General features: G+C 29.3%; 51 protein-coding genes and 1 tRNA gene (2 of these 52 cut by a window edge). 19 read left to right on the top strand and 33 right to left on the bottom strand.

Translation table 11 applies throughout. The features are described from left to right. Together mrdA and rodA are read left to right on the top strand one after the other, a co-directional pair. On the top strand, nucleotides 1-821 hold the 3' portion of the coding sequence (mrdA, locus tag ACFO3U_RS02240; protein ID WP_379738013.1) for a penicillin-binding protein 2. Its footprint begins 1036 nt before the window's first position; 821 of the gene's 1857 nt are visible here — the last part of the coding sequence; its start codon lies beyond the left edge, outside the window; its stop codon occupies nucleotides 819-821. Nucleotides 822-824: 3 nt separating this feature from the next. Next, nucleotides 825-2081: a rod shape-determining protein RodA gene (rodA, locus tag ACFO3U_RS02235; protein WP_379738012.1), complete on the top strand. Its 1257-nt coding sequence runs from the start codon at nucleotides 825-827 to the stop codon at nucleotides 2079-2081. A gap of 2 nt (nucleotides 2082-2083) precedes the next feature. Here rodA and ACFO3U_RS02230 read toward each other — a convergent pair whose 3' ends face one another. After that, on the bottom strand, nucleotides 2084-2875 hold the full coding sequence (locus tag ACFO3U_RS02230) for a DNA/RNA non-specific endonuclease (RefSeq protein ID WP_379738011.1): 792 nt from the start codon (nucleotides 2873-2875) through the stop codon (nucleotides 2084-2086). 65 nt (nucleotides 2876-2940) lie between these two features. Between ACFO3U_RS02230 and ACFO3U_RS02225 the strand changes: the two genes are divergently transcribed. The 4 genes from ACFO3U_RS02225 (at nucleotide 2941) to ACFO3U_RS02210 (ending at nucleotide 5565) form a co-directional block, all read left to right on the top strand. Next, a complete protein-coding gene (locus ACFO3U_RS02225; RefSeq protein ID WP_379738010.1) occupies nucleotides 2941-3507 on the top strand; it encodes a hypothetical protein in 567 nt (188 codons plus the stop codon). A 144-nt stretch (nucleotides 3508-3651) separates the two neighbouring features. After that, nucleotides 3652-4491, top strand: a complete 840-nt coding sequence (locus ACFO3U_RS02220) for a L,D-transpeptidase (protein WP_379738009.1) — start codon at nucleotides 3652-3654, stop codon at nucleotides 4489-4491. A 93-nt stretch (nucleotides 4492-4584) separates the two neighbouring features. Further along, nucleotides 4585-4989: a hypothetical protein gene (locus ACFO3U_RS02215; RefSeq protein WP_379738008.1), complete on the top strand. Its 405-nt coding sequence runs from the start codon at nucleotides 4585-4587 to the stop codon at nucleotides 4987-4989. Nucleotides 4990-5040: 51 nt separating this feature from the next. Beyond that, nucleotides 5041-5565: a hypothetical protein gene (locus ACFO3U_RS02210; RefSeq protein WP_379738007.1), complete on the top strand. Its 525-nt coding sequence runs from the start codon at nucleotides 5041-5043 to the stop codon at nucleotides 5563-5565. 85 nt (nucleotides 5566-5650) lie between these two features. Here the strand turns inward: ACFO3U_RS02210 and ACFO3U_RS02205 are convergent, their stop codons facing one another. Next, nucleotides 5651-7804, bottom strand: a complete 2154-nt coding sequence (locus ACFO3U_RS02205; RefSeq protein WP_379738006.1) for a carboxy terminal-processing peptidase — start codon at nucleotides 7802-7804, stop codon at nucleotides 5651-5653. A 217-nt stretch (nucleotides 7805-8021) separates the two neighbouring features. Between ACFO3U_RS02205 and surE the strand changes: the two genes are divergently transcribed. Genes surE through ACFO3U_RS02175 form a run of 6 tightly spaced genes read left to right on the top strand, consistent with a single transcriptional unit; the run spans nucleotide 8022 to nucleotide 13461 of the window. Continuing rightward, on the top strand, nucleotides 8022-8789 hold the full coding sequence (surE, locus tag ACFO3U_RS02200; protein ID WP_379738005.1) for a 5'/3'-nucleotidase SurE: 768 nt from the start codon (nucleotides 8022-8024) through the stop codon (nucleotides 8787-8789). After that, nucleotides 8789-9061: a hypothetical protein gene (locus ACFO3U_RS02195; RefSeq protein ID WP_379738003.1), complete on the top strand. Its 273-nt coding sequence runs from the start codon at nucleotides 8789-8791 to the stop codon at nucleotides 9059-9061. The genes surE and ACFO3U_RS02195 overlap by 1 nt, the downstream gene beginning before the upstream one ends. After that, nucleotides 9061-10173: a lipid-A-disaccharide synthase gene (gene lpxB / locus ACFO3U_RS02190; protein ID WP_379738001.1), complete on the top strand. Its 1113-nt coding sequence runs from the start codon at nucleotides 9061-9063 to the stop codon at nucleotides 10171-10173. Before ACFO3U_RS02195 ends, lpxB begins: the two co-directional genes overlap by 1 nt. A 23-nt stretch (nucleotides 10174-10196) precedes the next feature. Continuing rightward, a complete protein-coding gene (locus ACFO3U_RS02185; RefSeq protein ID WP_379737999.1) occupies nucleotides 10197-10850 on the top strand; it encodes a C40 family peptidase in 654 nt (217 codons plus the stop codon). Nucleotides 10851-10857: 7 nt separating this feature from the next. Beyond that, nucleotides 10858-11430 carry a C40 family peptidase gene (locus tag ACFO3U_RS02180; protein ID WP_379737997.1) on the top strand — a complete coding sequence of 191 codons (573 nt, stop codon included), beginning with the start codon at nucleotides 10858-10860 and terminating at the stop codon, nucleotides 11428-11430. 18 nt (nucleotides 11431-11448) lie between these two features. Then, nucleotides 11449-13461, top strand: coding sequence for a ComEC/Rec2 family competence protein (locus ACFO3U_RS02175; protein ID WP_379737996.1), 2013 nt, complete (start codon nucleotides 11449-11451; stop codon nucleotides 13459-13461). Between the two features lie 9 nt (nucleotides 13462-13470). On the opposite strand, the gene ACFO3U_RS02170 is transcribed toward ACFO3U_RS02175, so the two are convergent. Genes ACFO3U_RS02170 through ACFO3U_RS02150 form a run of 5 tightly spaced genes read right to left on the bottom strand, consistent with a single transcriptional unit; the run spans nucleotide 13471 to nucleotide 20409 of the window. After that, on the bottom strand, nucleotides 13471-13923 hold the full coding sequence (locus tag ACFO3U_RS02170; RefSeq protein WP_379737994.1) for a thioredoxin family protein: 453 nt from the start codon (nucleotides 13921-13923) through the stop codon (nucleotides 13471-13473). A gap of 2 nt (nucleotides 13924-13925) precedes the next feature. Continuing rightward, complete coding sequence (locus tag ACFO3U_RS02165) at nucleotides 13926-14399, bottom strand: thioredoxin family protein (RefSeq protein WP_379737993.1); 474 nt, start codon at nucleotides 14397-14399, stop codon at nucleotides 13926-13928. Between the two features lie 51 nt (nucleotides 14400-14450). Continuing rightward, entirely contained in the window at nucleotides 14451-16664 is a 2214-nt protein-coding gene (locus ACFO3U_RS02160) for an oligopeptide:H+ symporter (protein ID WP_379737991.1), read from the bottom strand. 27 nt (nucleotides 16665-16691) lie between these two features. After that, complete coding sequence (locus ACFO3U_RS02155; RefSeq protein ID WP_379737989.1) at nucleotides 16692-18236, bottom strand: peptide MFS transporter; 1545 nt, start codon at nucleotides 18234-18236, stop codon at nucleotides 16692-16694. A gap of 1 nt (nucleotide 18237) precedes the next feature. Further along, a complete protein-coding gene (locus ACFO3U_RS02150) occupies nucleotides 18238-20409 on the bottom strand; it encodes a S9 family peptidase (protein ID WP_379737988.1) in 2172 nt (723 codons plus the stop codon). A 131-nt stretch (nucleotides 20410-20540) separates the two neighbouring features. Here ACFO3U_RS02150 and ACFO3U_RS02145 point away from each other — a divergent pair, with 131 nt between their 5' ends. Next, nucleotides 20541-21854: a hydroxymethylglutaryl-CoA reductase, degradative gene (locus ACFO3U_RS02145; RefSeq protein WP_379737986.1), complete on the top strand. Its 1314-nt coding sequence runs from the start codon at nucleotides 20541-20543 to the stop codon at nucleotides 21852-21854. Nucleotides 21855-21905: 51 nt separating this feature from the next. Then, nucleotides 21906-22820 carry a GYDIA family GHMP kinase gene (locus tag ACFO3U_RS02140; RefSeq protein WP_379737984.1) on the top strand — a complete coding sequence of 305 codons (915 nt, stop codon included), beginning with the start codon at nucleotides 21906-21908 and terminating at the stop codon, nucleotides 22818-22820. A gap of 1 nt (nucleotide 22821) precedes the next feature. On the opposite strand, the gene ACFO3U_RS02135 is transcribed toward ACFO3U_RS02140, so the two are convergent. The 8 genes from ACFO3U_RS02135 to ACFO3U_RS02100 all read right to left on the bottom strand — a co-directional run bounded on the left by ACFO3U_RS02135 (nucleotide 22822) and on the right by ACFO3U_RS02100 (nucleotide 31385). Then, nucleotides 22822-23673, bottom strand: coding sequence for a tetratricopeptide repeat protein (locus ACFO3U_RS02135; protein WP_379737983.1), 852 nt, complete (start codon nucleotides 23671-23673; stop codon nucleotides 22822-22824). Between the two features lie 100 nt (nucleotides 23674-23773). Then, nucleotides 23774-25873, bottom strand: coding sequence for a peptidylprolyl isomerase (locus tag ACFO3U_RS02130; protein ID WP_379737981.1), 2100 nt, complete (start codon nucleotides 25871-25873; stop codon nucleotides 23774-23776). 77 nt (nucleotides 25874-25950) lie between these two features. Then, entirely contained in the window at nucleotides 25951-27222 is a 1272-nt protein-coding gene (locus ACFO3U_RS02125) for a hemolysin family protein (RefSeq protein WP_379737979.1), read from the bottom strand. Between the two features lie 18 nt (nucleotides 27223-27240). Beyond that, nucleotides 27241-27417 carry a hypothetical protein gene (locus tag ACFO3U_RS02120; protein WP_379737977.1) on the bottom strand — a complete coding sequence of 59 codons (177 nt, stop codon included), beginning with the start codon at nucleotides 27415-27417 and terminating at the stop codon, nucleotides 27241-27243. 49 nt (nucleotides 27418-27466) lie between these two features. Then, nucleotides 27467-28024: an LPS export ABC transporter periplasmic protein LptC gene (lptC, locus tag ACFO3U_RS02115; protein ID WP_379737975.1), complete on the bottom strand. Its 558-nt coding sequence runs from the start codon at nucleotides 28022-28024 to the stop codon at nucleotides 27467-27469. Nucleotide 28025: 1 nt separating this feature from the next. Then, a complete protein-coding gene (locus tag ACFO3U_RS02110) occupies nucleotides 28026-29393 on the bottom strand; it encodes a tetratricopeptide repeat protein (RefSeq protein ID WP_379737973.1) in 1368 nt (455 codons plus the stop codon). Nucleotides 29394-29409: 16 nt separating this feature from the next. Continuing rightward, entirely contained in the window at nucleotides 29410-30660 is a 1251-nt protein-coding gene (locus ACFO3U_RS02105; protein WP_379737972.1) for a hypothetical protein, read from the bottom strand. Next, on the bottom strand, nucleotides 30657-31385 hold the full coding sequence (locus ACFO3U_RS02100; protein ID WP_379737970.1) for a type III pantothenate kinase: 729 nt from the start codon (nucleotides 31383-31385) through the stop codon (nucleotides 30657-30659). The genes ACFO3U_RS02105 and ACFO3U_RS02100 overlap by 4 nt, the downstream gene beginning before the upstream one ends. A 98-nt stretch (nucleotides 31386-31483) precedes the next feature. Between ACFO3U_RS02100 and ACFO3U_RS02095 the strand changes: the two genes are divergently transcribed. Together ACFO3U_RS02095 and ACFO3U_RS02090 are read left to right on the top strand one after the other, a co-directional pair. Next, nucleotides 31484-31556, top strand: a tRNA-Phe gene (locus ACFO3U_RS02095). A gap of 98 nt (nucleotides 31557-31654) precedes the next feature. Beyond that, a complete protein-coding gene (locus ACFO3U_RS02090) occupies nucleotides 31655-33217 on the top strand; it encodes an AsmA family protein (RefSeq protein ID WP_379737968.1) in 1563 nt (520 codons plus the stop codon). Nucleotide 33218: 1 nt separating this feature from the next. On the opposite strand, the gene ACFO3U_RS02085 is transcribed toward ACFO3U_RS02090, so the two are convergent. The 5 genes from ACFO3U_RS02085 to mvaD are packed head-to-tail and all read right to left on the bottom strand — an operon-like array spanning nucleotide 33219 to nucleotide 37528. Then, nucleotides 33219-33581, bottom strand: coding sequence for a nuclear transport factor 2 family protein (locus ACFO3U_RS02085; protein ID WP_379737966.1), 363 nt, complete (start codon nucleotides 33579-33581; stop codon nucleotides 33219-33221). Between the two features lie 40 nt (nucleotides 33582-33621). After that, the gene (locus ACFO3U_RS02080; RefSeq protein ID WP_379737964.1) at nucleotides 33622-34527 is read right to left on the bottom strand and encodes a pseudouridine synthase; all 906 of its coding nucleotides are present in this window, start codon (nucleotides 34525-34527) and stop codon (nucleotides 33622-33624) included. Nucleotides 34528-34555: 28 nt separating this feature from the next. Further along, nucleotides 34556-35476: a geranylgeranylglycerol-phosphate geranylgeranyltransferase gene (locus ACFO3U_RS02075; protein ID WP_379737963.1), complete on the bottom strand. Its 921-nt coding sequence runs from the start codon at nucleotides 35474-35476 to the stop codon at nucleotides 34556-34558. Nucleotide 35477: 1 nt separating this feature from the next. Continuing rightward, nucleotides 35478-36416, bottom strand: a complete 939-nt coding sequence (locus tag ACFO3U_RS02070; RefSeq protein ID WP_379737961.1) for a mevalonate kinase family protein — start codon at nucleotides 36414-36416, stop codon at nucleotides 35478-35480. A gap of 35 nt (nucleotides 36417-36451) precedes the next feature. After that, nucleotides 36452-37528 carry a diphosphomevalonate decarboxylase gene (gene mvaD / locus ACFO3U_RS02065; RefSeq protein ID WP_379737959.1) on the bottom strand — a complete coding sequence of 359 codons (1077 nt, stop codon included), beginning with the start codon at nucleotides 37526-37528 and terminating at the stop codon, nucleotides 36452-36454. A gap of 81 nt (nucleotides 37529-37609) precedes the next feature. Here mvaD and ACFO3U_RS02060 point away from each other — a divergent pair, with 81 nt between their 5' ends. Both ACFO3U_RS02060 and ACFO3U_RS02055 read left to right on the top strand, forming a co-directional pair. Then, nucleotides 37610-38086, top strand: coding sequence for a TspO/MBR family protein (locus ACFO3U_RS02060; RefSeq protein ID WP_379737958.1), 477 nt, complete (start codon nucleotides 37610-37612; stop codon nucleotides 38084-38086). A 106-nt stretch (nucleotides 38087-38192) separates the two neighbouring features. Next, a complete protein-coding gene (locus ACFO3U_RS02055) occupies nucleotides 38193-38753 on the top strand; it encodes a hypothetical protein (protein ID WP_379737956.1) in 561 nt (186 codons plus the stop codon). A 3-nt stretch (nucleotides 38754-38756) separates the two neighbouring features. Here ACFO3U_RS02055 and ACFO3U_RS02050 read toward each other — a convergent pair whose 3' ends face one another. The 13 genes from ACFO3U_RS02050 to ACFO3U_RS01990 all read right to left on the bottom strand — a co-directional run bounded on the left by ACFO3U_RS02050 (nucleotide 38757) and on the right by ACFO3U_RS01990 (nucleotide 55281). Further along, complete coding sequence (locus ACFO3U_RS02050; protein WP_379737954.1) at nucleotides 38757-39968, bottom strand: BaiN/RdsA family NAD(P)/FAD-dependent oxidoreductase; 1212 nt, start codon at nucleotides 39966-39968, stop codon at nucleotides 38757-38759. A 95-nt stretch (nucleotides 39969-40063) separates the two neighbouring features. Further along, complete coding sequence (locus tag ACFO3U_RS02045) at nucleotides 40064-40744, bottom strand: glycerophosphodiester phosphodiesterase (protein WP_379737952.1); 681 nt, start codon at nucleotides 40742-40744, stop codon at nucleotides 40064-40066. Between the two features lie 81 nt (nucleotides 40745-40825). Continuing rightward, complete coding sequence (locus ACFO3U_RS02040; protein WP_379737950.1) at nucleotides 40826-41575, bottom strand: phosphatase PAP2 family protein; 750 nt, start codon at nucleotides 41573-41575, stop codon at nucleotides 40826-40828. Continuing rightward, the gene (locus ACFO3U_RS02035; RefSeq protein WP_379737948.1) at nucleotides 41562-42278 is read right to left on the bottom strand and encodes a hypothetical protein; all 717 of its coding nucleotides are present in this window, start codon (nucleotides 42276-42278) and stop codon (nucleotides 41562-41564) included. The genes ACFO3U_RS02040 and ACFO3U_RS02035 overlap by 14 nt, the downstream gene beginning before the upstream one ends. Continuing rightward, nucleotides 42275-43018 carry a COG4705 family protein gene (locus ACFO3U_RS02030; RefSeq protein WP_379737946.1) on the bottom strand — a complete coding sequence of 248 codons (744 nt, stop codon included), beginning with the start codon at nucleotides 43016-43018 and terminating at the stop codon, nucleotides 42275-42277. Before ACFO3U_RS02030 ends, ACFO3U_RS02035 begins: the two co-directional genes overlap by 4 nt. A gap of 185 nt (nucleotides 43019-43203) precedes the next feature. After that, the gene (locus ACFO3U_RS02025; protein WP_379737944.1) at nucleotides 43204-44649 is read right to left on the bottom strand and encodes an alpha-amylase family glycosyl hydrolase; all 1446 of its coding nucleotides are present in this window, start codon (nucleotides 44647-44649) and stop codon (nucleotides 43204-43206) included. Between the two features lie 28 nt (nucleotides 44650-44677). Continuing rightward, nucleotides 44678-45616, bottom strand: coding sequence for an alpha/beta hydrolase (locus ACFO3U_RS02020; RefSeq protein WP_379737942.1), 939 nt, complete (start codon nucleotides 45614-45616; stop codon nucleotides 44678-44680). A gap of 2 nt (nucleotides 45617-45618) precedes the next feature. Next, complete coding sequence (locus tag ACFO3U_RS02015) at nucleotides 45619-47454, bottom strand: glycoside hydrolase family 13 protein (protein ID WP_379737941.1); 1836 nt, start codon at nucleotides 47452-47454, stop codon at nucleotides 45619-45621. 49 nt (nucleotides 47455-47503) lie between these two features. Continuing rightward, complete coding sequence (locus ACFO3U_RS02010; protein WP_379737939.1) at nucleotides 47504-49615, bottom strand: glycoside hydrolase family 97 protein; 2112 nt, start codon at nucleotides 49613-49615, stop codon at nucleotides 47504-47506. A 1-nt stretch (nucleotide 49616) separates the two neighbouring features. Next, complete coding sequence (locus ACFO3U_RS02005) at nucleotides 49617-51914, bottom strand: glycoside hydrolase family 65 protein (protein WP_379737937.1); 2298 nt, start codon at nucleotides 51912-51914, stop codon at nucleotides 49617-49619. A 61-nt stretch (nucleotides 51915-51975) separates the two neighbouring features. After that, entirely contained in the window at nucleotides 51976-52641 is a 666-nt protein-coding gene (pgmB, locus tag ACFO3U_RS02000) for a beta-phosphoglucomutase (RefSeq protein WP_379737935.1), read from the bottom strand. A 10-nt stretch (nucleotides 52642-52651) separates the two neighbouring features. Beyond that, nucleotides 52652-54058: an MFS transporter gene (locus ACFO3U_RS01995; protein ID WP_379737933.1), complete on the bottom strand. Its 1407-nt coding sequence runs from the start codon at nucleotides 54056-54058 to the stop codon at nucleotides 52652-52654. 203 nt (nucleotides 54059-54261) lie between these two features. Next, complete coding sequence (locus tag ACFO3U_RS01990; protein ID WP_379737932.1) at nucleotides 54262-55281, bottom strand: LacI family DNA-binding transcriptional regulator; 1020 nt, start codon at nucleotides 55279-55281, stop codon at nucleotides 54262-54264. A 226-nt stretch (nucleotides 55282-55507) separates the two neighbouring features. On the opposite strand from ACFO3U_RS01990, the gene ACFO3U_RS01985 reads away from it, so the two are divergent. Further along, nucleotides 55508-57671: the 5' portion of a SusC/RagA family TonB-linked outer membrane protein gene (locus ACFO3U_RS01985; protein WP_379737930.1), read on the top strand. Its footprint extends 911 nt past the window's final position; the window shows 2164 of its 3075 coding nt (coding positions 1-2164); its start codon is at nucleotides 55508-55510; its stop codon lies off the right edge, out of view.

The following is a 57671-nucleotide window of genomic DNA, read 5'->3' as shown; positions in this document are numbered from 1 at the left end:
ATGATTCTGGATTATCTAAATTACATAATGGAATTTATCGTTCATGCAATACTTATTTTGCCAATGTATTTAAGAAAACAATTGATAAATATAAAAATCCATCCTACAGTGTTGACAATTGGAACAGACATTTGCAAAGTTTTGGATTAGGTAATTATCTCGGTTATGATTTGCCCATCGGAAGAAAAGGTAGAATTCCTTCTTCTGCTTTATATGAAAAATTTTATCCAAATGGTGGTTGGAGAAGTAATACAATAATTTCAAACTCAATTGGTCAAGGTGAAATAGATGTTACACCAATGCAATTAGCCAATATGATGGCTGCTGTTGCCAATGAAGGATATTATTACACACCTCATATCGTAAAAAAAATCAAGGACTTTGAAATTGATAAAAAGTTTACAACAAAACATCAAACCACAGTAGAAAAACAATATTTTAAACCTGTAATTGAAGGCTTGTATGATGTTTATAATGTAGGAACAGCTTCAACATTAAAAGTTAAAGATTTAGCCATTTGTGGAAAAACAGGAACTGCAGAAAATTTCGTTAAAATTAATGGAAAAAGAACACAACTAACTGACCATTCTATTTTTGTGGCTTTTGCACCTAAAGATAATCCAAAAATTGCCATTGCTGTTTTAGTAGAAAATGGCTATTGGGGAAATCGTTGGGCTGGACCAATTGCTACTTTAATGATTGAAAAATATTTAAAAGGAGAAATTTCTAGAACGGACTTAGAAAAGAAGATGTTAAATGGAAGTTTACAATCTGAATATGCAAAAGTAACTAGTGGTCAACCTTTTACAATTAATCATTAGTTTATGAAAAACCAAAGTGTATCGAGCAATATTGATTGGATAACCGTTTTTATCTATATAACTTTAGTTATTATGGGTTGGATGAATATCTATTCTGCTTCTTTACCTTTGGAAGAAACTTATATTTTAGACACATCTCAAATCTACGGAAGACAACTGCTTTTCATTATTTTAACGCTTCCGATTATCTTAATACTCCTCAATATTAACGCTAAGATATTTGAGAAATTTTCCGTCATATTTTATATTATTGGAATACTCCTTTTATTAGGACTTTTTGTTTTTGGAAGCACCGTTAAAGGACAAACCAATTGGTACAAAATTGGAGGATTTGGTTTTCAACCTTCTGAAATAGTAAAAATGTCTTGTTCATTATTACTTGCTAAGTTTTTGAGTGATGCTCAAGTTAATTTAAAAATTAGAAAATTTCAATATATCGCGTTAGCGATAATTATGTTACCCGTAGGATTAATCATGTTGCAACCAGATGCTGGAAGTGCTATGATATTTTTAGCTCTTATTTTTGTATTAAACAGAGATGGCTTACCTTCTTGGTATTTATGGACTGGTGCCATTGCAATTGCAGTTTTCTTATTAGCTTTATTTGTAAAGCCTGTTTTTTTGATTTCTTGTATATTTTTAATTATGGTTATTCATTTTATATTGAATACTAAAATATCAAGAAACCCAATTGTCTATGTTTTACTTTTCATTTTGATTTCTGGCTTTACCTTTTCTGTTGATTATGTTTATGAAAATGTTTTAGAACCTCATCAAAAAGATCGTATCGATGTTTTATTTAACGATGATGTAGATATGAAAAATGAAGGTTACAATCTAAATCAATCCATGATTACAATTGGTTCTGGTGGATTATTAGGTAAAGGCTATTTAGAGGGAACACAAACAAAAGGAAACTTCGTTCCAGAACAACACACAGATTACATTTTTACAACGGTTGGAGAAGAATGGGGATTTGTAGGTTCGTTTGTAGTTATTGCCTTATTCGTAGCTTTAATTCTTCGAATAATAAAATTAGCAGAAAATCAAAAAAGTAAATTTAGTCGAGTTTATGGTTATTGTGTAGCTACAATTTTATTTACACACTTTTTTGTGAATTTAACTATGCTTATAAAACTATTCCCTACTATTGGAGTTCCGTTACCTTTCTTTTCATATGGTGGTTCTAGTTTATGGTCTTTTACGGTTTTATTGTTTATTTTTATAAAATTAGATGCCAATAAAGTTAATGAATGGTAAGCCTAAAACTTCCAATTTTTATAGCCTTTATTTGCTTCTAATTTATCTTCAATAGTATCTGGCAAAGCACTAAAGAAATCTATTCCAGTCATTTTTTCTATTTCATCAACAGGAACAACAAAACTATATAAAGGTTTCTTTGAATCATTGTGAGGGACTAAAAAACCAATCATGTTCGCTTTGTCTTTAGTTAAAATAACTTTATAAAAATAGTTAGGCACAGCAACATTTTCTGAACCAATAGTTTTTAAACCATCTTCCAAAACTCCACCTGTAACTACATAAACACCATCATATCTTTCTGCCCAAAATCTTACTTTTTGTTCCAATCTATTCCAAATTCCAGCGTTGAAATCATATAATTGAGGAGAAGCATTTGAAGTCAAAAAGGTTAATTCATACATTTCATACGAACTTTTTCTATCTGCAGCTGGACAAAGATGTCCTTTGTTGTATTTTGTGTTTTTAAAATTTCTCCAATCAGCTGATTTTGTTGTAACAGATTTATCTTGATTAAAATATGGTCGCTTGTAATCTGCTGTTGACATATCGGTTTTTGTTAACTCATAAGCTACCCATTCTGATTGTTCATATTCTTCTTTGTAAGAAAAGGAATAGGCATCATTGGAATAAACATCTTTTGATGTGGAAGTTGGCAAGAAATCAAAAGTAGAATCTTCCGAATAAGTTGAAGATTGCTGTATTTCTTGAGTTATTTCATCTGAATTTATCTGTTTACAGGACAAAAATTGCATTATAGCGATTAATAATAGAAATTTAATATTCTTCATCATTCAAAAATTATCTTGACTTGTTTTTTGTTAACTTTGTAAATATAATCATATTTAAAAGAACAATCATGAGAACAAAATTAATACTACTTATAACTATTTTTACCTTTCAATTTGCTTTAAGTCAAAATAAAACTCAAGTTGATACAACTAATGTTACAGCTGCAAAAATTGAACAAGATTTGAAAGTAGACCAAAAAGTTGAAGCTGCTAGAATAAAAGAAGAAAAAGCTAAAATTGAAGCTGAAAAGAAACAACAAGATAGACTAGAAAAAGAAAAAGAGAAACTTGAAAAAGAGCGTCAAAAAGAATTAGACAAAGCTAAAAAAGAGGCAAAAAAAGCAGAGAAAGAAAGAAAAGCTGCCGAAAAAGAAATTAAAAAAGCTGAAAAAGAACGTAAAAAAATAGATAAAGCCTCTAAAAATGTTTCTAAAACGGAAAGTAAAATTAAAAGTGAAAAAGCTAAATTAAGAAAAGAACAAACAAATTACGAAAAGAAAAAATTGCGTGGAAAACTTTCACCAGAAGATGACTTAAAATACAGAGAAAAGTTATTAAAACAAGAAAATAAAATCAATAAATTAGAACTAGATTTAGAAAAAGACAAAAGAGATTTAAACAAACTCTTAAAATAATTTAATTCTTTAAACTCACAAAATCCCATTTCTCATCAGAATGGGATTTTTTTATTTCAACATGTAAAAGCAATAAGAAATTCAATAAATTATGTAAGGAGTCTTTGAACTAATTAACCCAATTTTACATAAATAAAATTACATATGAAAAAATCGATTATTGCTTTAAGTATAGTTACCTTATTCTTGTTTTCATGTAAAAAAGAAAGTGATGAACCTACAAGAAAATTACCAGAAAGAAAAGAACCTAAAAACGTATCATTTACCTTAGAAAACTCCAAAGACTGGTTAGAGAAAAACAAAGACAACACAAAAAATTTAGACATTGCTTATGCAGTAAACAGAGTGGATAAATCCAATTTTACTAAATTAGATTCTGTTGTTATTCCAACAGATTTAAGTGGTGATAGAGAGTTTTATTTACCCTTTCCGTTTGAAGTTTCATCTTTGGACAAAGTAGATAAAATTATTTTATTTTCTTATCCAACTCAAGCTTTTGCTACTTACGAATATGGAATTTTAACTTACACTGGTCCTACAAGTATGGGAAGCAAAATTCACAAAACACCAACAGGTTTATTTTTTACCAATTGGAAAGCTGAAGAAACAACCAGTACGTTTAACGATGAATGGGAATTGAAATGGAATTTTAATATAGAAAACAAAGAAGGAGTCGGTTTTCATGAATATGAATTACCTGGAGTTCCTGCTTCGCACTCATGTTTGCGTTTGTTAGAAAAGGATGCTAAACACATGTATAATTGGGCTGATCAATGGGTTTTAGCCAACGCAGAAACTGTAAAAATAAAAGGAACACCAGTAATCGTTTTTGGAAGTTATGACTTTGATGCTCCAAAACCTTGGTTGCAATTAGTAGATAATCCAAAAGCTTTAGCTATTAGTGAAAGTGAATTGAACAGTATCATAAAACCACATTTAAATACTATATTAAAAGAACAAAAAAACAGAAAGTCAGCAAAATAAAAAATTTTCTTACACTATATAAAATCCCATTCTTAATTTGAATGGGATTTTTTTATATATTTGAAATTCTACAATTCAATAGAAACTTCAGAGGTGAAAAAACAAAACTTTATATTTATTAGCTTAATTCTATTATTTACCAGCTGTGATCCTCCTCATGATTTAATTTTTATAAATAACAGTCAATCCGTTGCTACAATAAGAATAGATATTGATACAACTAATGAGTTTAATAAATTCAGGTATTTTGATGAGTTAAAATCTGACTCTCTAATTTACAAAATTAAACCAAAAGATACTATTACTATGTTTTTTGGAATTGGAACTTGGTCAGATAAAGAAGTTAGAGAGGTAGCCAACTCCATCACTAAAATAGAAATGGAAAATAGTGATTTTAAAACTATTTACAAATCTAACAATGCAATTAAAAAATTATTAATGGATAATAGAGATGATAAAATTGGTTGGGAAACTGAAATAATAATTGAAATAAAGTAAAACTCAAACAAATAAACTAAAATGGGTTATGGTGTCTTTGTCGGAATAATTTTGATTGCAATATTTATAATATTATCTCCATTTCTATACTTTTTCTTTAAAAAATCAGGAAAGAAAAGAACTGGATTAATTTTATCTTTATTTTTTATTTCAATTGCTATTATTCCTGTTATATTTTTATACTTTGAATCTAAATTTTATTTTAAATCTGATGCAATTAATGATCTTAAAATTGTAGAGATTACCTTAAATGAAAATTTTGAAATTATTGAAAACAAAATTACTGGTCTAGCTGAATATTATCAAACCACAAAGCTTAAAATTTCAAAAAATGATAAGGAAAGAATCATTAATGAAATAAGTAATAGTGTAGATTTTTTTGTTTATGATAAATATAATTTCTTAAAAGACTCTAATAACAATAAGGAAAGTAGTAAAATAATTGCCCATTATTCTTTTGGAGAAAAATATATTAAAGAATCATATGAAAAGAAAAATGGTTTTGCTCCTGTTTTAGTAATGATAATATTGAACGAAAAGTCAAACATTTTGGAAGTTAGAAGAATTGAGGATTAAAAAACAAAAAGACTCACAAGCAATTTAAAACAAAAAAATCCCATTTTCTCAAATGGGATTTTTTTTTTAAAATTCTAAACTCAACTTATTTTCTTGATTTATTCATAGAAACATAATTTGATGATTTTACTAATTTAGCAATGTCTTCTAAAACATTTAAAGACTCATCCACATAAGGATCTTTGCTTAATTCTTCATGCCATCTATCTCTTTTATCTTTTAAAGTAGTATCTGTTTTGAATTCTTCTTGCTCATAAGGTAATGAACTAAACGTTAAGTTGTTTTTGTATGATTTTAAACCATCATACGTTTTATTTTTAGCTTCTAATTCTGCTAATTCTTTTTTGTAAATGGTATAATTTAAACTTACCTCTTTGTCGTCTTTTCGTTCAAAATTCCATTTCGCGTAAGCATCAATCAAATTAAACTCTGGATTTTTCTCCACTCTTTTTCTACTGTTTGCTAAAACTACATCATAGTTTGCTCCAGTTGTATTGTAATTTGCTGCATCGATTTTGTCCCATGGTAATGCTTCTGGTTCATCTCTTTCTCCTGTATCAAAATAAGCAAAACGGTCTGGTAAAACAATATCTGATAAAACACCTTCTCTTTGTGTTGAACCACCATTAATTCTATAGAATTTTTGAATAGTTGTTTTCAATGAACCTAAATCACCTAAAGAGTTTCCTCTTACCATATCATTTAAGTCAATTACGTTTTGAACAGTTCCTTTTCCGTAAGTATGCTTACTTCCAATAACTACTCCTCTTTTATAATCTTGAATTGCAGCTGCAAAAATTTCTGAAGCTGAAGCAGAATATCCATTTACCATAACAACTAATGGTCCATCCCATTGTACACTTGAATCTTTATCTTGCAAAATGTTTGGAACAGAATTCGCATATTTCACTTGAACCACTGGTCCTTTGTCAATAAACAATCCAACCATATCTACAACAGTTTGCAAAGAACCTCCACCGTTATCTCTCAAATCCATTATAATTCCTTGCACTTTTTGTTTTTTCAAACGTTCAATTTCTAAAGCAACATCTTTAAAAGCATCTCTTTTATCTTTATTATCAAAAGAAATATAGAATTTAGGTAAATAAATTACTCCAAATAATTTTCCGTCTTTTTCAACCGTACTAGATTTTGCAAAAGTTTCTTCGGTTTCAACTACATCTCTAATAATTGAAATTACTTTGATACTTCCATCAACACGTTTTACTGTTAAACGAACTTCAGTTCCTTTTGGTCCTTTTATTTTTTTAACGACATCGTCAATTCGCATTCCAGTGATATCGATTGGCTCTTCTTTTCCTTGAGCTACTTTGATGATAATGTCTCCTTGTTCAAGTTCTTTTCCTTTCCAAGCTGGTCCACCAGAAATTAATTCAGATACTTCTACTCCAACATTTTTCTTTTGTAAACGTGCTCCAATTCCTTCGAATGTTCCACTCATACTTACATCAAAACGTTCTTTGTTCTCTGGAGAAAAATAGAATGTATGTGGGTCAAAACGTTCAACAATCGAATTTAAATAAACTCCAAACCAATCATCTCTGTTAAAATCTTTGAAATTTAAATAATTATCATCTAAATTCTTTTCAATTGATTCTCTTGCTTCTTTTTCTAATTCTTCAAAAGTTTTGATTTCAACTTTATTCTTAGCATCAGCTTTCTCTTGAATCTTTTCTTTATCGTCTATTGATGATAAAACAGAAAATTTTAATTGTTTTTTCCATATATCATGTAACTCCTTTTTGTCTTTAGCAAAAGGAATATTTTCATAATCAACACTGATACTTTCGTTTAAATTAAAATCAAAAGGCTTATCTAAAACTTCTTTATAAATAGCTTCAGATTCATCCATTCTTTTTAATAACCTATTGTAGGTTAGATCAAAAAATTTCAAATCTTTGTTTTTAATAAAATCATCTATTGAATCTTCATATTTTTTAAATTCATCAATATCAGACTGTACAAAATAACGTCTAAATGGATCTAATGAATTTAAATATTTATCATACACTTTCTCAGAAAAGGTATCATCCATAGCTATTGGACTATAATGTCCTTTTTCAAGAACGTAAGCCAAAAGTTCTAAAAGTAATTTATCTTTTTCTGGATTTGCTTCGACTTTTTTAGGTCTAAAACTCCAGAACAAAACCGCAGAAATTGCAGTTACTAGCAGTATTATTTTATAATTCTTTTTCATAAATATAAGAAATCGGTTCATTCAAAAATTTTCAACTAAATTACATAAAATATTGTGCCAAAATCTTAAAAATAAGATAAAAGTTTGATAATATTTCCTTATTAGTAGCCATTATTAGCATAATGTTACCATCAAAATTAGTAATTTAGCATTTCGATTTAAATTTAGTAAAATAGCTGTAACATTCCAAAAGCTATTCCTATTATTTTTAGATTCTTTAAATAAGTAAAGCACTCAAATGAAAAAACCATTGATATTAGTAACCAATGACGATAGTATTGTTGCTCCAGGCATAAGAGCATTAATAGAAGTTATGAAAGAAATTGGAGAAGTTGTTGTCGTGGCTCCAGATAGTCCACAAAGTGCAATGGGTCATGCAATTACTATAAATGATACCATAACACTTTCAAAAGTAAATTTAGACAAGGAAATTGACAAAGAATATAGTTGCTCAGGAACACCAGTAGATTGTGTGAAAATTGCTGTTCATGAAATTTTGAAAAAGAAACCTGATTTATGTGTTTCTGGCATTAATCATGGATCCAATTCATCTATAAATGTAATTTATTCAGGAACCATGAGTGCTGCTGTTGAAGCTGGTATTGAAGGCATTCCTGCAATTGGTTTTTCTTTGTTAGATTATAGTTGGGATGCTGACTTTGAACCTTTTAAAAAATACGTTAAGAATATTGCACAAAAAGTTTTGAAAAAAGGACTACCTGATGGAGTTATCTTAAACGTCAATTTTCCAAAATTGAAAGAAAAAGATATTAAAGGCATAAAAATATGTCGTCAAGCGAAAGCTACTTGGGTTGAAGAATTTGACAAAAGAACAAACCCAATGGGAAAAGAATATTATTGGTTATCAGGAGAATTTGTCAATCAAGACAAAGGAGAAGACACTGACGAATGGGCTTTGCACAACGGTTACATTTCTGTAGTTCCAGTGCAATTTGATTTAACAGCTCATCATGCTATTTCGCAATTAAATAATTGGAATTTATAATGAAAAATAAAGATTTATTTATCGGAGTTTTTATTGGACTAATTGTCTGTTTTATTGGATGTGTTTTATTTATTACCTTATTTACTTCAATGGGTTTAGAGGAAGGTTTTAGTAATTTAAAGACTCAAGGTAATTTAGGAAAACTTATTACACTAGGAGCTTTGTTGAATATTGGAATTGTTTATTGGCTATTTAAGAAAAATAAAGACCTAATGGCAAAAGGAGTAATTTTATCAATATTTATTCTAACTATTTATACTGTGTTTGTTTAATGAAATATTACATTATTGCTGGTGAAGCTTCAGGAGATTTGCATGGATCAAATTTGATGAAAGCTATTTATAAAAAAGATTCTGCTGCCGAAATTCGTTTTTGGGGTGGAGATTTAATGCAAAATGTCGGAGGAACTTTGGTAAAACACTACAAAGAACGTTCTTTTATGGGATTTTTAGAAGTGATTCAAAATATCTCAAAGATTTTTAAAGACATTTCTTATTGTAAAAGCGATATTGCTTCTTTTAATCCAGATGCATTAATTTTTATTGATAATTCTGGTTTTAATTTGCGAATTGCAAAATGGGCAAAAAAGCAAAATCTCCAAACGAGTTATTATATTTCTCCACAAGTTTGGGCTTCAAGAGCCAATAGAGTTCATGCCATAAAAAGAGATATTGATCATATGTATGTGATTTTACCTTTTGTAGAAGATTTTTATAAAAAGTATGATTACAAGGTGAATTTTGTTGGACATCCTTTAATTGATGCTATTGAAAACAGAACAAATGTTGATGAAGCTAGTTTTAGAAAAGAACATAATTTATCAGAAAATCCAATTATTGCTCTTTTACCAGGAAGCAGAAAACAAGAAATCACAAAAATGCTTTCAATCATGTTGTCTGTTACTAATGATTTTCCAAAATATGAATTTGTAATTGCTGGTGCTCCAAGTCAGGATTTTGAATTTTACAAGCCCTTCTTAAAGAACAAAAACGTAAAATTTATTTCTAATAGAACCTATGATTTATTGAATGTTTCAACAGCAGCTCTTGTAACTTCTGGAACTGCAACTTTAGAAACTGCTTTGTTTAAAGTTCCACAGGTGGTTTGTTATAAAGCAAATGCTATTTCTTATCAAATTGCCAAACGAATTATTACACTAAAATTTATTTCATTAGTAAATTTAATCATGGATAAAGAAGTCGTAAAGGAATTAATTCAAGGTGATTTAAATACTTCGCAATTAAAAAAAGAGCTCAATAATATTCTGACATCACCAAAAAGAGAAGAAATGTTAAAAGACTATGAGTTACTTCAACAAAAATTAGGAGGAAAAGGTGCTAGTGAAAAAACTGCTCAATTAATCTACGAAAGATTGAAAAAATGATATATTTGCAGAAATCAAAAATTTTGAAGCACTCTTTTTTTACCATTTTATTCTTATTTTTATTTCATATTTCTGCTGAAGCTCAATCAAATACAAAAAAAATGATTATTGCTCCGATAGCTGAAGGTTCTGTATCTATCGAAAAATATGATACTAAAGAAAAAACTTTGGTAAAAAACTTCAAGAAGAATGATAAAGAAATTAAAAAGGTAAAATTATTTTCTGAAAAACTGCAAAACAGACTTGCTTTAGAAGATGCTACAGTGATTTCTAACATAAATTTGCCAAATTTTCAAAAAGCTGAAGTAATAGAAACAGCTAAAGAATATATTGGAACTCCTTATCATTATGGTGGAATGTCAAAACGAGGAATAGATTGTTCTGCATTGACTTTATTTGCTTTTACAAAAAACGATTTGTCATTACCAAGAACATCAAGAGCACAATCTAAAATTGGCAGAAAAGTACAAAAATCAAATGCTGAACCTGGTGATTTAATCTTTTTTAAAACCAACAGAAGAAGAAGTATAATTACACACGTTGGATTGGTCACAGAAAATAATGATGGTGAAATAAAATTTATTCATGCTTCATCAAGTCGAGGTGTAATTGAATCTTCTCTAGAGGAAAGTTATTACCAAAGAACATTTGCTAAAATCAAACGTATCATAGAATAATTACACTTTGAAAAAATCAACTTTACTACTATTTGTCTTGTTTTCAGTAATCTTTATTAGTTGTAAAACTTCTAAATCAAACATTATTACTTCCAAAGAAAAAGCAAAAGAAAAAGGGATTTATTCTTATAATGGCAAACCTGTAAAAGTAGAAAAAGGCAACTCTTCAAAACCTTATAAAAGAGGAACAATTAGCGTTACAAAATTTGCAATTGTTGAAACTGCAAAAGAGAATTTAGGTGTAAAATATAAGTATGCTGGCACAACAAAAGCTGGAATGGATTGTTCTGGCTTGGTTTATTCTTCATTTATGAAATATGATATTGAACTTTCAAGAGTTTCTTCTGACATGGCAAAAGAAGGCAAAGAGGTTTCTAAATCAAAAGCACAAGAAGGTGATTTAATTTTTTTTAAAACCAACAATAGTCGTTCCATTAATCACGTTGGAATTATCACAGAAAACAACGATGATGAATTACTTTTTATTCATTCATCAACAAGTAAAGGTGTAATTATATCTTCCTTGAACGAAGAGTATTATGCAAAAGCATTTGAAAAAATAAAGCGAATTTTGGAGTAACAATTACCCTAAACCTAAATGGATGTATTAAAATATCCAATTATTACTATTGCTCTTTGTTTTGGATTAGGAATACTAATCCAGAATTACCTATGCTTTTCTTTGATTACAATTTTATTTTCAACTTCAATTTTATTTGTTCTGTTTCTAATATTGCTTTTTTTCAATAGAAATAAAAACAAAAAAAACATCTTTTTTGGATTGGTTACTTACTTGCTGATTCTTTCTATTAGTGCTTTGTCATTGTATGTTCATCAAGATGTTCATAATAAAAATCATTATACAAATCTTAAAATAAAAGAAAATAATAGCATAAAAGGTTTTGCTGTTGAAACCTTAAAACCAAATGAATTCTACACTAAATTTCTCTTTGAAATCGATTCATTTAATCATCAAAAAAGTTCAGGTAAAATTTTAGTTTACTTTTCTAATAAAAATTCTGACTCGTTGCAAATTGGTGATTTAGTTAGCTTTCAATCTGAAATTAAACCTATTCAAAAAAATTATAATCCAGACACTTTTGATTATTCAAATTATATGGCTAATCAGAATGTTTTTCATCAAATAAAATGTTTTGAAAATGATTATTTTATTGGAAGTAAAGTCAAAAAATTCACGTTTTATATTAATAAATTACGTCAGAAATTAGTTCATAGTTTTGATGCACATCATTTTTCTGTCAGAACTAAATCAATTCTAAATGCTTTATTATTAGGTCAAAAACAACAAATTGATAGCGAAACGCTAAACGATTATAAAAATGCTGGAGTTGTGCATGTTTTAGCTATTTCTGGATTACATATTGGAATTATTTATGTCTTTTTTAATTTCATTTTTGGTTTTTTGAATAGATTTAAACATGGAAAAACCATAAAACTTGTTATTATACTTTTATTGTTATGGCTTTTTGCCTTGATTTCTGGAATGTCCGCTTCTATCACAAGATCAGTAACAATGTTTACTTTTATTGCAATTGGAACTTTCCTCAATCGAAAAAACTTCATGTTTAATGCTGTTGCTGGTTCATTTTTGTTTTTGCTAATTTACAATCCTCTTTATGTTTTTGATGTTGGATTTCAATTGAGTTATGCTGCCGTAATTTCTATTTTGTTGTTTCAACCTTTTTATGAAAAATTTTATTGGTCCAAAAACAAAATTGTTGTTTATATATCAGACTTATTTTTAGTTTCACTTGCAGCACAGTTAGGAGTCCTTCCTTTAATGATGTTGTATTTTAAACAGATTCCGACTTTATTCTTATTAGCTAATTTTATTGTTATTCCTATTGCAACAGTTGTTCTAATTCTTGGAATTGTAGTTCTATTTCTAAATTTTACAGCGATGCCAATTGCGTTATTTTTAGGAAAATTAATTTCATTGGCTGTAGAAATAATGAATAATTACATTCATTACCTTTCTAGTTTTCAAAATTATATCATTAAGAATATTACTTTCACACCATTGTTGACTGTTGGTTTATATCTTATAATTTTAAGTGTAGTTTATTGGATATATAAACCTAAAAACAAGAATATTTTATATGTTCTGAGTTTTACTTTAGCATTTCAAATTTTATATTTTTATACCAAAAATGAAACTTCACAAAAAACTGAATTAATAGTATTCAATAATAAAGAAAGTATTATAGCAACTTTTGAAGCGAATAAAATTATTGTCTTTTCTAATGATAGTTTAATTCACCAAAATCAAAATCTTCAAGAATATGCTACAGCCAAGTTTAATCCAGAGGTTGTATTTTATCCTTTAGAAAATGTTTTATTATTTAAAAACAAACAAATCTTGATTGTTGATGAATCAAGAATTTATAATACGACAATAAAACCTGATGTTGTTATAATTAGACAGAACTCTAGAATTAATATTGAGAGATTAATTCAAGCCACTTCACCAAAAATAATTATTGCTGACAAAAGTAATTCGTATACTTCTATAAAAAGATGGAAAGCTACTTGTTTAAAACACAAAATCCCTTTTCATGCCATTGTCGAAAAGGGATTCTATAGAATGTGATTTTTATTTCTATAATTCAGCTTTCAATTGTTCAGCTGTTCTATATCCTAAAACATTTGTTTTAATTTCTCCATCTTTATCAAATATATACATCGTTGGATAACCTTGCACTCCTAAAAAAGAGGTGAATTCATGCATACCATTTCTTCCTGTTTTACCAGCAACATATTTCGGATTTGTATATTTTGTTCCTTTAAAAGTAATTGTTTCATTTCCTTCAGCATTAAACTTTACAGCATAATAATTTTTAGAAATCAGCTCAACTATACTTGCATCATGAAATGTATTTTTATCTAACATTTTACAGGGTCCACACCAATCTGTGTAAACATCCATAAAAATAGGTTTTGGATCTTTTTTCTGAGCCTCTAGTGCTTCATTCATTGTCATCCACTTAATTTCTTGAGCAAATGAAACTACACTTAAAAAACTCAAACTTAAAACTAATACTAACTTTTTCATTTTTATTGTTGGTTATTTTTCATAATATTATTTGCACCTTCTAACCACTTTTCTGGTCCACCTGCAACATAACCTATGCTACCTAAAGCACTTAAATTAACTTTCCCTTCAGTTGTTTTTTCAGGATTTACCAACCAAACTGTTGGATATCCTCTTACTTGAAAAATTTGTTGCAGCTGGGCATTTTGCATTTTTATCGATTCATCTTGTGGTGTTCTCTTAGGAAAATCTAATTCCACTAAAATTACATTTTTTTTTGCCCATTTTGTAAACTCTTCCGTTTTAAAGACTTCTTTTTGCAAACGTATACACCAACCACACCAATCTGAACCTGTAAAAAACATCATTAAAGGTTTATTTTCTTTCATAGAAAGTTCAGTTGCTTTAGTCATATCAGTGTGCCAAGTCAAATCTTCTTGTGCTTGAACAAAAAATGAAGACAAGCTTACAAAAAGTAGTAAAAATATTTTTTTCATTTTAAAAGATTTTAAACAAAATTAGACAAAAAAGATGCCAAAGATTGTTTGTTATCTAACACCGTGCATTAGTTTCTTGAATAATGGTGCTGTTAAAAATGCCATTACACTCAGCACTATTGAAATAGCAGTTAAAATCCAAAAGAAAGTACTTAATCCTTTTTCTTGAGCCAAACTTTCAGAATATTCTCCAAACATACCTGCTAATTTCATTCCAATAGCAACAGCTAAATACCAAATACCAAACATCATGGCAATCATTCTCGCTGGTACTAATTTACTAATATAAGACAAGGCAACAGGTGAAACACACAATTCTGCCATTGTATGAAATAGATAGACTAAAACCAACCAAATAATACTAACTGAAGCTGTTTTTGCACCAGGAGCAATACCACTAGCACCAATAGCTACAGCAGCTGTTCCAACTCCAATTAATAACATACCTATAGCATATTTTCCACTAGCACTTGGATTGTATTTACTTTCCCACCATTTTGAAAATAAAGGAGCTAAAGCAATAATAAACAATGAATTTAAGATTGAAAACCATGTTGCTCCAATTTCAACTGCACTTTCTTTAGCTGTTACAGTGGCTTCATTTTTCTTGGATTCTTTATTGTCAAATCCAACACTATGAGTAATGAATAGTTGTAAATCAGAACCTACTTTATATTTTTCTAAATCGTCTTTTGATAATTTAATAATTTTACTTTTGGATTCTCCTTTTGTATTGGCAAATGCTACTTCTGCTTTGTTTATTTGAATACCAGCTCCAATTTTATCTTCTTTGAAGATTCGTGCAATTTTAGCATTAAATGTTTCTCCTAATTTATTGTTTTCTTTGTCAAAGAGAACATTCTCTTTTGCAGTTTTACCTATATTACCCTCAGCAGTTGCATCATAGATAGATACAGATTCATTATCAATTATAGAAAGCTTATCACCATTTGCATAGTCATTTGATGATACAACTTTAGCGGTTTCAATAGTTCCATTATTATTAAGATATTCTACAACATAAGAAGAAGAGTAATAGTCATTTTTTACTTTCCAAATTGCAATTCCCCAAATGATGATAAAACTTAGACTCAAAACAATAATTGAAGCAGCAAATTTTTTAAAGGTTTGTTTTGCTAGTAAAATTAAAACCCATGTTATAATTGCTAATGGAACAATTGTCATTAAAGCATCGACGATTTTAAAAATAGTTCCAGAAGTTCCTTCTAAAATTCTTTGGGTATAATCTCTTGCAAACAAGGTTAATGAACCTGGTGATTGCTCAAAAATAGCCCAGAAAAACATTGTTATGAAGGCAAAGAATACAATAGCAATCATTCTATCTCTTACCACAGGAATATATTTTGGAATTCTAATAAACAGCAATATTACAAACAATGCTAATGCAGTTAAAATAACAACATTATTTCCATCCATCCCTCCTAATTTAAAACTGTATAAATTAGTTGCACCTTCTGTAATTTTAGCAATTGGATCATTTAAAATCCAAGTTAAACCTAAAAAAGCTGAAACAGCAATAATCCCTAATTCTAATTTAGTAAATGGGTTTAATTTTCCTCCATTTTCTTCAGTAATAGATAAAGCTACATCTTCTACTGATTGAGCTTTAGGTTTTAAACCAATATCTCCAAAAATATCTTTTGCCCACCAAAATTGTAATAATCCGAAAAGCATAAAGATTCCTGCAATTCCGAATCCCCATGACCACCCAATTTTTTCACCTAAATATCCACAAAGCATAATTCCAAAGAAAGCACCTGCATTTACACCCATGTAAAAAATAGTGTAAGCTCCATCTTTCTTTTCAGGTCTATCTTTATATATTTCAGAAACAATTGATGTCATATTGGGTTTAAAAAATCCACTTCCAAAAACTAAAAATGTAAGTCCTAAGTAGATAAAAAAACTAGTTTCTAGAGCCATACAAGCATGACCTAAAGTCATCATTAAAGCTCCAACAACAACTGCCCATCTAAAACCGATTACTTTATCTGCAAAATATCCACCTAACATAGTAGATAAATAAACTAAAGAGGTGTAAGTTCCAAAAATAGCTAAAGCATGTTCTTTGGGCCAACCCCAACCTTCATCTAATAATGAAGCTGTAAAAAACAACACTAATAAAGCACGCATTCCGTAATAAGAAAAACGTTCCCACATTTCTGTGAAAAATAATACGAATAAACCACTTGGGTGACCTAAAACGGTACTCTTAAAGAATTGATCGGTTGAATTTTCTTGCATAATTTATATTTGTTAATTTTTCTTTATTTAATTGTTTAATTCTTTATCTACTCCGTGCATTAATTTTTTGATCACTGGTGACAAAGCTAATAAAACTACTCCAAATCCTATTCCTGTATAAAACAAATATTCAAATAGTTTTAAATAACTTTCCTTAGCAATATTTAAATCTGGTGCTAATCCATTTGAAGTATCCACAGAAGCAATATTAGCTAATAATGATGCAATAAATTCTGAACTAGCTGTTGCTAAAAACCAAACTCCCATCATAAAACCAACGATTTTAACTGGTGATAATTTTGTTACTGCTGAAAGTCCAACTGGTGATAAACTTAATTCTCCACAAGTGTGAAGAAAATAAGCTAATATTAACCAAATAGCCGCTACTTTACCTAAACCTGACACGTTAATTCCCATAACCAATGCTCCAAATCCTAACCCAACTAACATTAAGGCTAATGAAAATTTTACTGCAGTATTTGGATTGAATTTTCCTAATTTCACCCATAACCATGCAAAAACTGGTGCTAATAAAATAATAAACAGAGCATTAAAACTTAAAAACTGTCCAGCAGAAAGCTCAAATCCAAAAATATGTCTGTCTAGAATTCTATCTGCGAATAAATTCATTGAAGTATAAGCTTGCTCAAATAATGCCCAAAATACAATTGTAAATACAATTAATATTGTTAAAGCAATTAGCTGATCACGGGCTTTTCCATCTAATTGAGTGGCTGCATAATAAACAATATATAAGAATGAAACTCCACCAGCAACTTTTAATGCCCAAGAAACAGCCTCATGATTTTGAACCATTTGCCAAAAAATTAAAGTTGACAAAATACTTCCTATATAGATTAACCATTCATTTTTAAGTCCAAATGAAGTTTTTTCCAAGAAAGATTGATTGTTTGATTCTCCTTTACCCATTAATAATTTTTTACCTGAAATAAAAGTTATTAAACCAAAGAACATTCCAACTCCTGCAGCACCAAAACCATAACTCCAACCATAAGTTTCTCCTAACCAAACACAAATAATTGTAGCTAAGAAAGAACCTAAATTAATTCCCATATAAAACAAAGTAAATCCAGAATCTCTTCGTTTGTCTCCAACTGCATATAATTCACCAACTAAAGATGAAATATTTGCTTTTAAGAAACCAACACCAAGAATAATTAATGCAAGTGAAAAATAGAAAACTTGCAGTGCTAAATTATCTCGTGTAATTTCTCCAGTAATAGATTGTGTGGCAGCGTTTCCCTCATAAGCCATTCCTAAATGTCCTAAAACTAACATGATTCCACCAAAGACAATTGCTTTTCTAAAACCTAAATATTTGTCAGCAATAAAACCTCCAATAACTGGAACAGCATATACTAGAGCTGCATAACTTCCAATTAATAAATTTCCAGAATCGTCTGAAAACAAATGGTATTTTGTTAGATAAAAAATCAATAAAGCTTTCATTCCATAGAATGAGAATCGTTCCCACATTTCGGTGAAGAACAATATAAAAAGTGCTTTTGGATGTCCAAAGAACGTTTGTTCTTCAATTGGTGTATTTGTCATATTATAATTTTTCTAAAAGAAAGTTAGTCATCTTAGTAAACAATTGTAATCTTGTTGCTCCACCATAAATTCCATGGTTTTTATCTGGGTAAATGGCCCAATCAAATTGTTTGTTAGCTTGTACTAAAGCTTCTACCATTTTCATGGTGTTTTGAACATGTACATTATCATCTGCAGTTCCGTGAATTAAAAGATAGTTTCCTTTTAATTTTTTTACGTGATTTATTGGTGAGTTGTCATCATATCCACTTGCATTTTCTTGTGGTGTTTGCATATATCTTTCTGTGTAAATTGAATCGTAATATCTCCAACTTGTAACTGGTGCTACTGCAATTGCTGTTTTGAATACATCATTTCCTTTTAAAATACAGTTACTACTCATGAATCCACCGTAACTCCAACCCCAAATTCCAATTCTTGAAGCATCTACATAGTCATATTTTCCAATTACTTTTGCTGCGTCAATTTGGTCTTCTACTTCATATTTACCTAATTCTTTATAAGTCACTTTTTTGAAATCTGCTCCTTTGAAACCTGTTCCTCTTCCATCTACACAAACAATAATATATCCTTTTTGAGCCAACATATAGAACCAATAATCATTATAAGAATTCCAACTATTTGCAACGCTCTGTGAACCAGGTCCAGAATACTGTGTCATGAAAACTGGATATTTTTTTGAAGCATCAAAATCTGCTGGTTTGATAATGTAAGCATTTAATTCATATCCTTTTTCTGTTTTAAGTGTGAAAAACTCTTTTGGACTTACTCCATATTTCGCTAATTTTTGTTCAGCAGCTTCATTAGATAGAATCTTTTTAATTTCTTTTCCAGATTTAGATTCGTTTAATGTATAGGTTGGTGCTTGAGTAGCACTTGAAAATGAATTAATGAAGTAATCAAAATTTGGACTAAATGTAGCATCATTTGTTCCTGTTTTTGAGGATAATCTTGTTTTTCCTTTTCCGTCAATTTTTATGGAGTAAACATCTCTATTTATAGAACCATTTTCTACTGATTGATAATATATCATTCCAGATTTTTCATTGAAACCATAATAATTTGTTACTTCCCAATTTCCTGAAGTTATTTGCTTTTTCAATTTTCCATTTTTATCGTAGTGATAAATATGGTTAAATCCATCTTTTTCTGAAGTCCAAATGAAACTGTTGTCTTTTAAGAAAGTTAAATTATCAGTAACATCAACATAAGCTTTATCTTTTTCGTTTAAAACGACTGTGGTTTTTCCTGAAGAGGCATCGACAAAATGTAAATCCAAATTGTTTTGATGACGATTCAATACTTGAACACTCAAAACATTTGAATCATTGGTCCATTTAATTCTTGGAATGTAAAAATCTTTATAATCTCCTAAATTAATAGTTTGCGATTTTCCTGTTTTTAAATCATAAGTATGCAACGAAACAACAGCGTTTTTCTCACCTGCTTTTGGATATTTAAAAACTTCTTGTGTTGGATATAATCCTTGGTTGTACATATCCATTGAAAATTCTGGTACTTCAGATTCATCAAAACGAATGTAAGCGATTTTTGTTCCATTGGCATTCCAATCATAAGCTTTTACGAAAGCAAATTCTTCTTCATAAACCCAATCCGTAATACCATTGATGATTGCATTTTTCTTCCCATCATTTGTGATTTGCAAATGTGTTCCTGAAATGGCATCATAAACATACAAATCATTTTCAAAAGCATAAGCTATTTTTGTACCATCTGCAGAAAATGTAGGTTCTTGAATTTTCTTATCGGTAAATTTTGTTAGTTTTTTTGAAGAAATATCATACACAAAATAATCAGCTGTGAAGGAATGTCTAAAAATAGGAGTCGAATTAGAAGCAATTAAAATCTTTTTTTCGTCTTTATCGAATGTATAACTATCAATTGATTTCAATTCCGGGAAATCTTTTGAGTCGATTAAAGTCGAAACTTTCTCTAAAGTTGCAAAATCATATAAGTCGATTTGTGCACTTCTTGACGTTCTGTTAAAATCCAATACTGTGTATTGATTTGTATTCTTCATGGCCTGGAGTTCATCCATACTTTCTGTTCTAAAAGCTCCTGACCAAATTTCTTCTAGAGTGATTTTTTGTTGTGCAACAATTGATAATGAAGTAAATAAGAATAAAATTCCTACTATAAATTTTCTTGTCATAATAATATAAGGTAAAAAACTTCCAATTTTACTAAAAATTTACGAGAAAACCTTGCTTTTTATGATATATTCACAAAAAAAAGGTTGTTAAAATCTGTTTTATCTTACTTATCTTTGTAAAAAAATATACAATGCTTCAAAATAAAGGTTTTTCAAAACTTACCAAAGAAGAAAAAATAAATTGGATTACTTCGACTTACTTTTCAAATCCTGAAGAAGCCGAAAAATTAGTAAAACAATATTGGAATTCGAATAGTCAATTGCAAAAATTACATGATGAATTTATTGAAAACACATTAACCAATTTTTATTTGCCTTTAGGAGTTGCTCCCAATTTTGTCATAAACGATAAAATTTATACAGTTCCAATGGCAATTGAAGAAAGTTCTGTTGTGGCAGCTGCAAGTAAATCAGCAAAATTTTGGGCTGCACGTGGTGGATTTAAAGCAACAGTTTTAGGAACTGAAAAAATTGGACAAGTTCATTTTTCATATTCAGGTTCTTTTGAAAAATTAGAAGCTTTTTTTAAGAAAAAGAAATCATCATTTTATGAAGACACTTCTTCTATAACCAAAAATATGGAAAAACGTGGTGGTGGAATTTTAGATATTCAATTAGTAAATAAAACGGATAAATTAGAAGATTACTACCAATTACATGCTACTTTTAATACGAAAGATAGTATGGGTGCGAATTTCATCAACTCTTGTTTAGAGCAATTTGCTAAAACATTGGAAAGAGAAGTGAATTCTTATGAAGGGTTTTCTGAAAACGAAAAGAAAATTCAAATCATCATGTGTATTTTGAGCAATTTTGTTCCGAATTGTGTGGTTAGAGCCGAAGTTTCTTGCAAGGTTGAAGAGTTGAATGAAGACACAGAAATAAGTCCAACTGAATTTGCTGAAAAATTTGTAAAAGCAGTTCAAATTGCAGAAATAGAACCTTATAGAGCCGTAACACACAACAAAGGAATCATGAATGGAATTGATGCTGTAGTTTTAGCCACAGGAAATGATTTTAGAGCTGTTGAAGCTGGTGCTCATGCTTATGCTAGTAGAAATGGAAGTTACTCTAGTTTATCACATGCTTCTATTGAGAATGGTGTTTTTAAATTTTGGTTGGATATTCCTTTAGCTTTAGGAACTGTTGGTGGTTTGACATCATTACATCCTTTGGTGAAATTTTCTTTAGAAATGTTAGGAAAACCTTCAGCTGAAGAGTTGATGAAAATTGTTGCAGTTACAGGTTTGGCTCAAAATTTTGCAGCTTTGCGTTCGTTAACTACAACAGGAATTCAAAAAGGACATATGAAAATGCATATTCATAATATTTTGAATCAATTTCAAGCTACCAAAGAAGAAAAGGAAAAAGTAATCGCTTATTTTAATGACACAACTGTTTCGCATAGTTTAGTTGTGGATTATTTGGAGCAGATTAGAAAATAAAAACTTTAAACTAACCCTTTTTAGGGTTTTGAACCCCAAAAGGGTTAAGATATGAAGAAAGAAACTTATTATAGCAACGGAAAATTATTAGTAACTGGAGAATATTTGGTTTTAAATGGTGCAAAATCCTTGGCTGTTCCTACGAAATTTGGTCAAGATTTAGAAGTTACACCAGCTCTTGGTAAAAAAATTATTTGGAAAAGTTATGATGCTGATGAAAGTGTTTGGTTTGAAGATGAAATCTTTTTTGATGATATAATTGAGAAATCTTCATTTACTGAAAATAAAATTAAGAATACTTTAGTCGAAATTTTACATCATGCTTATTTATTAAATTCGGACTTTATTAAAAATGCTGAAGGTTATTCCATAAATACTAAATTAACTTTTCCAAGATTTTGGGGTTTAGGTACATCTTCTACATTAATCAACAACATAGGACAATGGTTAAATATAGATGCTTTTGAATTACTTAAAAATAGTTTTGGAGGAAGTGGTTATGATATTGCTTGTGCTCAAACCAATCAATCTATTATTTATCATTTAGAAAACGAAAAGCCTTTTTTTGAAACGGTTTCATTTAATCCAATTTTTAAAGAGCATATTTATTTTGTGTATTTGAATAAAAAACAAAGTAGTAGATCTGCTATTAATAATTATTTGAACAAGCAATTTTCTTTGGATAAAGTAAAAAATAAGATTAATAAAATCACAAAATTTATTATTGAAACTGATAATTTAAATGATTTTATGGCTGCTTTAGACAAACATGAAATTTTACTAAGCGATATTTTAGAACAACTGACAGTAAAAGAAGCTTTGTTTCCTGATTTTAATGGAACGGTCAAAAGTCTTGGTGCTTGGGGTGGTGATTTTGTAATGGTTGTTGCTAAAGAAAATCCTTTGTTTTATTTTGCTGATAAAGGTTATGAAACTATCTTAAAATATGAAGAAATGATTTTGTAAATTATTTTTCTAATTCTGTAGTCATTTGATCTAAATAATTATCATAAATGTTTTTAGTTTCTGACCACTTCTTAGCTTCATCTTTCCATTTATAAAAATTATTTTTATCTTTTTTGAAAAAATAATAATGCGCTAGATTAAAAGCTGTTTCTTGTATGAAATTTTTCTGTTTACAAACTTTAACCATTTTATTGTAAACTTCTATATTTTTATCAATTTTTTCAGAATTCTTATAAGTATAAGCAAGTTCTTTTAAGGTATAACAATCTTTAGGGTCTTTTTTAACGGCTCTCTGTAGTACAATTTCTGCTTTATCATATTGCTCTAGATGATTATATGAAAAAGCCATTTCCGCAAATAATCCTTCATAATCTGAGTTTGTTTTTTCTAATTTTTCTAAATAGATTAATGCTGTTTCACATTCATTCCAAGCATTAAAAATAAATCCTCTATTGAATAAGGAAGAATCAGTATTATCATCTCTTTTGTATATTTCTAACCAATCAGGATATTTATTAACGTTTAATTCTTTAAATTTATCTTCAGGAATTTCTGCAATAATATTTCTGCTTACATCTAAGCGCATTTTTAATGATGTAGATTCCTTAGCTAATTTATTTTCAATAGTTACAAAGTCACCATTTTTGTTAATTTTGAATTCGCCACCATAATTGAATGTCAATCCAGCAGCATTATCAATATAAATGAAACCATATGTATAAACACTATCTTTATTCATTGGAAAAACCATCCATTTATCTACACATTTAATATAGTTTTTATCAAATTTTAAAGGGCTTTGTGCAAATATATTTAGTGCAAAAAAAAGTAGAAATATGTAAGTGTTTTTCATAATTGTTTTAGTTAAAATTTTTTTTTCGGAAAGGCTAATATATAAAAAAATCCCAAACAAATTGCTCGGGATTTTTTTATATATACTATTGAATTCCTAATTATTGAACTCTTAAATCTTCTATGTCAGATTTTGCTTTTAAAGCTTCTATAACTTTGTTTGAAGCAGCACCTTGTGCTTGTGATTTAGCTTGATTAACATATGAAGTGTAATTTGGTATTGCATTAGCTTTTGTAATCGCTTTTGTTTTTACCATATAAACTCCATAAGTACCATCAATTAAACCTGAAGTTGTTCCTGCTTTTTGAGCAAAAACTTTTCCAACAACTTTTGGTTCTGGTCCAATGTTTGGAACTAAAGCAGTTTTAAATACTACTCCTGTAGCTGAAATAACCGAAGCATTAGTTGCTTTTGAAACTTCTTCTAAGGTTTTTCCAGTCATTTTCTTTCTTAATATAACTGCTTTCTTTTCGTTTTTTAAAATTGGCTCAACTTGAATTCTTGCGTTTTCAACGTTAGTTAAACCTGTATCATTAATTGATTTTAATCTTGCTACTACAAAACCAGTAGGTACATCAAAACGTTTTACATCACCAATTTCAGTATCTTTTCCAAATGCCCATAGAACAATTCCTCTTTGTGGACCAACAACTGGAATGTTTTCGTCAGAAGTCTTAATATTTGGAGCCTGTGTTACTTCTAATCCCATGTCTTTTGCCACTTGAGCAAAGTCTTTTGAATTTGCATCTGCTTCAAATTTAGAAGCTTTGGTATAGTTTTGGTCTGAAGTTGTTTCTGATGGTTCAATTTTTTGAGCAACAGTTGCTAATAAAACTGAATTGTATTTATCAGTTACTTTTATTACGTGGAAACCAAAATCAGTTTCTACAACACCAATGCTTCCAATTGGACTATCAAAAACAAAATCGTTGAACGGTTTTACCATTTGACCTGGTGCAATGTTATCATATTCACCACCTGTTTGTTTTGAACCTGGATCATCAGTATTTGCAGTTGCTAAAGCTGCAAAACCAGCTGGATTTGCTTTTGCTTGAGCTGCTAATTCATTTGCTTTTGCTTGTGCTTCTTCTTTTGTTCTTTTTATAGTTGGATCTGCTCTTTCTGCTCCTTCATATGCAATTAAGATATGACTAGCTTTTGCAGAAGCACCTGATTTGCTACCAATTTTTCTTGAAAGTTTTTGATATCCATTATCAGTATATGGACCAAAAACTTCACCTTCTGGTAAATTAAATAATTGCTCTTGATACTCTAATGGTAAATCTTTTTTAGCAACATAAGTAGAATCAAATTTGATATCTGAATTTTTGTTTACATATTCTGCAACGTTTGTAGCATTTTTGAAACTTGGTAAAGTATCGTTAGAATTTGTTTCTTTATTATATTCTACTTTTCCATTCAATAATCCTTGAATAGAGTTTTTCATTTGATCTTCGTCAGCTTTAGATGGTTTATTTTCAATAAAAACCAATTCTAAATCTGCCATTTTATCTGATTTGAATTTTTTTGGATGACTTTTGATGTATGCCATAATTTCATCATCTGAAACTTTAGCTTCATCATCATTTACTGTTGAATAACCTAATGTTACAAAGTCAAAATCTGCTTTATCGTTTTCTTCTTCATACAAAGCTTGACCTTCAGCTTGAGTAGTTTGTAAACCTGATTTTACTAATGTGTAATACATTTGCTCAGTGTACATTCTTTCAACATCAGCTTCAAAAGCTTCCCATTGAGCTTTTTGTTCTGGACCTTGCTTTAAAAAATTAGTACTAACGTATTCTTTGAATTTAGCTACATCAAATTTTCCTGCTTCGTTTTGAAATTGTGGATTTGATGCAAAATTTGGATTCTCTTTCATTACGTTGATTAATTGGTCTGGACCAACACGTAAACCTAATTCTTCAAATTGTTCTGCTAAGATAATTCTCTTAACTTCTTGATCCCAAACTCCATTTGAAGCTTGAACATTGCTCATACCTTGCTGTTCTGCTTGACCAACTTTTCTTTGGAACTCTTGTCCCATAATGTTTTCGCCATTTACAGTACCTGCATATTTTGAACTACTACCAAAAGATCCACTTTTAATTACATCGGCTAACACAAATGAGAATAAGGCTAGTGCGATGATAACTATTAAGAAAAATGAACGTTGTCTAATTTTTGATAAAATTGCCATTTTTTAATTTGTTTATTTTTTACAGGGAGCGAAAATACAATTATCTATGAAATAATAAAAATACTAAAGCTTTATTTTTATCTTTTTTCTTCAGATAATGAAAGTTTTACAAGTTCAATTTTTTTATTGCTCGCAGAATGTATAGTTATTTCGAAATTTTCTATGTGAATTTTCTCTCCATTTTGAGGAAAATCTTTAGTATAATCTACAATAAAACCTCCTAAAGTAGAGTACGAATCACTTTCAGGAATTTCTAAATTGTATTTTTGATTGATATATTCCACATCTAATCTAGCAGAAAATAAATAGACTCCTTCTTCGATTTCTTCATCAATTTTTTCTTCGTCTAAATCATGTTCATCTTCAATTTCACCAAAAAGCTCTTCAATAATATCTTCTACAGTAATTAAACCTGAAGTTCCACCATATTCATCCAAAATAACTGCCATACTTTTTCTTTTCTTTGTTAAAATATCTAACAAATCTTTAATATAAATAGTTTCTGGCACATATTCAATCGTCATCATGACTGACTTGATATTTTTTGGTTTTTTAAATAATTCAAATGAATGTACATATCCTAAAATATCATCTACTGAATTTTGATATACAACAATTTTAGAATAACCTGTTTTAACAAATAATTCTTTTAAATCAGCTACACTATCTGTAATATCTACACCGGCAACTTCTGTTCTTGGTGTCATAATATCTCTAGCTTTAAGTTCTGAAAATTCTAAAGCATTTTGAAATATTTGAATTTCAGAATCCACTTCTTCATTATCTGCAACAGAACTCATTTGTTCGTTTATGTAGTTTCCTAATTCCACTTTACTGAAATAATCTTGTACTTGATCACCATCTGTTTTGAAGAATTTTTTTAGTATAAAATCTGAAATCCAAATAATAAAATTGGAAACCCAATAAAACAATAAATAAAAGAAATAAGCAGGAACAGCAAAAAGTTTAATCAATTTATTAGAGTAAATTTGAAAAAAAACTTTTGGTAAAAATTCGGCTGTAAATAATATTAATATAGTTGATAAAACCGTTTGAGAAAGTAAACTCACAAACTCATCTCTAAAAAAAGGAGATAAAGTTTCTAGCCATTTTGTAATCAAATCACCTGTTACAAATCCATAAACAACTAACGCAACATTGTTACCCACAAGCATAGCTGTTATAAACTGAGAAGGCTTTTCGGTAAGTTTATTTAAAATATTAGCGTTGAAATTATTTTGTCTTTTTTCAATTGATAAAAAGACCTTGTTAGATGAAAAATAGGCAATTTCCATCCCTGAGAAAAAAGCAGAAAGCAATAAACAAATAACTATAATTGTTATTTCCATATCATTAGATATTTATATTTATTTGCCGTATTTGTTATTGAATCTTCTCCTAAAGAAAAACATAAACACCGCTGCTGCTGCAAGTAATAAACTCATAGTTACACTTTCATTATTTTGATATTTTACAAAAGCATCATAAATAAAAAAAGCTGCGAAGATTATATAAACGTATTGAAATATTTTTAAAAAACTCATGGTTGTATTTTTATCAAAAGTATAAATTTTATAAATAACTACACTATATTTAGTCTATATTATTTACTTCACCATTACTTTTCTGCATATTGAAAATTGTAAAATCTTTACTAAAATCTACTCCTGGTCCTTGAAGAAAACCACCTTGACCATCTGAATATTTGAATTGTTTTTCCGTAAAAAACCATTCGTTTTTTTGGTCATAATATAATTGAGAAGTTTCTAGAATCTTATTATCAAAGGATGTTATTTTTACATTTCCTTGTAAATCAATAAGATTTGTTTTTTTGTAAGATACTGCATAATCAGCATCTACATAGCTTTTGTTTTCCTTGTCATCATAAATAGTTACTTTGACACCTTTAGGAAATTCTGTGTAAGGATTTTCAAGCGTACCATAGTCAATCATTTTTGGACTCACTAAAATAGCTTTTACTCTTCCTGAATCTGTGTATACTAAATTAATAGTATCAGCTTGACCAGTAGGAATAAATTTTTTTTGATTTAATTTTTGAACTTCTTTAAAATTACTCTCACATGAAAAAAACATAGCCACAGCAAAAACTGTGACTATGTAAGTAATTATATTTTTGAAATTCTTAATCATATTATAAATTAGGAACTTTTACTGATTCTCCAATCCAACAGTTGAAAGAAATTGTTTTTCCAGCCATACCTTCATTGAAGATATCTGTTTTTGAAGGAGCACTTGCATTATAAGATGCTGCCTGTCTATTTGCTGTTGCTTTTAGAGCTGGATCAACTGAAGCTGCTTTGCTTGCATATTGAGCACTTAACCAGTAAACTGCTCTTTTTTCAAAAGGTGTTTTTCCACAATCATTAGCACTTGAAGCATATAACTGAGCCATTAACATATAAGCTTGACCGAATGATGGTTTTGCTGCTAATGCTTTCTTAGCATAAGTACGAGCTTGAGTTTTGTTTCCAGTTCCGTACATTGTAGCTATTTTGTAATATACTTTTGCTTTTTTAGTAGCATCAGTAAACAATTGTGCTGCTTGGTTAAAGTATTCTAAAGCTTTAGTTGTGTTTTTAGCTCTTTGAGCAGCAACTCCTAATAAATAAGCTGATTCAGCTGTTGGGTTTAATTTATGTAATTGCTCAGATATTTTTGTAAATAATGGATCTGAATCACAATCTTTAGCCTCTAAACGTTCAGCAGCTCTTTTTAACCAAAGTACATCTGTTTTCTTTTCTTCAAATGATTTTTGGTAGAAAGGAATAAGCTTATCACAAGTAGAAAGCAATACAATTTTAGCATCCATACTACCTTTTACAGTACTGAATTGTTCTAAGTTGTACTCGTTTCTTTCTTTAAGTCTAGTTTCTTTATCAGTAAGTGCTTCTCCTGTTTCAATTTTATTCAATAAAATATCTAACTCATCAGAAAGACCTTTTTCTTCTAATTCTAATTTTTCAGTTATTTCGTCATATTTATCGAAAACTTGCTGTAATTCAATTCCTTTATTACCTGCTTCGTAATCATCAACAAATAATTCAAAATAAGTATATAAAGCTTTAGCAGAAGTAAAATTTTCTGGTTCTGTTTTGAAAGCAGTGTCTAAATAACCATAAGCCTCTTGCTTAGTACCTATGTTATTATCTAAAAGCAACATTGCCTTTTTTACAGTATTTCCTGCTCCATTTCCAGGAAAATATTTATCATACTCACCATATAAAGCAACTAAATCTTTCACCAAAGCTTCTTTTTCTTCAGGAGTTTGAGCATTGTCAATTTTATCTTTTAAAATAAATTCTCCATATATATAAATGGCTTTATGATATGATGGACATGTTTTTCGCATACTCTGTAAATATGTATATGCATCATTAAATTCTTTAGACTTTGTAAATTGCTGCAAATATTGAATCTCTTCTGCACAGTTATTACTCGACTGAGCATTAGTTAAAAAACTAAATGCAATTAATAATACTAATGTTAACTTCGTTTTCATTTTATAAATATTTGTATTAATCATATTTCCTTTTTTCGAACCATAAATCATTTAAAGATAAACCTATGTTTATGCTAAAATAATTTTCTTCTATTAAATTATTGTAGATAGTTCCTTTTTTTCCGTATTCAAATCCTACGTTTATATTAGAGAATTTTCCACCTACTGGTAAACCTAGACCAAAATTTATGCCATAATCATTAATCTCTTTTGAATTTATCAATAAACCTGTGTTCTCATATCTAAATCCAGCTCTATAATTAACTCTACTCCAATAACTTGAAAAAGAATTATACTTAGGAATAAAATATCCTCCAATAATAATTTTTTGAGAATTTTTAAATGTTGCATTGTTTATATCATCAAATCTATTGCCTAAATTGCTATTTTCTTGATAAATGTAGTCTAATCCTACGAACCATTTTTTTGGCAATCCAATACCAGCACCTAATGTATATTTTGCAGGAATAACTAATTTAGTGTCACTCACTTCCAAATCATCATCATCATTCACAATCTCTACTCCACTAGAAGTGTAAGAAATCGTTGCAATATTTCTCGAATTGTCTGAGTTTAAACTTGCTTCAGGGGTATAGCCTAAACTACCATTAAAACTTAATTTATTAGCAAAATTCTTAGTATACAATAAAGCAAAATTGGTTGACAAACCTCTTATATTTGATTCGTTTTTCTCTCTAGATCCTAGAATCACATTTGGAAGAAACACTGCAGATTCAGTTTTAATTGTACCAAAGCTATAATTTATATCAAGACCAAAACTAAATTCATTTGTAACATTATAAGCAACTCCAGCAAACACTTTATTAATTCCACCATTACCAGTATATCTAGAACTTCTAGCATTAGCATCGTTTGTTTGATTTTGAATTTTATATCCTACTGAAGAAAAAGGCATAAGTCCAAAAGTAGCACCAAATTTTCCTAAAGGAAGACCCACAGCTAAATAATCAATTGTAGTTCTTTGTGCTGTCTCTCTTTTTTCTTCATTTGAAAAATTATTAAAAGTTGTTGTACCACCAACTACAAAATTTGTAATTTTCAATCTAGAGTAAGTTGCAGGGTTTAATAAATTTAAATGAATTGAATCATAAGCTATTCCTAATCCTCCCATGGATCTAGCATCATGAGTTCCTTTGAATTTAAGATCTCCTAAACCGTAAAAAGAATAAGGTGAAGAAGTGCCCTCTTGAGCTGAAATAGCTAATGTAGCTAGAAAAGTTAATGCAAGAAATAATTTCTTTATCATTGTATGTTATATTGATATAATAAGTTCAAACTTTCTAGTAAGAAATTTGAATTGGCAAATATGGGGTTTTTTAATCTTTTAGCCAAAAAAAGTGTATCGCCACCTGTTAAAATTATTGTTAAATATTTCTTTTCTCTTAAATAATCGTTAATAAAACCTTCAATTTCAAACAAAACTCCATTAACAACACCAGAATGAATAGATTGATTTGTTGAATCTCCAATTAAATCAGCAGGCTCTTCTAAGTCAAGTTTTGGTAATTTTGCTGTGTAATGATTTAATGCTTTGTATCTCATTTCTATTCCTGGGGAAATTGCACCTCCAAAATAGTTTTTATTTTCATCTACAAAATCGTAGGTTATACATGAACCAGCATCAATTATTAAACAATTTTGTTTAGGAAATTTCAATACTGCTCCAGAAACTAATACTTTTCTATCCATTCCTAAAGTTAAAGGAGTTGCATATTTATTTTCAAAAGGAAAATTACTTTCGTTTGTGAGAACATATAATTCTGTTTCACTTTTAAGCAACGAAATAACCTCATCTGATACATTTGAAACGCTTGAAATTATAGTTTTATTATTATTTGATTTTTTTTTGAAAATTTTTTTTAATCCTTCTATTATATTTTCATTTGTAAAATCTTTTTTTAAAACCAAGTTATCTTGCTCAAATACAGCTACTTTAATTTTTGTATTCCCAACATCTATTGCTATTACCATTTTTATATTTTAAAAGTTCAAAGATACAAATTGATTTTTTTTAATAATTGTTTTGTATAAATTAAAAATCCTTCTATATTTGCACTCGCTAATCGCAAGGTACCTTAGCTCAGATGGTAGAGCAACGGACTGAAAATCCGTGTGTCCCTGGTTCGATCCCTGGAGGTACCACTTACAACCCTTAATTTCACTAAGAAATTGAGGGTTTTTTGTTTTTAAAGCTTTTAGGTTTAAAATAATTCATACATTTATTGTTGATAATAAATACAATGGTTAAATTTAAAAAAATACTTTTTTTTGTTTTAGGAATAATTATTTTCCTTGGCCTGTTAAATGTAAGCATTAATATTTGGGTAGAATCTAAACTACCTCAACTCATTAATAACGAAAACAATACGGATTATACTATTACTTACAAAGACATCGACTTATCTATTTGGAGTTCTACAATTACTGCCTATGATGTTTCTATTGTTCCAAAAAAAAGTTTAAAGAATTCTGATAAAAAAATCGGGCTTTATGGAAATGTTGAGCTAATTGAAGTAAATAAATTTCATGTTTGGAGTGTTTTATTTGGTAAAAAAATTAAAGCAAACAATTTAGTTATATCAAAACCTATCATAACTTTATATAAAAACAACGAAAATGCAATTAACGATTATAACAACATAAATTCCAAGGTTTTTAAACCTTTTGAAAAAATAATTATAGTTTCTGATTTATACCTCAAAGAAGGTAAACTAAAAATTTTAGATATTAAAAACAATAAAACACTAGTTAATGCACATAACTTAAACTTTAAATTAGAAGGAATTGTTTTAAATGAAACCACTCTAAATGAAAAAATTCCAATTGTTTATTCAAAATATTCTTTTGCTTGTGATAGCTTATTTTATAAACTTGATGCATTTTATGAACTTAAAAGCAAGAAAATATCAGCAACTGAAAAAGGACTAAATATTGATAATTTTAAATTAATTCCTACTTGCACACGAAAAGAATTTGTCAATAAAATACCTAAAGAAAAGGACTTGTACACTATTCTAGCTAAAAAAATATCTATAAATAAAATGGATTGGGGCTTTAAAAACGATGCTTTTTTCTTTAAAACAAATTCTATAATTCTAGACAAAATCAACGCGAATATTTATAGAGGAAAAATGCCTGTGGGTGACTTATCTAAAAAGGAATTATACACTAATTTATTACGTAATTTAAAAGCTGATATAAAAGTTGACACTTTATTAATTAAAGATTCCTTCCTAACCTATGAAGAAGAGAAAACCTTTGAAAAAGGTCCTGGAAAATTGTTTTTTAGTGATTTTAATATGATAGTAAACAATATGGAAAGCGGTTACAAAAAAACCGAACTTCCAGATGTCAAAATAAAGATTAATTGCAGCTTTATGAAAAAATCACCTTTAGATGTAGATTGGTCTTTTAATGTTTTGGATAAAACAGAAGGCTTTAAAATTGCTGGTTCAATCCACAAATTTGATGCAGAAGAATTAGATGAATTTATTAAACCTTATATGAATGCTAAAGTTAAAGGTGTATTAGATGAAGTTTATTTTAATTTTGCAGGAAACGATGTTATCAACAAAGGTAAGTTTTCGCTAAAATATGATGATTTAAAAGTTGAAATTTATCAAAATGACAAACGATTGAAAAAAAATAAATTTTTGTCAGCTATTGGCAACTTGTTTGTGAAAAATGATTCTGACAAAGAACTAAAAACTACTGAAATTGAAGTAGAACGTAATCAAGAAAAGTCGTTTTACAATTTTCTTTGGATAAGTTTAGCTGATGGATTAAAGAAAATATTACTCTAACTTAGCCGTGATAAACTCTTGATTTTATTATTTTTCCGTCTTTAATTTCTAAAACTTCAGCAACTAACATATCTTCTTCTCCTTCCACTTTTCTTACATATTCCATGAAAACTCTATCAGAATTAGCTGTTAGAGAAGTTAATTCATATTTTAATGTTGGTAATCTGTCAAAAGCATCTTGCCACCAAATTCGCATTGCTTCTACTCCAATTACTAAACCATTAGTTTCTGGTTGACGTATTTTTAATTTTGGGCTAAAATGTTGAGCATCGATTTCGTATAATGATAATAATTTTTCTAATTGTTTGCTATTAAAGGCTTCAAACCAGCGAAAAGCTATAGATTGTAAAGATTCTGGTGTCATATTTGGATTAAAAAAATCCCGAAAATTTCGGGATTAAGTTTTAAATATTTTTGATATTTATGATTTCTTGTTCTGTTAAAAAACGATAATTTCCTCTTGGCAAATTCTTTTTAGTCAAACCTGCGAAAGTTACTCTATCTAACTTAATAACATCATATTTTAGGTGTTCGAAAATTTTTCTAATAACCTTGATATTTGAAGTTTTCATTTTGATACCAATTTCACTTTTTGGTTGATTTTCAATATAACTTACTTCTTCCACATAAACTCTGTGATTTTCAATAGTCAATCCAGATGTGATTTTTTCTAAATCTTCAAAACGCAAATTTTTATCTAAAGTAACTTGATATAATTTACTTGTTTTTTGATTAGGTTCTGTAAATTTTCTTATTACATCTGTGTCATTAGTAAATAATAACAAACCAGTTGTAGTTTTGTCCATTCTACCAACCGGTTGAATTTTAGCTTTTGTAGCTCCACGAACCAAATCTAAAACACTTGGAGCATTTTTATCATCATCTCCAGCTGTAGAGAAATTTTTAGGTTTGTTCAACAAGATATATTCTTTCTTTTCTGGATTTAATCTTACACCATCAAAAACTACCTCATCGTTTAATTTTACTTTGTAACCCATTTCTGTTACAACAATGCCATTTACTTTTACATTACCACTTTGAATATATATATCAGCATCTCTTCTACTACAAACACCTGAATTTGAAATGTATTTATTCAAACGCATTTCATCAGGGTTTTTTGGAGTTTTAGGAGCTTGATTTGGTTTTTTCTCTACCTTAACTTCAGGTTTTGAAATTGGTTTTACTTTAGAACTTGGCTTCTTACGAATTGGTGCATTTCCTCTTGAAGTACTTGGCTTTTTTGTTCCACCTTGTCTTGAAGAGGTTCCTTTTTTCTTATCATTGTTATTTCCTTGATGACGCGTCATTTTATTCTAATTTTTTGCAAAGATATAACTAATAAGTGGAAATCAATTTTTTTCCGTGTAACAAAACAGAAGGCTCAATTAAAACGATACAAAAAACTCCTGCAACGATGATGAATTTTAATAGAAAATGCAATTTTAAATATTCTGGTTTTGTCTTTGATTTCCCTAGTTTTATTAAAAAGAATAATAGAACAAGTAAACTTACATAGAAATAAATATCCATGTAACCCACATTGAAAACATCAACTAAATAATAAACTGGTATAACGGTTGAAATTGTCAATACAGAAATAATATTTTTTGCGATTTTTTCACCAAATAAAACAGGAATGGTTTTGTAATTAGCCGCTAAATCTCCTTGTATGTTTTCTAAATCTTTAATTAATTCCCTAATCAATATCAATAAATATAAAAAGACAGCATGAGCAAAAATGACATGATAAAAGTTTTTATAGTATAATAAAATTGCGAAAAAAGGTAAAATAGCCAAAACTGAAGCTGTTATATTCCCGATAATTGGGTATTTTTTTAGCTTATGCGAATAAAACCAAATTATAAAAATATAAACCGAAAAAAATAAAGAAGCTCTCCACGAAACTATTCCTGCAATTATAACTACTATAAAATTAATTGCAAAATATACTTTAAGTTTTGTTTGTTGACTAACCAACCTATCAATCATGACTTTTCTTGGTCGATTGATTAAGTCTTTTTGGGCATCATAAAAATTATTGATAATGTAACCTGAAGCAATTGTTAAAGACGATGCTAAAACCAGAATAAATAGTTGGTAATCTAAAATTACGTCTAAAGCTCTAATCTCTGGAGAAAGTATAAAAATTGCAGCAAGATATTGTGCTAAAGCAATTACAAAAATATTGTAACCTCTAACAACAGAAAAAAAGCTTAAAATTTTAGATAGAAATAATTTTGACTTTCTAGATAACATCTTAAAACTGATAAACTACTTCTAATTTATAGTCTTTCAGTGAAGCTTTTGCTTTCTCTAAATCTTGAGTAAACCCTAAGATATAGCCACCACCACCAGAACCACAAAGTTTCAAGTAATAATCATTAGTTTCAATTCCGTTTTGCCAAAGGGAATGAAATTGTTCAGGAATCATAGGTTTAAAATTATTCAAAACTACTTTAGACAATTTTTTAGTATTAGCAAATAATGATTTAATGTCACCGTGCAAGAAGTTTTCTACACAAGCATCAGTATGTTTAATGAATTGTGATTTAAGCATTTTGCGGAAGCCTTGATCTTTTAAGTTTTCCATAAAAATATTGACCATAGGTGCAGTTTCACCAATAATACCTGAATCTAATAAGAAAACAGCTCCTTTTCCATTTAAACTTTGTAATGGAATTCCGGTTGCTTCAATATTATCTTTTGAATTGATGAGAATTGGTAAACTTAAATAGCTATTTAAAGGATCTAAACCAGAACTTTTTCCGTGGAAAAATGATTCCATTTGAGAAAAAATAGCTTTTAATTGTAATAATTTATCTCTTGTAAGATTTTCTAAAACTGTGATTTTATCTGAAGCATATTTATCATAAATAGCAGCAACAAGTGCTCCACTACTTCCTACACCATAACCTTGTGGAATACTTGAATCAAAATACATTCCGTTTGAGATATCGCTTTTCAAAGTTTCTATATCAAACTGAACTAAAGTTGGTTGATCAACTTGTAATTGTGCTAAATAATCAGAAAAGCGTTCTAAACTTTTATTAGATTTAATAGCTTCTTCAGATGGATTTTCATCTCTCTTTAAAGCTCCATTATAAAAATTATAAGGAATTGAAAGTCCTTTTGAATCTTCAATAATTCCATATTCTCCGAAGAGTAATATTTTTGAGTAAAATAATGGTCCTTTCATAAATTTTTTAGATTGGGTTATGTAAAGTTACGAAATTATTTTGATTCCGCTCCATTTCCAATTTGATCGCAAATATACTGACCATTTTGACAAAAGTCAACTAATTCATCTTGAATAAATTGTAAAACTTTTACGCTAACGTTTTCGGGATACAAAACATGTACATTTGCTCCAGCATCTAACGTGAAACAAACTGGAATATTATTTTCGCTTCTAAATTTCCAAATTCTATTGATAATTTCTAATGTATTTGGTTTCATCAAAATAAAATAAGGCATTGAAGTCATCATCATGGCATGAAGTGTTAAGGCTTCACTTTCTACAATTTTGATAAATTCTTCTACATTTCCTTCAGTTAAATTTTTTGTGATTTTAGCTAGATTATCATGAGCTTGTTCAAAACGTTTTTCAGCATAAGGATGACCGAACATTAAATCATGTCCAACTGTACTTGAGACTTGTTTTTCACCTTTATCAACTAATAAAATAGTATCTTGATAATTTTTAAAGTTTTGATGAATATCATTAAATTCAACTCCAAATAAGTCTGAACTTTCTTTAATTGTTTTATTTTTTCCCCATGCAACGACTTCACCTTTTATACTTCTACAAGCACTTCCACTTCCTAATCTTGCCAAAAAAGAAGCTTTTTTATAAAATAAATCTTCTGATAAATTGGAATTAATTTCTTTTTCTAGACACATTACATTCATCGCCAAAGCAGCCATTCCTGAAGCTGATGAAGCTATTCCAGAACTGTGTGGAAATGTATTTTCTGTATCAATAACAATATGATATTCTTTTAAGTAGGGACAATAAACTTCAATTCTTTCAAAGAATTTTTGAATTTTCGGCTTAAAATCGTCTTTTGACTTTCCTTCAAACAATAAATCAAATGAAAAATTATCTTTTGATTCTTTTTTGGTAAAATTAACTTTAGTAATTGTTTTGCAATTGTTTAAGGTAAAACTTATGGATGGATTAGCAGGAATTTGATTTTCCTTTTTTCCCCAATATTTTACTAAAGCGATGTTGCTTGGTGCACTACACTCAAATGTAGCTGTTTCAATACTTGAATAATTTGATGCAATAAAATCCTGTTCGGAAATCATAATGTAAAATTTTAACAAAGATACTTTTTTTGTCTGTTTATTAAATTGATATTTCGTTAATTTGTATAAAACATTTGAAAAATGAATAAGTACTTAAAAATAATAATTTGTGTTGCAATTTGTTTAACTGTTGGATATTTATCATCAATCGTCACACAATCTAGTATTGAAACTTGGTATCCAACTATTGAGAAGCCTTCTTTCAATCCTCCTAATTGGGTTTTTGCACCAGTTTGGACCTTACTTTTCATTTTAATGGGAATTGCAGCTGGTTTAGTTTGGGACAAATTAGAGTCTGATAAAGAACTAGTTAAAAAAGGATTGTTTTTCTTTACAGTACAATTGGCACTAAATGCTTTATGGTCTTATTTGTTTTTTGGATTAAACAATATTTTATTAGCAAGTATTGAAATTGTACTATTGTTATTGTTGATTTACGAAACTTATCTGATTTTCAAGAAAGTAGATAAAAATGCTTCGTACATGTTGATTCCTTATATGTTATGGGTTGGTTTTGCTACAATTTTGACCGTTTCTATTTACTTTTTAAATCGATAAGCAGAATCCAAACATTTAATTTACAGATATTTAATATTGTTCTATTAGTATTTTTTCTTACTTTTATGGGAATAAATTTCTAATTTAATTAATTAAATATCTATTTATGGAAATGAATTCTTTATTAATCACTGCAATTGTTGGAATTATTTGTGGTATTATTGGCTATTTCATTGGTAAAGGCAATAACAATACTTTACAAAAAGATGATCATAACTACAAAAGTGACTTGGAGGCTTGCAAACAAAGAAACAGTCAACTTCAAAATGATATTGATTCTTTACGAATAAAATTAAGCAAAACACCTAAAAAGAAATCAACACCTGAACCAATCAAGCCTATTGTATCTACATCCGTTTCCAAAAGTTTTAATGCAGATGATGTTAAAGCAGTTTTTGGTAAAAAAATAAAAGAAAATGATTTAAAAATCATTGAAGGAGTTGGACCAAAAATTGAAGAATTATTCAAAACTTCTGGAATTTTAACATGGAAATCACTGTCAGAAACATCGGTAGATAGATGTAATGAAATTTTAGACAAAGCAGGAGACAGATTCAGAATTCATGATCCTGGTACTTGGCCAAGACAATCAAAATTAGCTTATGAAGGTAAATGGAAAGAATTAAAAAAATGGCAGGATAGCTTAGATAAAGGTAAAGAAAAATAATATTTAACTTATGGATTGAGCTACAATAAAACCACCAGTCCAAGCATTTTGAAAATTAAAGCCTCCTGTTATGGCATCAATATTTAAAATTTCACCAGCAAAATAAAGGTTAGGAATAACTTTACTTTCCATAGTTTTGAAATTGACTTCTTTTAAATCAATTCCACCAGCTGTAACGAATTCTTCTTTGAAAGTACTTTTGCCATTGACTTGAAATTCACCATTAGTCAATTGATTGGCTAAAGCATTTAATTGTGTTTTATTGCAATCAGCCCATTTGGTTTCTTCTGAAATTCCTGAGGCTAAAACCAAGCGTTCCCATAAACGATTTGGCATTTCAAATGGAGCTTTTTTAGCAACTACTTTCTTGGCGTTTTCTAATTTAATTTCTTTTAACAAGTCAATACATTCTTCAAAAGTGGTTTCGTTTAACCAATTGACCAAAATAGCAAAATGATAATTTTTATCGAATAATTCTCTTGCACCCCAAGCCGAAAGTCTTAATATTCCTGGTCCAGACATTCCCCAATGTGTAATTAATAATGGTCCAGAAGCTTCCAACTTGGATTTTTTCACTTTGACAGATGCAAAAGTTGACAATCCCATTAAATCTTTTATTCGAGCATCTTTTATATTAAATGTAAATAAAGAAGGAACTGCAGAAACGATTGAATGTCCTAAATTTTCAAGCATTTCCCACATTTTTGGATTGCTTCCTGTAGCTAAAACTATTTTTTCTGCTAAAAATGTATCTGAATTAGTCTGTACTTTAAAATGAGTTTCAGTTTGATAAATGGATTTTACGCTTTGGCTTGTGAGTATATCAATACCTAAATCTTTTGTTGCTTTGGTAAAACAATCAATTATTGTTTGAGATGAATCTGATTCAGGAAACATTCTTCCATCTTCTTCAATTTTTAAGGTAACTCCATGTTTTTCAAACCACTCGATAGTATCTCCTGAACAAAATTGATGAAAGGGACCACGTAATTCTTTTTCACCTCTTGGATAAAATTTCACTAAATCATTTGGCACAAAACAAGCGTGAGTGACATTACATCTTCCACCACCAGAAATTCTAACTTTTTCTAAAACAGACTTTCCTCTTTCTAGAATTGCAACTTTTAAATTTGGATTTTTTTCTACCACATTAATTGCCGTAAAAAAACCTGCTGCTCCACCACCAATAATGAGTATGTCGTACTTAGAATTCAATGTTTTATTTTTTGCAAATATCGTGATTTATTTTTTGGAACATAGATTAAAGAAAATTGAGAAATTAAAATAATCAATTTTTAGGAAATAGTAATTTATAAACAAGCATGAATTCTATCGGGGAAATTGCAAAACATCCCATCTACACCAAAATATATAGCTTCTTTTATGTCTGTAATTTCATTAACTGTATAAGTGTAAACTAATAAACCATTGTTTTGAATTTCTTCGACTTCATGTTTTGTTAACGTAAAAAACCATGGATTTATCGCAATTGCATTTAGTTTTTTGGCCACTGGAATTGCATTTAAATGATTTTGTTGAGACAAAAGGGCTATCGGAATTTGAGTATTTAGTTTTCGCATTAATGCCAATTCATTCCATTGAAAACTTGAAATTAAAAAATGATGGTCTTGGTAATTTTCAATGATTTTTTGAGTGGGTAAAGCAGTATTCTCTCCTTTTAATTCAATATTTATTGGAACTCTTTTATTGATAAATTCAATTGTCTCGATTAAGGTTGGAATTTGATGGTTACCAATTAGGTTGATGTTTTTTATTTCTTCCAAAGTTAAGTCTTCAATATTTTCTAAGGATGAAGCTAATCTTTTTAAGGTTTTATCATGAAAAACGACAACTTCACCCGTTTTAATTACATATACATCAATCTCTATCATATCAACGAACAAGTCTAATGCTTTTTGAAACGATAAAAGAGTGTTCTCAGTTTCGTAACCCATTGCTCCTCGATGTCCTATGATTAGTGGTTTTTTCATTTTAAAACATTACATTATATCCAAAAAATATAAGCTAAAAATACAAATTAAAATTTACCACAGAAAACCAATTTATCATTATTAAAATTGAATTGAATAAGCTAAACCAGCTTGTTTGCCATTATAAAAAGGTATAGCTAAAGCAGATTTGTTTTTGTTTTTTGATTTAAAAATTTTTTCATTAATAATTGGAAACAACCAATAAGCAGTTTTTGTACTCAAAATTCCAATTCCTGCACCCATAGCAACATCTGTTAACCAATGTTTGTTATTATACATTCTAAAAACACCAGTTCCTGTAGCTACAATATAACCAGAAATTCCATACCAAATGGATTCGTCTTTATATTCTTGCCACATAAACTCTGCTCCTACAAAAGCTGTTCCTGTATGCCCTGAAGGAAATGAATTAAAAGCACTTCCATCAGGTCGTTCTACTTTTGCAATATGCTTTAAACTAGTAACTGTAGTTGCCATTATCAAATAGGATGTTCCTAATATTAGGGTTCTGTCTTTAAAATTATTTTTCCCATGAATACCTGCTAAATTCAATCCGTAAACTGCTGCTGCTGGTGCATATTGAGAAAAGTCATCAATAGTTATCTTTTTATCAATATCTTCCATAACTTCTGCTCTAATGTTTGAGTTTACTAATTTTAATCCATCACTTTCTAATCCAATCACTCCATAAGTCATCAATGCAGTTGGAATTATCAGTTGCTTATAATTAAATTTATAATCTTTATTGATTTTTGTACTATCTAATGCTTGTTGTGCAAATCCAAATTGACAATATATCAAGAAAACCAAGCATAAACTAATTTTTTTCATTGTAATAATTTTTTGAAAAGTAAGTGATTAAAAATAATACTATTAGAAAAATACTTGTGTATACATTTCCTAAATCTAAACCTTCTGGTTTTGAAATATAATTTCCAAATGTTGCTCCAATGGGATGAATTAGAATAATTGTAATCCAATAAAAAACTTCTTTAGATATTTTTTTTAAACTTAAAAGTACGATAAAAATGATAAGCAGTATAACAAGTAGAATAGTTCCACCAGCAGCTCGTAACGGTGTGTCATTTGAGAGAAAATCTCCTGAAGAAGTACCAAATGTACTAGAAGTCAATATGGCTAACCAATATAAAAACTCTTTTTTATCAATTGAATTTTGAGATTCATTTTTTTCTAAATAGTATATTCCAGCTAATAAAATTATTAATGTTGCAATAACTACTAATGAGCCGTAAACTGTTCCTAAATCAAATTGAATACAAATTAGATCAGCAACATTTGTCCCAGCAATATTTCCTAAAATTATAAGAAACCAATAAAATAAAGGGCTAAATGTTTTTTGGTATTTTATATCACAAAAGATAAAAAAAACAAAAAGTGATACCAAAATAATAGACCCAACCTTATATCCTAAACTCAAATCTCTAGAAATATAATTCCCTACAATTTCTCCAGTTGTAGTTGCTATAATCATTAATAACCAATATACAGAATTGACTTTTGGTATGTTTTTCATTTTTTAATTAGTTTTTTGTGGGAAAAATAAATCATTATTAGCATAACAAATATTGAAACTAATGATGCTTGCAGGGTTCCTAAATCCAGTCCTCTCTTTGCTATTGGTTTAGTTAAAAAATCACCAAATGTTGCCCCAAATGGACGAGTAAAAACAAATGCCAACCAAAATAAAAACACTTCATTTAGTTTTGTGAAATTATGCAATAAAACTACTATGATTATTATTAGAGCCGTCAATAATGCTCCTTGTAAATAACTCAAACCGATTACATCTCCTAAATAATCTCCAAAAGCAGTTCCTAAACTGTTTGAAAATAAGACAGTAATCCAAAAGAAAATTTCTTTCTTGTTTTCAATAATTGGACTAACATTTAGATTACCATATTTCATATACCATAAAAATAAAGTGATTATTAATCCTAAAAGTAAAAGCAAACTTCCATACGTATAACCTAAATGAAGGCTTCTATCAATAAAATCTGAAATCTCGGTTCCTAATGTTGTAGTTGCAATTATTACTAACCAAAAAACTATAGGATTGTAGTTTTTCGTTTTTAATTGAATGAATAGTAATCCAAAAAAAAAGATTCCAGTAATTACAATTCCTGTTGAATATCCTAAATTTAGAGTCATTGAAATAAAGTCACCCAAGGTTTCACCAAGTGTTGTGGCAACTATCTTCATTAACCAAAATAAAAGATTTATTGTAGCTATTTTATTTATATTCTTCTTTTCCATAATTCAAGCATATTGTTTTCTTTTAAAAAAAGAATATCAAAATTAAGAACTCCAAAATTATATTTATATTGAAAAGAAGACCTTAAAATTGACTTAAGATTAAACTATGATTTGCTTAAAATAATGGTAATAAAAAAACACCAACCTTTCGATTGATGTTTTTTATATTTTAATGTTAAGAAAACTTATTCTGTCAAAATATAATATTGCCAAGGTTTTAATGGATAAATTTGTTTTTCATTTAATCCTATAGTTTCAGCTGAAATAGCATCTTTATAACTTCCGTTTAAAGGAACACTCACATCAACAGGTTTTGAGGATAAGTTAGCCATATAAATGACTTTTTTACCATCTTTTGTTCTTTCAAAAACTAATACATTTTTATCATCAGATGTTTTTATTCTTTTGTAAGAGGCTTTATTTTTTCCACCATTTAATGCAATATTTGTGCTTTTTAAAGTTCCTAATTTGGCTCTAAAATCCCATTCTTTTCCTTTCGTTTTTGGAATGGAATCTTTTTCAAAGAATTTTAAACTGTGATTTAAACCATATTCGTTTCCACTGTAAACCAAAGGCATTCCTGGTGCTAAATAAGTTAAAGCGGTCATTGCTTCTTCTGCTTTTCCTAATCTACTTTGAACTGTTCCGTTCCAAGAATTTTCATCATGATTATCTACAAAACTCATCAAAATGTCATTTGCTTCATACTTGTTGTTATCCTCTTCAATGAATTTATCCCAATCGCTGACATTTTTTTTGCCTTGAGCAATATCATTCATTAAGTGATGACTTGTCCAGTTATATCCCATGTCAAACAAGTTATCTTTCATTAACTCAGGTTGCCAAGCTTCAGCTAACATGAAAATATTTTTCTCTTTTCTCAATTTTGGAATCGTTTCTTTCCAAAAATCTGTTGGTACATTACTAGCTACATCACAACGGAAACCATCAATATTTTCATTCTTAATCCAGTGCAACATATCGTTTGTCATTGCTGCACGAAGTTCTTGGTTATCATAATTCAAATCGGCAACATCTGTCCAGCCCCAAGATTTACCTGTTTCTGGGTTTATTGGATCAATAATTTCACCCTTTTCATTTTGAGTATAATATTCTGGATGCTCTTTTATCCAAACGTGATCCCAACCGGTGTGATTTGGCACCCAATCCAAAATAACATAAATGCCGTTTTCATGGGCTGTTTGAACCATTTTTCTGAAATCTTCAATCGTTCCAAATTCTGGATTTACTTTTTTGAAATCAGAAACAGCATAATAACTTCCTAAATATTTATGTTGTTCTTCTTTTGGCATTTCTGAAGCAAATTTGCTGTCATCTCCACCTGTTGCTTTTCTTTTGGTTTCTGAAATTGGAAAAATAGGCATTACCCAAATAATTTTTACACCTAATTCTTTTAATTTTGGGATATCTTTTGTGAATTCATTAAAAGTTCCTTCTGGTGAATATTGACGAATGTTTACTTCATAAATTACAGCGTTTTCTTCCACTTCTGGAGAAAATTGTGCAATTTCTGAGGTGTTTGTTTCAATTGGTTTTTCTGTTTCTTTTGATTCTTTTTTACAACTGAAAAGAGCCATTGAAAATACTAAAGCAACTACAATATTTTTCATTTCTTTCTTATTTTTAAATTTTATAAGTTTATTTTCCAAACATAAATTCAAACGGAATATCAATACGTTTTTGCCATGAAACTTCCGAATGATTTTCTCCTTCAAATTTTAGATTTTTATAATTTTCTGATGTGTATTCTTTTGATTGCAATACCTCATCCACTCGATATTCGTATTTTAAATAACTAGCATCTAAGGTTTCTGTTCCGTAATCAAAATAGATTTTGTGTGTTTCTGGGTTTGGTAAATTATTTTTCAAATATGTGAAAAAACTTTCTGGAATTGGATTGTTTTCAAAGTCTCTAAATCCAACCCAATGCGTTGATAAACAAGCAGCTTTTCCAAAAATTTCTGGATATTCGCAAAGAGCATACATAGAAATTAATCCACCCATACTTGAACCCATAATAGCAGTATGATTTGCATCAGTGAAAACTGAATAATTTTCATCAATATAAGGCTTTACTTCTTCTACGATAAATTTTAAGTAATTATCTGAATTAATTTTAGTCTCGTCAAAAGGGAATTGAGCCTTTTTAACTTCAGTTTGAATTTTTTCTTTGACTTCTTTTGAAAGCGATTCGTATGGCTTTTTGGGATATAAATCCATATGACGTAATTCTGGAATATTCCAAATGGCAACTACAATGAATTCATCCACTTTTTCTTCTGACATTAATTTTGAAGCAACTTCATCCACTTTCCATTCTTGTTTGTTCCAAGTTGTGGTTGCATCGAAAAGCATTTGCCCATCATGCATGTAAAGAACACTATATTTTTTTTCTTCCGAATAAGTAGTTGGAAGCCAAACGTCAACTTTTCTTGGTTTTATATATTTTGTTGGAAAACTATCAATTCGTATTAAAATCCCTTCTACTTCATTAGACTTTGGTAATGTATAACTGTTTATTTGACTGTGAATCAAAGAAAATGAAAAGAAAAATAATATTAATATGGATTGCTTCATGTTTACTTCAATTCTAAAATTAAACTCGATTTCCCTTCAATTAAAATATCTTGTTTTAAATCATAATTTTGACCCGATAAAACATCTTTTCCAGAAGTAAAATTTTTCAAATTCTCTTCAAAATGACTGTTGTTAATTTGATGTTTTTTAATATCATTATTTACAATTACCATCACACTTTCAGTATCGTTATGACGAAAATAAACATAAACATTGTTTTGTGGAATGTAATGTGTTAGTTTTCCTGTGTGAATTACTTCTTTGTTTTTTCTCCAATTCAATATTTTTTTAGAGAAATCGAAATATTGTTTTTGAGAAGCTGTTCTTCCTGAATTTGTAAATGCATTGTTTGTATCACCTTTCCATCCACCAGGAAAATCTTGACGAATATCTGCATCACCTTTTCCTTTATCTCCAGCCATTCCAATTTCTGAACCATAATAAATTTGAGGAATGCCTCGCATTGTGGTTAAAATGGTCATTCCTAATTGATACTTTTTGAAATCATTTTTATAAATTTGATTGAATCTACCAGTATCATGATTTTCTAAGAATATCAATAAATTGTTTGTATTGTCATATAAGAAATCATTAGCTAAATTGTCATAAAACTTAATCATTCCATCATTCCAAGAAGCATTGTCTTCGTTGAAAACATTCCCAAAAGCATCATGTAGCGTAAAATCCATTACACTTGGCAAATAGGAATTATAGCTTTGAATTCTTGCAATAGGACTATTTTTTTGCCAATATGAAATTTGCGCTTGATCGTGCATCCAAACTTCTCCAACTATATTAAAATAAGGATATTCATCAGTAATGGCTTTGGTCCATTTTGCAATTCCATCTTTATCATTATAAGAATAAGTATCTACTCTGTAACCATCTAAATCAGCATATTCAATCCACCAAATGGCATTTTGAATTAAGTAATTCAACACCAAAGGATTTGATTGATTTAAATCGGGCATACTTGGCACAAACCAACCGTCCATACAATATTTAGCATCACGTTTGGAAGCATTAGGATCGTATTGAGTTGTCATGCGATAATTACTTTGAGCATATCCTGGAAATTGATGAAACCAATCGTATGTTGGCATATCTTTAAACATCCAATGTTCAGCACCCCAATGATTCGTTACATAATCTTTGATTAATTTCATGTCACGTTTGTGCATTTCAGCTGCTAATCGTTTGTAATCCTCATTGCTTCCATAACGAGCATCGATTTGGTAAACATCAGATTGACCGTAAGTATGATACGAATAGCCTTTATCGTTGTCTTCACACATTGGTGTGCTCCAAATGGCTGTTGCACCTAATTCTTGTATGTAATCTAAATTATTTATAATTCCTTCAATATCACCACCGTGTCTTCCACCTGGCAAACTTCTATTGGCTTTTTCTTGAAGATTTGGAGAAGAATCGTTGGATTCATTTCCATTAGCAAAACGATCTGGCATTAACAAATACATTACATCAGATGCATCAAAGCTTTTTCTTAAAGCAGAATTTTCTTTTCTCTTCTTAATTTCAAAATCTTTAGAAAATGTCTTTTTACCATTTTTAAAAGTGAATTTCAACGTCTGAGAAGCAACATTTTTAGTGTCAATTGTAACGAAAAGATAGTTTGGATTTTCGGTTTTTGTTACGTTTGTAATTACAACATCATTTGAAATTGAAACTGTATTTTCAGCAATATTTTTTCCGTAAAATAAAACTTGTATTTCACTTTTATTCATGCCTTCATACCAAAATGGTGGTTCCATCTTGTCGATTTGAGCGAAAGTGAAAGTTGCTATTAAAAGGAATAAAACTGTTATTTGTTTTTTCATGTTTAATTATTTAGATGCTGAATCAAGTTCAGCATGACAATCGTGAAAATTATTTTACCTCAACAATACTAATTGCATAACCACCAGCAGCAGCCGAAGTCATTTTTAATTTTGACTTATTGGTTACTTTTTGTTTAGTGATTTTGTAAGCTTGTGGGTTTGTTTTATAATCAGCATCTTTTGCATCAGCGTAAATGATTGCTTCATATTTTTTACCTTTTTCAAGGAAATCTAAGTTTATGGTTGATGTTCTTGGATTAACTCCATTATTATTTCCAACAAACCAATTGTTTGAATTTTTATCTTTTCTGGCAATGGTGATGTAATAACCTGGTTCTGCTTCTAAATATTTTGATTCTGACCATTCAACAGGAACATCTTTTATGAATTGAAAAGCATCAAAAAAGCGGTTGTAGTTTTCTGGTAAATCGGCAGCCATTTGAAGTGGTGAATACATTGTTACGTATAAACCTAATTGATTAGCCAAAGTTGTATTTACATGCGAATTGTTGTTTGGATTTAATTTCGAGATATCCATTTCAAAAATTCCTGGAGTATAATCCATTGGTCCACCCATTAATCTTGTGAACGGTAAAATTGTCGTATGATTTGGTTTTGAACCACCGAAAGCTTGAAATTCAGTTCCACGAGCCGATTCATTTCCAATCATGTTTGGATACGTTCTGCAAATTCCTGTTGGACGAACCGCTTCATGTGCATTAATCATAATTTTATAATCAGCTGCTTTTTCAACAACATATTGATAATGATTTAAAATCCACTGACTGTAATGATGTTCTCCTCTTGGTAACATATTTCCTACGTAACCTGTTTTAACAGCATCATAACCGTTATCATTCATAAATTGGAACGCTTTGTCCAAATGACGTTCATAGTTTCTTGCTGAACCCGAAGTTTCATGATGCATAATCATTTTTACTCCTTTTGATTTTGCGTAAGCATGAATTCCTTTTACATCAAAATCTGGATAAGGAGTTACAAAATCAAAAACATAATCTTTGGATTGACCAAACCAGTCTTCCCAACCTTCGTTCCAACCTTCTACTAAAACGCCATCAAATCCGTGAAGTGCTGCAAAATCAATTAATTCTTTAACATGCTCAGTTGTTGCACCGTGCGTTCCGTTTGGTTTAGCTTTAGAATAATCTGTAACCCCTAATTGAATAGATGGAAAATCATTAGTGTAAGACCATGAACTTTTTCCTGTAATCATTTCCCACCAAACCCCAACATATTTTACTGGTTTTATCCAAGAAGTATCTTCTATTTTACAAGGCTCATTTAAGTTTAAAGTCATTCTTGAAGCTAAAATATCTCGAGCATCATTACTAATAACTAATGTTCTCCAAGGAGAAACGCAAGGTGTTTGCATATAGCCTTTGTCTCCTTTTGCATCTGGAGTTAAATGCGATTGAAAAACAAAAGTTTTGTCATTCAAATCTAAACTCATGCATGAATAATTAATCAAAGCGGCTTCATGAATATTGATGTAAATTCCATCAGCTGTTTTCATCATTAGAGAAGTTTGTACACCAGTTTCAGAAAATTGTTCTTGTGAAGCATTATCGGTTACTGCTTTTTTGAATAAACCTCTAATTTCAGATAATTTACTTTCAGTATAATCATATTCTTGGGTATCATAATCACCTGGAATCCAAAATGCGGTGTGGTCTCCAGTCATGGCAAATTCTGTACGTTCCTCTTTAATTATAAAATAAACAAGATTTTTTTGTTGCGGAAATTCATATCGGAACCCTAAACCATCATTGAATAGTCGAAAACGAATTATCATTTCTCTTTCTGTTCCGTTTTGTTTCAATTTAATAGCTAACTCATTATAATGGTTTTGAATTTGCGTTTCTTCACCCCAAACCGTTTTCCAAGTTTCATTGAAAGTAGAAGGTGTTGCACTAACCACTTTGAAATCATTTAATAGAGATTTCGGATCATTTTTTAATTCTAAACCTAATTTACTAGTTTTAACAACTTCCTTATTTAAATAGGAAAGTTGGTATGTTGGAGTTCCGTCACTTAATAAGGAGAATTTCATGTTGAAATTTCCGTTTGGTGATTTGAATTCTTGAGCGTTTCCAAAAACTGAAACCAATAGAATTAAGATTAATGCTTTGATTTTATTCATTTTAATAACTTTTAACTAATTGAGATTTTCCATTTACTACTACATCAATTTCTTGATTGCCTTCTACACTTACTTTTGTTTCTTGATGATTGACTTCAACCTTAACAATTGCATTTCTGAAATTCACTTTAAATGAATAAGCGTTCCATTCTTTTGGAATTTTTGGTTCAAAATGTAATTGATTGTTTTTAACTCTCATTCCACCAAAACCTTCCACTATACTCATCCAAGTCCCAGCCATTGAAGTGATATGTAAACCTTCATGAACTTCTTTGTTGTAATCATCTAAATCTAAACGTGAAGTTCGCAAATAGAATGTATAAGCTTGTTCCATTCGGCCTAAAACAGCGGCTTGAATCGAGTGAACACATGGTGAAAGTGAACTTTCATGAACGGTAAAAGGCTCATAAAAATCAAAATGTTTTTCCAATTGTTCTTTGGTAAAATGATCTTCAAAAAAGTAAAACCCTTGTAAGGTATCAGCTTGTTTAATGTATGGTGAACGTAAAATTCTGTCCCAACTCCACTTTTGATTTATGGGTCTTTGACTTTTATCTAAATTAGCAACTGTAATTAATTCTTTATCTAAAAATCCGTCTTGTTGTAAATAAACATCATGCTCTTCTGAATAAGGGAAATACATATTATCGGCTACTTTTTTCATTTCTGAAATTTCAGTAGCAGATAATTTTACTTTATTTAAGATTCGAGTATAATCGGAAGGATATTCTGTTTCTATTTTATTGATGTTTTCAATGGCATAATTAATACACCATTTTGCAATGTAATTTGTGTACCAATTGTTGTTTACGTTATTTTCGTATTCATTTGGACCAGTTACACCCAAAATCACATATTGGTTTTTAGCTGTTGAAAAAGTTGCTCTTTGGTGCCAAAAACGAGCAATTCCAATAAGAACTTCCAATCCTTTTTCTGGAATGTATGAATAATCTCCAGTGTAACGATAATAATTGAAAATTGCGAAAGCAATAGCTCCATTTCTATGAATTTCTTCGTGAGTGATTTCCCATTCGTTGTGACATTCTTCACCATTCATGGTAACCATTGGATATAAAGCTGCTCCGTTTTTAAATCCTAGATTATCTTGAGCATTTTCGATGGCTTTTTCCAGATGATTGTAACGGTATTCTAATAAACTTCTGGCAACATTTTGATCTTTAGTTGCCATATAGAAAGGAATACAATAAGCTTCTGTATCCCAATATGTTGAACCACCGTATTTTTCACCAGTGAATCCTTTTGGACCAATATTTAATCTAGAATCTTTTCCTAAATACGTTTGATTTAAGTGAAAAATATTGAAACGAATTCCTTGTTGTGCTTTTACATCTTCATCAATGGTAATGTCACTCATTTCCCAGATTTTTGCCCAAGCTTCGATTTGATTTTGAAGTAATTTTTCGTAGCCTAATTCAAGTCCTTTGTCAATCACATCTTGAGAAGCTTTTATCAGCTGATTCTCATCATGATTTGTTGAAACGGTGTAACCACCTAATTTTTGAATGGCAATAGTTTTTCCTTCTGTAACTGCGAATTCATAAGAAAACTGGGTTTTAGTTTCCGATTTTTCAATGTTTGTAGGGTTTACATTTGAAATTTTCCCATTTGCTACAAAAGTATTGTGCATGAACGTACAAGCTGTAAAATTTGTCTTCAAAGTTCTTGAAACAATGAATCCCGAATTTTGCTTGTTTTTTATTTCTAGAATATCCCAAAATTTGTCATCCCAATTGGTATCTTCATTTGTGATTCCGGCATCAACATAAGGTTTGAAAACTATTTTCGCATCTTGATTTAAAGCTTTAACTTCGTAATTGATTACACCTAATTCGTCTAAATCTAAAGATAAAAATCGCTTTACATTTACACCAACTTGCGTACCATTTTGCAAAGTAGCTTCAAAAGAACGTGAATAAACACCTTCTTTCATATTTAATTCTCTTCTGAAATTTTTCACTTCAGCACAGGTAGCTAAATCTAGTTGTTCCCCGTTGATTTCTATGTCAATTCCAATCCAATTTGGAGCATTTAAAACCTTGGCAAAATACTGTGGATAACCATTTTTCCACCAACCTACACGCGTTTTGTCTGGATAATATACTCCAGCAATATAACTTCCTTGGAATGTTTTTCCTGAATAGGATTCTTCAAAATTAGCACGTTGCCCCATAGCTCCGTTACCAATACTGAAAAGACTTTCAGATGATTTCACTCTACTTGCATCAAATCCTTCTTCTATGATGGACCAATTATCTGGTTTTATATAATCTTGGTTCATTCTTTATTTTGTTTAGTTGTTTAATCGCTTAACTGTTTAATTGCAATAAACACTTAAATTATTAAACACATTTTTCTTTTATTAAATTTTCTATAAAGTTTATATCGATAAATGTAAAATCTTTAAAGACATAATCTGCTTCATGAAGCACTTCGGTTTCGCCAATTCCAATACTAATCATATTGGCTAAATTAGCGGCTTGAATTCCTGCCACTGAATCCTCAAAAACAATACAGTTTTCAGCTACATCATGAACTTTTTTGGCTCCTTGAAGAAATACTTCAGGATCAGGTTTTGCATTAGAAACATCATTTCCATCAACAATAGCATCGAAATAATGTAATATTTTTGCTTTTTCTAGAATAGGTTTTGCGTTCTTACTTGCTGAACCTAATACTATATTTTGGTTGTTTTCTTTTAAATAATCTAAAACTGACATAACACCTGGTAGAATTTCACTTTCATCCATTTCATAGATGTAAGAAAGATATTCAGTGTTTTTTTGAATCAACCATTGATTTTTTTCCTCTTGTGAAGCTTCAACATTTCCTAATCCTAAAATTATTTCTAAAGATCGAACACGACTAACACCTTTCAATTGTTCGTTGTGTTCGGGTGTAAATTCGATACCTAATTGAGCAGCTAATCGTTGCCAAGCTAAAAAGTGATATTTTGCTGTGTCAACAATTACTCCATCAAGATCGAATATGAATGTTTTTTTACTCATTGTTTTTGTTTTAACCTGAAATTGCGTTTTTATCAGTTATAAATAAATTACATAATCCAGCAATGATTAATGAAATTCCAGCTAATAGCATTGCATTGATATGTTCACTGCCAATTAATTTATATAAGAAGTTTATTCCTCCAAGAGCAGCAATAATTTGTGGAATAACTATAAACATATTAAATAGTCCCATCATCATACCCATTTTTTTAGGATTTACGGAACTTGATAACATGGCATAAGGCATCGAAAGAATACTTCCCCAAGAAAAACCTATCAATATGAAAGAATACATTAAAGTTGATGGAGTTGCAAAAAACATATAAATAAATCCTAAACCTCCTAAAATTAAAGAAGCCATGTGGATTAATTTTCTGTTTATCTTATTTTTCATGGTATAAAAAGACAATAACAGAGCGAAAGCCATTGAAGACAACCCATAAACACCTGTTGAAGAACCAACTAAATCGGCTGCATCATTGTAAACTTTATCTTTCGCTTTATAAACTTCTTCTTTTTCTAAACTCAAGAAAATAGTTTCTTTTTTGTCGTCTTTTAAAACTTCTCCTTCTGCATTTAATTGAGCATATTCTTTCACATCAGGTTTTGGTGCATTAAAAACGTGTTCTGTTAGAGCTGGCATTGATAAACTCCACATGGTAAAAAAGGCAAACCAACTGAAAAACTGGATTAAACCTAATTTTTTCATTGTTGACGGCATGTCTTTTAAACTTGCAAATAAATCAGAAATAAATCTTGATTCTTTTTTTTCTGATAAGAACTCTTCTAAATTTTCAGGTGGATCTTCTTTGGTTGTAACTAACGTATAAATAATACTTGTTATAAAAACAAAAGCACCAATCGAAAAAGCAACTACAACAGATGGAGGAACAACTCCTGCAGAAGCTTCGTTAGAAATTCCCATTTTATTAACTAACCAAGGTAAATTACTAGCAATCCAAGTTCCAATTCCGATAATTAAGGTTTGTACCACAAATCCATTGGAACGTTGAGATTCAGGAAGTTTATCAGCAACTAAAGCACGGAAAGGTTCCATACTAATATTAATTGAAGAATCAAGAACCCACAACAATCCTGCAGCAATCCATAAAGCTGGAGAATGTGGCATAATAAATAAAGTAATTGAAGCTAAAATGGCTCCGATAAGGAAATAGGGTTTTCTTCTTCCAAATTTTGGACTCCAAGTATTATCAGATAAATAACCTATTATAGGTTGCACTAAAAGACCTGTTAAAGGTGCTGCAATCCATAAACCAGGAATGTCATCTACTTCTGCACCAAGAGTTTGAAAAATTCGAGACATGAATCCACCTTGTAAGGCAAATCCAAATTGTATTCCTAGAAATCCGAAACTCATGTTCCAAATTTGCCAGAAATTTAGCTTACGCTTTTCCATTATCGTATTTTATTGATTAATAAAACGATAAGCGTTTGTATGCTTATCAAAACTTAAAACATGTTCGAAGTGAATTACAAGCTTTGATGTTACAAATATATATATTATTTCTATTGAAAAAATATTTTCATGAGATTTTACTATCTAAATTTATTTAAAAACAAAACACAACTATTTAAAAATCAATTTATTAAAAACAACTATCACGTTGTAGTAGATTCTCTTAAAACCAGATTAGTTTCTATTATTTCTGTGGTATAAAGTTCGTCTTCCTCTTCTTTTTCGAGTCTATCAATTAGCATTTTTGCTGCTTTTCTACCCATTTTTATACCATTTTGACTAACTGTTGTAATACTTGGAGTTGAAAATTGAGATATGATTCCATCAGTAAAACCAATAACTGAAAAATCATCAGGAACTTTTTTACCTAAATTATTAGCTAATTTAATTGACGTAACAGCAAATAATTCATTCACTGCAAAAAGTGCATCAAAATCTTGGTTTTGAATTAAAGACTCAATTTTATTTGAACAATTTTCAATGTCCTCAATTTTTACAATTAAATCTTCATTGATTTTAATTCCATTATCTCTTAAAGCTTTTAAATATCCATCTGTTCTTAATTTACCAACACTTACATAATCAACCGTAGTTAAAAGTGCTATTTTTTTGAAACCTTTAGAAACAAAATGTTGAATAGCATCATAAGCAGCTTGTTGGTCATCAATAATTACTTTATCACAAAATACATCATTCGTTACCCTATCAAACATAACCACTGGCATACCTTGACTTATAACTTCTTGAATATGATGAAAATCTTTTTTTTGCATAGTTTCTTTAGAGAGAGACATTATAAATCCATCTGTGCTTCCATTTGCTAAAAGCTCCATATTTATAACTTCTTTATCAAATGATTCATCAGATAGACAAACAATTACATTATATCCATTTTCATTAGCAACTTGTTCTATACCACTAATAACAGTTGCAAAAAAATGGTGTACAATCTCTGGAATTATTATACCTATAGTTTTTGTTTTCTTATTCTTTAAACTTAATGCAATGTTATTGGGTTTGTAATTGTATAATTTGGCAAATGCTTGTACTTTTTGTCTTGTATCTTCACTTATTTCGTGGCTATCTTTTAATGATTTTGAAACAGTTGAGATTGAAACATCTAATTCTCTTGCAATTTGTTTTAAAGTAACTTTTTTTCTCATTGCTATTATTATGCATAATTAATTTATCAATAAAAGTAGTTTATATTTTTAAGAATCAAAATTTTAGCTCAAAATAATGAGCAAATTAATAAAGTTTTCAACACTATAACGTTTTCGCAACTCTGTAAAACGTCTCTCATTTTTTTATACCAAATATTTACATAAATTTAACATTCGAAGTAGATTTACAAAGCAAATTTTAACAAAATTAACCTAAACAAATTGTATGAAGACAATACAAAAAAAGTTATTATTCATTCTCTTTATTTTGCCTTTAAGCTTATTAGCTCAAAGCTCTTTAAAAGGAACTGTTTTAGACAATCTAGGTCAAACTTTACCTGGAGTAAATGTATTAGTTAAAGGTACTCAAAATGGTGTAGCTACTGATTTTGATGGAAATTTTACTATTAATAATCTAAAAAAAGGAGACGTCTTAGTATTCACTTATGTTGGATTTACAACCAAAGAATTGGTATACGACAATCAAACTGAATTAAGTGTAACTCTTACAGAAGACGCTCAGCAATTAAGTGATATTATTTTAATTGGGTATGGATCAACAACCAAAAAAGATGCAACTGGTTCATTAATATCAGTAACGGCTAAAGATTTTAACAAAGGGTCTATTGTTTCTGCTGACCAATTATTAACGGGTAAAGCTTCTGGAGTGAGGATAACTAATAATGGTGGACAACCAGATTCAGCACCAAACATAAGAATTAGAGGAGGTTCATCTATATCAGCTAATAACAATCCTCTTATTGTTATTGATGGAATTGCAATTGACAACACAAACCCTGCTGGAGTTAGTAATCCCTTATCGTTGATAAACCCTAATGATATAGAAAGTTTTACAATACTAAAAGATGCTTCAGCTACTGCTATTTATGGTTCTAGAGCTTCTAACGGTGTAATTATTATTACTACAAAGAAAGGTACTTCAGGCACACCAGAGTTTAATTACTCTTCTAGTGTTGGAGTTGGAAAAATTGGAAAAACAATTAATGTTATGGATGGTAACGAGTTTTCTCAATTTATTAGACAATATCACCCAACACTTAGCAATAAATTAGGAGTAGATTCAGGAATAGTTGATGATCCTAATACAGAAATAGATGAGTCACGAAAAATATACAATACTGATTGGCAAGATGCTATTTATAGAACTTCTATAGTTTCTGATAATAACTTTAGTGCTAGAGCTAATTTATTTAAAAAAATTCCATTTAGAGCCTCTGTTGGATATACAAAAAATGAAGGACTTTTAAAAACAAATGATTATGAAAGATATAATGCCTCTATCAAATTAACACCTAAGTTTTTTAATGAACATTTAAAAGTAGATGTAAATGCAAAAGGGATTTCGTCCAAAAAAAATGCTGTCGATGAAGGTGGTGCAATTGGTGGTGCAATAAATATGGATCCAACAAAACCAATATACGACAATTCATTAAACAATAGATTTGGTGGTTACTATCAAAACACAGCTTTAGTTGACAATAGATATATAATAGACGGGCAAAGCAATCCTTTAGCTCTTTTAGAACAAAGAAACAGACCTGAGGAAGCACAACGTTTTTTAGGTAATATTGAATTTGACTACAAAATGCATTCTCTGCCAGAATTAAGAGCTGTTTTAAATTTAGGAGTAGATGCTACAAAATCAAAAATAAGGGAAGATTACACAAATAATGCTGTACAAACCTACAAATTTATTGACGGTAACAATGACCCAAACACTAACTTTGTTTTTAATCCAGGTACAAATTATGCAGAATTACAAACAAGAACAAATACTACTCTAGAGGGGTATCTACAATATACAAAAAACTTAAATGGCATAATCTCTAAATTTGATGTTCAAGGTGGTTACTCTTATCAAAATTTCAAAAATGATGGTGTAAAAGATTTATATCAGTACAATCAAACAACAGGCATTAGAGAATTAGTCATAAATGAAAACAACCCAACAAATAGATATTATAATTTATTAAATCTTCAATCGTTTTTTGGTAGAGCAAACATTGATTTTGCTAATAGGTATTTAGTAACATTATCTTTAAGAGCAGATGGATCTTCTTTATATAGTAAAGAAAATAGATGGGGCTATTTCCCTGCTGCAGCTTTAGCTTGGAAAATTAAAGACGAAAGTTTTATAAAAAACATTAAAATAATTAATGATTTAAAACTAAGACTAAGTTACGGTGAAACTGGACAGCAAGATATTACTGGTTTAGCAGGTTTTTATCCTTCCACCCCATTATTTGAAGTAGGAAACAACAATAGTCAATATTTACCTGGTGTAAATTTATATTCTCCAAAAGCATTTAATCCTGATTTAACATGGGAAAAAACAAGCACAGCCAATTTAGGTATTGATTTTGATTTCT

Origin of the sequence: Flavobacterium ponti, from assembly GCF_042652765.1 — a bacterium.
GTDB classification, from domain to species: Bacteria; Bacteroidota; Bacteroidia; order Flavobacteriales; family Flavobacteriaceae; genus Flavobacterium; species Flavobacterium ponti.
Note: the sequence above shows the minus strand (reverse complement) of the source record. Positions and strands in the feature narration are given on the sequence as shown.

Bases quoted from the DNA above. Each gene is read 5' to 3' on its own strand.
- ACFO3U_RS02160 (WP_379737991.1), bottom strand. From the start codon at position 16,664: ATGCAAGAAAATTCAACCGATCAATTCTTTAAGAGTACCGTTTTAGGT.
- ACFO3U_RS02035 (WP_379737948.1), bottom strand. From the start codon at position 42,278: ATGAAAAACATACCAAAAGTCAATTCTGTATATTGGTTATTAATGATT.
- mvaD (WP_379737959.1), bottom strand. From the start codon at position 37,528: ATGATTTCCGAACAGGATTTTATTGCATCAAATTATTCAAGTATTGAA.
- ACFO3U_RS02165 (WP_379737993.1), bottom strand. From the start codon at position 14,399: ATGAAAAAAATATTTTTACTACTTTTTGTAAGCTTGTCTTCATTTTTT.
- ACFO3U_RS02045 (WP_379737952.1), bottom strand. From the start codon at position 40,744: ATGAAAAAACCACTAATCATAGGACATCGAGGAGCAATGGGTTACGAA.
- ACFO3U_RS02135 (WP_379737983.1), bottom strand. From the start codon at position 23,673: ATGAAAAACACTTACATATTTCTACTTTTTTTTGCACTAAATATATTT.
- ACFO3U_RS02025 (WP_379737944.1), bottom strand. From the start codon at position 44,649: ATGAAAAATATTGTAGTTGCTTTAGTATTTTCAATGGCTCTTTTCAGT.
- ACFO3U_RS02120 (WP_379737977.1), bottom strand. From the start codon at position 27,417: ATGAGTTTTTTAAAAATATTTCAATACGTTTATATAATCTTCGCAGCT.
- ACFO3U_RS02090 (WP_379737968.1), top strand. From the start codon at position 31,655: ATGGTTAAATTTAAAAAAATACTTTTTTTTGTTTTAGGAATAATTATT.
- lpxB (WP_379738001.1), top strand. From the start codon at position 9,061: ATGAAATATTACATTATTGCTGGTGAAGCTTCAGGAGATTTGCATGGA.
- ACFO3U_RS02225 (WP_379738010.1), top strand. From the start codon at position 2,941: ATGAGAACAAAATTAATACTACTTATAACTATTTTTACCTTTCAATTT.
- rodA (WP_379738012.1), top strand. From the start codon at position 825: ATGAAAAACCAAAGTGTATCGAGCAATATTGATTGGATAACCGTTTTT.
- pgmB (WP_379737935.1), bottom strand. From the start codon at position 52,641: ATGAGTAAAAAAACATTCATATTCGATCTTGATGGAGTAATTGTTGAC.
- ACFO3U_RS02110 (WP_379737973.1), bottom strand. From the start codon at position 29,393: ATGAAAACGAAGTTAACATTAGTATTATTAATTGCATTTAGTTTTTTA.
- ACFO3U_RS02085 (WP_379737966.1), bottom strand. From the start codon at position 33,581: ATGACACCAGAATCTTTACAATCTATAGCTTTTCGCTGGTTTGAAGCC.
- ACFO3U_RS02010 (WP_379737939.1), bottom strand. From the start codon at position 49,615: ATGAATAAAATCAAAGCATTAATCTTAATTCTATTGGTTTCAGTTTTT.
- ACFO3U_RS01990 (WP_379737932.1), bottom strand. From the start codon at position 55,281: ATGAGAAAAAAAGTTACTTTAAAACAAATTGCAAGAGAATTAGATGTT.
- ACFO3U_RS01995 (WP_379737933.1), bottom strand. From the start codon at position 54,058: ATGGAAAAGCGTAAGCTAAATTTCTGGCAAATTTGGAACATGAGTTTC.
- ACFO3U_RS02175 (WP_379737996.1), top strand. From the start codon at position 11,449: ATGGATGTATTAAAATATCCAATTATTACTATTGCTCTTTGTTTTGGA.
- ACFO3U_RS02040 (WP_379737950.1), bottom strand. From the start codon at position 41,575: ATGAAAAAAATTAGTTTATGCTTGGTTTTCTTGATATATTGTCAATTT.
- ACFO3U_RS02205 (WP_379738006.1), bottom strand. From the start codon at position 7,804: ATGAACCGATTTCTTATATTTATGAAAAAGAATTATAAAATAATACTG.
- ACFO3U_RS02105 (WP_379737972.1), bottom strand. From the start codon at position 30,660: ATGATAAAGAAATTATTTCTTGCATTAACTTTTCTAGCTACATTAGCT.
- ACFO3U_RS02100 (WP_379737970.1), bottom strand. From the start codon at position 31,385: ATGGTAATAGCAATAGATGTTGGGAATACAAAAATTAAAGTAGCTGTA.
- ACFO3U_RS02155 (WP_379737989.1), bottom strand. From the start codon at position 18,236: ATGACAAATACACCAATTGAAGAACAAACGTTCTTTGGACATCCAAAA.
- ACFO3U_RS02080 (WP_379737964.1), bottom strand. From the start codon at position 34,527: ATGACGCGTCATCAAGGAAATAACAATGATAAGAAAAAAGGAACCTCT.
- ACFO3U_RS02230 (WP_379738011.1), bottom strand. From the start codon at position 2,875: ATGATGAAGAATATTAAATTTCTATTATTAATCGCTATAATGCAATTT.
- lptC (WP_379737975.1), bottom strand. From the start codon at position 28,024: ATGATTAAGAATTTCAAAAATATAATTACTTACATAGTCACAGTTTTT.
- ACFO3U_RS02150 (WP_379737988.1), bottom strand. From the start codon at position 20,409: ATGACAAGAAAATTTATAGTAGGAATTTTATTCTTATTTACTTCATTA.
- ACFO3U_RS02195 (WP_379738003.1), top strand. From the start codon at position 8,789: ATGAAAAATAAAGATTTATTTATCGGAGTTTTTATTGGACTAATTGTC.
- ACFO3U_RS02070 (WP_379737961.1), bottom strand. From the start codon at position 36,416: ATGAAAGGACCATTATTTTACTCAAAAATATTACTCTTCGGAGAATAT.
- ACFO3U_RS02170 (WP_379737994.1), bottom strand. From the start codon at position 13,923: ATGAAAAAGTTAGTATTAGTTTTAAGTTTGAGTTTTTTAAGTGTAGTT.
- ACFO3U_RS02015 (WP_379737941.1), bottom strand. From the start codon at position 47,454: ATGAAAAAACAAATAACAGTTTTATTCCTTTTAATAGCAACTTTCACT.
- ACFO3U_RS02125 (WP_379737979.1), bottom strand. From the start codon at position 27,222: ATGGAAATAACAATTATAGTTATTTGTTTATTGCTTTCTGCTTTTTTC.
- ACFO3U_RS02140 (WP_379737984.1), top strand. From the start codon at position 21,906: ATGAAGAAAGAAACTTATTATAGCAACGGAAAATTATTAGTAACTGGA.
- ACFO3U_RS02145 (WP_379737986.1), top strand. From the start codon at position 20,541: ATGCTTCAAAATAAAGGTTTTTCAAAACTTACCAAAGAAGAAAAAATA.
- ACFO3U_RS02030 (WP_379737946.1), bottom strand. From the start codon at position 43,018: ATGGAAAAGAAGAATATAAATAAAATAGCTACAATAAATCTTTTATTT.
- ACFO3U_RS02075 (WP_379737963.1), bottom strand. From the start codon at position 35,476: ATGTTATCTAGAAAGTCAAAATTATTTCTATCTAAAATTTTAAGCTTT.
- ACFO3U_RS02060 (WP_379737958.1), top strand. From the start codon at position 37,610: ATGAATAAGTACTTAAAAATAATAATTTGTGTTGCAATTTGTTTAACT.
- ACFO3U_RS02005 (WP_379737937.1), bottom strand. From the start codon at position 51,914: ATGAACCAAGATTATATAAAACCAGATAATTGGTCCATCATAGAAGAA.
- surE (WP_379738005.1), top strand. From the start codon at position 8,022: ATGAAAAAACCATTGATATTAGTAACCAATGACGATAGTATTGTTGCT.
- ACFO3U_RS02020 (WP_379737942.1), bottom strand. From the start codon at position 45,616: ATGAAGCAATCCATATTAATATTATTTTTCTTTTCATTTTCTTTGATT.
- ACFO3U_RS02055 (WP_379737956.1), top strand. From the start codon at position 38,193: ATGGAAATGAATTCTTTATTAATCACTGCAATTGTTGGAATTATTTGT.
- ACFO3U_RS02220 (WP_379738009.1), top strand. From the start codon at position 3,652: ATGAAAAAATCGATTATTGCTTTAAGTATAGTTACCTTATTCTTGTTT.
- ACFO3U_RS02130 (WP_379737981.1), bottom strand. From the start codon at position 25,873: ATGGCAATTTTATCAAAAATTAGACAACGTTCATTTTTCTTAATAGTT.